We start from the raw sequence: 57,671 nt of genomic DNA, 5'->3' as shown, positions 1-57,671 counted from the left end.
GTCGCGTACTGCGCCGGAAATGCTGATCGAGTTGTTCCGCATCGAAGTGCCGGAAATCGCTGAAGAGCTGATCGAAGTCATGGGTGCGTCCCGTGATCCGGGTTCGCGCGCCAAGCTGGCCGTGCGTTCCAAAGATAAACGTATCGACCCGCAAGGTGCCTGTATCGGTATGCGCGGTTCGCGCGTGCAGGCGGTTTCTGGGGAGTTGGCCGGTGAGCGGGTCGACATCGTGCTGTGGGACGACAACCCCGCGCAGTTCGTGATCAACGCCATGTCGCCCGCCGAAGTGGCCGCCATCATTGTCGACGAAGATGCCCATGCCATGGACATCGCCGTTGGCGCAGACAACCTTGCTCAGGCCATTGGCCGCGGCGGTCAGAACGTGCGTTTGGCGAGTCAGCTGACTGGCTGGACCCTGAACGTGATGACCGAGGCGGACATTCAGGCTAAACAGCAAGCTGAAACAGGCGATATCCTGCAGCGCTTTATCGACGAGCTTGAAGTCGACGAAGAGCTTGCCCAGGTGTTAGTCGAAGAGGGCTTCACCAGCCTTGAAGAAATTGCCTACGTACCGATGGAAGAGATGCTCAGCATCGATGGTTTTGACGAGGATATCGTCAATGAGCTTCGTGCTCGCGCCAAAGATCGCCTGCTGACCAAAGCCATCGCCAACGAGGAAAAGCTGGCAGATGCCCACCCAGCCGAAGACTTGCTCTCGCTTGAGGGGATGGATAAGGCGCTTGCGCATGAACTGGCAGTGCGCGGCGTTATTAACCGCGAAGACCTGGCCGAGCAGTCGATTGATGACCTGCTCGACATCGACGGTATCGACGCTGAGCGAGCCGGCAAGTTGATCATGGCCGCCCGAGCCCATTGGTTCGAGTAAGCAGTTGCGGCCTGAGGAGAGAAATGCATGACGCAAGTCACGGTTAAAGAACTGGCCCAAGTGGTCAATACGCCGGTTGAGCGACTGCTGCAGCAAATGCGTGAGGCGGGTTTGCCGCACAGCAGTGCTGAGCAGGCAGTGACCGACAGTGAGAAGCAGGCCCTGTTGGCCCACCTCAAGAGCAGTCACGGCGACAAGGTCGAAGAGCCGCGCAAGATTACTTTGCAGCGCAAGACCACCAGCACCCTGCGGGTTGCCGGTAGCAAGACCATTAGCGTTGAAGTGCGCAAGAAGAAAACCTTCGTCAAGCGCAGCGCCGAAGAGATCGAAGCTGAAAAGCAGCGTGAGCTTGCTGAGCAGCGTGCGGCTGTCGAAGCGGCGCGCCTGAAGGCTGAAGAAGAAGCCAAGCAGCGCGCGGCTGAGGATGCTCAGCGTCCGGCTGCCGCACCTGCTGCTGTTGACGCGCCTGCCGAAGCCGCTCCGGTTGTTGATGTCGAGCTTCCAGTGGTTACCGCGCCGGTTGTCGAAGAGCGCAAGAAAGACGAGCCGCGTCGTCCAGACAAAGCACGCAATGATGATGCCGATCGTCGTGGTGGTGAGCGCAAAACCACCCAGCATCGCCCTACCGTCAAAGAGAAGGCGCCGGCACCGCGCGTTGCTCCGCGTACCATCGATGAGGAAAGCGATGGCTTCCGTCGCGGTGGCCGCGGCAAGGCCAAGCTGAAGAAACGTAACCAGCACGGCTTCCAGAGCCCGACGGGTCCGATCGTGCGTGATGTTAAGATCGGGGAGACCATCACGGTGGGCGATCTCGCTCAGCAGATGTCGGTCAAGGCCGCTGAAATCATTAAGTTCATGTTCAAGCTGGGCACCCCGGCGACCATCAACCAGGTGCTGGATCAGGAAACTGCCCAGTTGGTTGCTGAAGAGCTGGGTCACAAAGTTACCCTGGTCAGCGACACCGCCCTGGAAGACTCCCTGGCTGAGTCGCTGAAGTTCGAAGGCGAGACCTTTGCCCGTGCGCCGGTTGTGACTGTAATGGGTCACGTTGACCACGGTAAAACCTCGCTGCTCGACTACATTCGCCGCGCCAAGGTGGCGGCTGGCGAAGCCGGCGGTATTACCCAGCACATCGGTGCCTACCACGTAGAAACCGAACGCGGCATGGTCACCTTCCTCGACACCCCGGGTCACGCCGCGTTTACCGCCATGCGTGCCCGTGGTGCCAAGGCGACCGATATCGTGATTCTGGTGGTTGCAGCCGATGACGGCGTGATGCCGCAGACCATTGAAGCTGTTCAGCATGCCCAGGCCGCTGGTGTACCGCTGGTGGTTGCCGTGAACAAGATCGACAAGCCGGGCGCTGACCTTGATCGCATTCGTAGCGAGCTGTCGGTGCACGGTGTGACCTCGGAAGAGTGGGGTGGTGATACGCCGTTCGTTCCTGTGTCGGCGAAAGTCGGTACCGGTGTCGACGAACTGCTGGAAGCCGTGTTGCTGCAGGCCGAAATTCTCGAGCTGAAAGCCACTCCGTCGGCCCCAGGCCGTGGTGTTGTGGTTGAATCGCGTCTGGATAAAGGCCGCGGCCCGGTTGCGACCGTGCTGGTTCAGGACGGTACTCTGCGCCAAGGCGACATGGTGCTGATCGGCTCCAACTACGGTCGTATCCGCGCCATGCTCGACGAGAATGGCAAGCCGATCAAAGAAGCCGGCCCGTCGATTCCGGTCGAGATTCTCGGCCTGGACGGCACCCCGGATGCGGGCGACGACATGAGCGTGCTGGCTGACGAGAAGAAAGCTCGTGAAGTCGCGCTGTTCCGTCAAGGCAAGTTCCGCGAAGTGAAACTGGCCCGTGCCCACGCTGGCAAGCTGGAAAACATCTTCGAGAACATGGGGCAGGAAGAGAAGAAGACGCTCAACATCGTCCTCAAATCCGACGTTCGTGGTTCTCTGGAAGCGCTGCAAGGCTCGCTCAGCGGCTTGGGTAACGATGAAGTGCAGGTGCGTGTGGTCGGTGGCGGCGTCGGTGGTATCACCGAGTCCGATGCCAACCTGGCGCTGGCCTCCAATGCTGTACTGTTTGGCTTTAACGTGCGTGCCGATGCCGGCGCGCGCAAGATCGTCGAGCAGGAAGGTCTGGATATGCGTTACTACAACGTGATCTACGACATCATCGAAGACGTCAAGAAGGCCCTGACCGGCATGCTCGGCAGTGATGTTCGCGAGAACATCCTGGGTATTGCTGAAGTGCGTGACGTGTTCCGTTCGCCGAAATTCGGTGCGATCGCCGGTTGTATGGTGGTCGAGGGTACGGTTTACCGTAACCGTCCGATCCGCGTACTGCGCGATGATGTAGTGATTTTCGAAGGCGAGCTGGAATCTCTGCGTCGCTTCAAAGACGATGCCTCCGAAGTGCGTAATGGCATGGAGTGCGGGATCGGTGTGAAGAGCTACAACGACGTCAAAGTCGGCGACAAGATCGAAGTGTTCGAGAAAGTCCAAGTGGCCCGTAGCCTGTAAGCACGAGCCGCAACACGCAGCGCCCGGCCCCGCTTTTGCGCGGCCGGGCGTTTGCCGCTTTTAGGTCCACTGCTTTTTGCGGCAGTGCGACGAGTGAAGGTAGTAGAAATGGCCAAAGAATTTAGCCGTGCCCAGCGCATCGGCGATCAGATACAGCGCGAACTGGCGCAGTTGATCCGTATGGAAGTTAAAGACCCGCGCTTGGGTGGGTTGGTGACGATTACTGCGGTGGATGTCAGTCGCGACTCCAGCCATGCCAAGGTGTATGTCACCGTCATGGGCGGTGAACCTGAGGACGGTGTGGACAGCGTGGCGCAGAGTATCAAGGTACTCAACGACGCCAGCGGTTTTTTGCGTATGCAGTTGGGCCGGGCGATGAAGCTGCGCAGTGTGCCGAATTTGCGCTTTCACTACGATGAGAGTGTCGTGCGTGGCGCGCAGCTGTCAGCGTTGATCGAGCGTGCGGTCAGCGAAGATCGTCTGCACGACGATGCCCCCACCGAGGCCAAGGAGTAAGCGCGTGGCCCAGGTCAAACGTATTCGTCGTGCCGTGGATGGCATCATCCTACTCGATAAGCCCAAAGGCTTTAGTTCCAACGCGGCGCTGCAGAAAGTGCGCTGGTTGCTTAACGCCGAGAAGGCCGGGCACACCGGCAGCTTAGATCCGCTGGCCACAGGTGTATTGCCTCTGTGTTTTGGGGAAGCCACCAAGTTTTCCCAATACCTGCTCGATGCCGACAAAGGTTATGAAACGCTGATGCAGTTGGGTGTCACCACCACCACTGCGGATGCCGAGGGTGAGGTGTTGGAATGTCGCCCTGTGACCGTTGGTCGCGCCGATATTGAAGCGGTGCTCCCGGATTTTCGCGGTGATATCAGTCAGATACCGCCGATGTACTCAGCCCTTAAACGTGATGGTCAGCCACTTTACAAGCTGGCCCGTGCAGGTGAAGTAGTGGAGCGCGAGCCGCGTTCTGTTACTATTGCGCGCCTGGAATTACTGGACTGCGAAGCGGAGCAAGCGCGCCTGGCGGTCGATTGCAGCAAAGGCACGTACATCCGCACTCTGGTCGAAGACATCGGCCACTTGCTGGGTTGTGGTGCACACGTTGCTGAGCTGCGCAGAACCAAAGCCGGCCCTTTCGATTTGAGCCGCACCGTAACGCTCGAAGAGCTGGAGCGGGTGCATGGCGAAGGTGGCAATGAGGCCGTTGACCAGTTCCTGCAACCCGTCGACAGCGGTTTGCAACATTGGCCGCTGCTGCAGTTCTCCGAGCACAGTTCGTTCTACTGGCTGCAAGGGCAGCCAGTACGCGCCCCCGAAGCGCCGAAGTTCGGCATGGTTCGGGTACAGGACCACAACGGCCGCTTTATCGGGATCGGTGAAGTGAGCGAAGACGGACGCATTGCGCCGCGTCGATTGATTTCAACCAAGGCTTAGCCTGGGTTATTGCTGCAGGCCTCGGCTTAGCGGTGCAGGATTCGGTCAGCAGACCGTAGCGCGGACATGGGGTTTCGGCTCTGGTCGGCGTGTATCGAGGGTGGCTGTTAATAGGCACGGTCATGCCTCACTTTAAAAACACGGGAAGCGATTCCCGGCCTATTGCAACTGTTTCGGCAGTTGCCTAACTGAGAGGATTGCCCCATGGCACTCAGCGTTGAAGAAAAAGCCCAGATCGTTAACGACTACAAGCAAGCTGAAGGCGACACCGGTAGCCCGGAAGTGCAAGTTGCACTGCTGTCCGCCAACATCAACAAGCTGCAAGGCCACTTCAAGGCCAACGGTAAAGATCACCACAGCCGTCGTGGTCTGATCCGTATGGTTAACCAGCGCCGTAAGCTGCTGGACTACCTGAAGGGTAAGGACACCAGTCGTTACAGCGCCCTGATCGGTCGCCTGGGTCTGCGTCGCTAAGCAATGCTTATGCGTAGCTGACTGCCGAAGCTGGAAGTGGGGTTTACCCTGCTTCCAGCTTTTGCTTTTCTGCTGTAGCTGTTTTGGACGATAGCGGGTCCGATTCCCGTAACCGCCCACTCATTCTGTAAGACCCGTCTGTTCACATGCTGAGCAACGGCTGCAAAAACGCTTTCCCCAAGGGCAACAAAGAGAAGGAAAACACCGTGAACCCGGTCATCAAGAAGTTCCAATTCGGTCAATCGACCGTTACCCTCGAAACGGGCCGCATCGCCCGTCAGGCCTCCGGCGCAGTACTGGTCAGTGTTGACGATGACGTCACCGTGCTGGTCGCTGTCACCGGCGCAAAAACTGCCGACCCAAGCAAAGGCTTTTTCCCGCTGTCCGTGCACTACCAGGAAAAAACCTACGCAGCCGGCAAGATCCCAGGCGGCTTCTTCAAGCGTGAAGCCCGTCCTTCGGAAAAAGAAACCCTGACCTCGCGCCTGATCGACCGTCCGATCCGTCCGCTGTTCCCGGAAGGCTTTCAGAACGAAGTGCAGGTGATCTGCACCGTGATCTCCACCAGCAAGAAGACCGATCCGGACATCGCCGCGATGATCGGTACCTCGGCGGCCCTGGCTATCTCCGGCATTCCGTTCAACGGTCCCATCGGTGCGGCCCGCGTAGCTTTCCACCCGGAAACCGGCTACCTGCTGAACCCGACGTATGAGCAGCTCAAGGCCTCCAGCCTGGACATGGTTGTAGCCGGCACCAAAGACGCCGTGTTGATGGTTGAGTCGGAAGCCAAAGAGCTGACCGAAGACCAGATGCTGGGCGCCGTGCTGTTTGCCCACGACGAATTCCAAGCCGTTATCCAAGCCGTTGCTGAATTGGCTGCCGAAGCCGCCAAGCCGACGTGGGACTGGCAGCCGAAAGCGGAAAACACTGCACTGCTCAATGCCATCCGCAGCGAGTTCGGTGAAGCGATTTCCCAGGCCTACACCATCATCATCAAGCAGGACCGCTACGCGCGTCTGGGCGAGTTGAAAGATCAGGTGGTGGCCAAGTTCTCTGGCGAAGAAGGCCAGCCTTCTGCCGGTGAAGTGAAAGACGCCTTCGGTGAAATCGAATACCGCACCGTGCGCGAGAACATCGTCAACGGCAAGCCGCGTATCGACGGTCGTGACACCCGCACTGTGCGTGGCCTGAACATCGAAGTCGGCGTACTGGACAAGACTCACGGTTCGGCGCTGTTCACCCGTGGCGAAACCCAGGCGCTGGTGGTTGCCACCCTCGGCACTGCCCGTGACGCACAGCTGCTTGATACCCTGGAAGGCGAGAAGAAAGACCCCTTCATGCTGCACTACAACTTCCCGCCGTACTCGGTGGGTGAGTGTGGTCGCATGGGCGCCACTGGCCGCCGCGAAATCGGTCACGGCCGTCTGGCGCGTCGCTCGGTGCAGGCCATGCTGCCGGCCGCCGACGTGTTCCCGTACACCATTCGCGTGGTATCGGAAATCACCGAATCCAACGGTTCGTCCTCGATGGCTTCCGTGTGCGGTGCGTCCCTGGCCCTGATGGACGCCGGTGTGCCGATGAAGGCGCCGGTGGCGGGTATCGCCATGGGCCTGGTTAAGGAAGGCGAGAAATTTGCCGTTCTGACCGACATCCTCGGTGACGAAGACCACCTGGGCGACATGGACTTCAAAGTGGCCGGTACCGCTAATGGCGTTACAGCGCTGCAGATGGACATCAAGATCCAGGGCATCACCGAAGAAATCATGGAAATCGCCCTGGGCCAAGCCCTTGAAGCGCGTCTGAACATTCTCGGTCAGATGAACCAGGTCATTGCTCAGTCCCGTAGCGAACTGTCGGCCAACGCGCCGACCATGATCGCGATGAAGATCGACCAGGACAAGATTCGCGACGTGATCGGTAAAGGTGGCGCGACCATCCGTGCTATCTGCGAAGAAACCAAAGCGTCGATCGACATCGAAGACGACGGTTCGATCAAAATCTTCGGCGAAACCAAGGAAGCTGCAGAAGCGGCACGTCAGCGCGTCCTGGGTATCACCGCAGAAGCCGAGATCGGCAAGATCTACGTCGGTAAGGTTGAGCGCATTGTTGACTTCGGTGCCTTCGTCAACATCCTGCCGGGTAAAGACGGTCTGGTGCACATCTCCATGTTGAGCGACGCTCGCGTTGAGAAGGTGACCGACATTCTCAAAGAAGGTCAGGAGGTTGAAGTGTTGGTACTGGACGTGGACAACCGTGGCCGTATCAAGCTGTCGATCAAGGATGTAGCGGCTGCCAAGGCTTCGGGCGTGTAATCGCCGCGTTACTTTGCAGAAAAAAGAGGGCCCTTCGGGGCCCTCTTTTTTTGTCGGTAAAAAAGCATGTGGGCCTCGGCGCCTATGCAACCAGCGCTGTCGTGCAATATGCCCTGCTCGGTTGGCCCTAGCATGCAGATTGCACGGCACATGATGTTTTTGTTTATTGGTAAGTTATTGATATTTAAAAAATAAACCATTTAGAAAGGTTGGCACAACGCTTGCCACAGTACTGGGGAGACTGCAGCTCGTTGTGGTTTGCAGATTGTTCAGCACACGCAGGAGGCATGATTTATGAAAAAGCCAATCAAGCATTTCGCAGTAACCGCCATGACCGTCACCGCGCTGGGGCTTTTGCTCGCCGGGCCGGTTATGGCTGCGGGCACCCCGAGCGTGCAGCCAACCCTGCTGGCCGCTAGTGAGACGATGGATAAAGCAGAAGATGCGGTTTCCGACACGTGGATCACCAGCAAAGTGAAGTCGACCTTCCTGGCCGACAGCAGCTTGAGCGGTATCGACATAAAGGTCGAAACCAATAAGGGCGTTGTCACGCTTTCCGGGGTTGTTGCCAGCTCCGCCGAGCGTGATCTGGCCATTGCCAAGGCCGGCGAGATCAAAGGTGTGAGTGCGGTATCCGCCGAAGCGCTGAAAACCGCGCAGTAATCCATGGATGCGTGCCAGGCGCTGCGAGGGGCCTGGTAGCCACTCAACGACAAGGACAAGCAGATGAATACTGATGTAATCAAAGGTAAGTGGAAGCAAATCAACGGTCGTATCAAGGAGCGTTGGGGCAACCTGACCGACGATGACCTGAACGTCGCCGAAGGCCATAGCGAGTACTTGGCCGGCAAGCTGCAAGAGCGTTACGGTTGGACCAAGAAAAAGGCTCAGGATGAGCTGCGTGATTTCAGCGGCAAGCTGTAATCAGGCGTAAAAAAGCCCCGCCGGCATAACCAGCGGGGCTTTTTTTGTGGCTGCTGTCGGCTCAGCTGCCGCGTTTGCTTTCCACGCTCTTAAGTCGGCCGCCTTCGAATCGCAGGTAGTAGTTCATGCCGTTACGCGGGCCATAGACCCACTCCTCGACGAGGAACTCGTTATTGCCGTGGGCATCCAGGGTGTAACCCAGCATATCGCGGGCAATCGGTTCGCCACATTTGCTGGCGACCTCTGTGGTGCGGTCGCCGGTACTGGCGATGCCCTTTTCGCAGCGCAGGGTGCTGGCTTGGGCGCTGGTTGCCAGAAGCAGCAGGGAGAGGCTGAGCGCTATCCGTTGCATGGTGGAATGTCCTTGTCGTTGGTTTGGGTGAGTGTTAGGTGTTGCTAGTTGCCGCGTTTACTGTCGATCTTGATCAGTCGATTGCCTTGAAAGCGCAGAAATTGGTACATGCCGTTGCGTGGTCCGTATGACCACTCCTCAACTGCGACCTCATTGTAGAAACCGTATTCATCCAGCACTTCGCGGTAGCCAAGAAAATCACGGCTCAGGGGTTCGCCGCATTTGCTGCTGACTTCACTGGTAGTGTCGTCGAGGCTGATCAGCCCGCTGTCGCACCGCAGGGTCGATGAGGCCTGTGCACAGAAGGGCAGAAGTAATAGCAGGGTACTGATCAATGCTTTCATCGGTTAGCGACTACGACGCCGTTCGATTGCACGCAGGCGCGTGCCTTCGAAGGTGAGAATACTGAGCATGCCATTATCCGGACCATAGACCCATTCCTCGATCTGGTACTCACGCCGTTCACTTGGGCCGAGTGAGTAGCCTACCAGGTCGCGAAAAGCCGGCTCACCGCACTTCTGCAGCACCTCGAAACGTCGGTCATCCAGGCTGACCAGTTGGCTGCCGCAGCGCAGTGTTTCGGCTTGTACCTGCGACGATGCGCCGGCGCAGGCAAGGATCAGGGTTGTGGCGAGAGCGCGCATATGACGAAAACCTTACTCGCTGCCAAGGTGCAGGGTGGTGGCGACGCGGCCATCGGCGTCAGCCTGTGCCATGTTGACATCCAGCAGGTAAATACGTTCGTCAGCCAGGCCACCACGTTCGACCAGATAAGTCTTTATTTCTGCCGCGCGCATCTGGGCCAGCTGACGCTGCAGCAGCTCGTTTTGTGCCCAGGACTGCAGCACGGCGTCGCGCATCTTCGCGCTGCGTTCCGCGCTGGCCAGTTCAGTCCACTCGGCAGGCGGTTGCTGCTTGAGGCGGGTGCGGTAGATACCTTCGATCAGTACGGTCTTGTCGTCATCATCGACGACCAATTCACTGGCCTCGGCGGGTACATCATCGCCGCGACGTTGCAGCATTTTGTACCAGGTGTTCTGGTATTCGCGCTCCAGGCGTGCGGCCGCCAGTGGCGGGCCGTCGCTGCTTGCAGCGCTCATGCCTTCGATCTCCAGGCGCAGGGTTGGGCGCTCCTTCAAGGCGCTGGCCAGGGTGTCCAGGGCTTTTTGTGCATCACCGTCGAGCTCGCTGCCGCCGGCCGTGAAACGCACGGTGCTGAGGTCAACTTCACTGCCACCGCTGACCAGCCCACCGATAAATTTGAATGGCGCCTGGGCGGCGCGCAGCACCAGGTTGCGCAGGGTCTGCCAGACAATCGGCATCACGCTGAACTCCGGGTTGTTCAGATTACCCTGCACAGGCAATTGGATTTCGATGTTGCCTTGGGTGTCCTTGAGCAGGGCCACGGCCAGACGAATCGGCAGGTCCATGGCGTCCTTGCTGTCGACCTTCTCACCCAGCTGCAGGTCTTCCAGTAGCAGTTTGTTCTCGGCGTTGAGGTTGCCTTTCTCAATCTGGTAATGCAGGTCGAGGTTGAGACGGCCCTTGCGGATACGGAAACCGGCGAACTTGCCGGAGTAAGGCGTCAGGGTGGTCAGCTCGACGTTCTTGAAACTGGTGGCGATATCCAGGCTGTTCAGCGGATCAAACGGGGTGAGTTTGCCCTTGATGCTGACCGGTGCGTACTTGTCGACTTTGCCCTGAATATCGACGCTGGCGGTTTTCGGACTCTGGTTGTCGAGTGTGCCGATCTTGCCGTTGAGTTGCTGAATGGCCGTGGCGAAGTTAGGCGTCAGGCTGAAGTCGGCAAAGTTCGCCGAGCCGTCCTTGATGCTGATGCCGCCGATGCGCATCGGCAGCGGTTTACTCGCTGCAGCGGGCTTGGCGTTGGCCTCTGCCGGCTGTGGAATCATCAGATCGCTGATATTGGTGGTCAGGTCTTCGTTGATGATAAAGCGCACATAGGGCTGCTGCAGTTTGACCTGGCCGATCACCAGGCCCTTGCCGTGTTGATAGTCGATTCCTTCCACCAGCACTTGCTGCCATTTAAGGAAGTCGCGGTCCTTGAGCGTGTCGAGGGTATGCAGCTGATTGATCTCGGCTTGCCCGCCAATACTGAAGGCCAGCGGTTCGACGCTCTGCAGATCAACCGCCAGCTCGCTGCCGAGCTTGCCGCTGCGCAGTTCCAGACGCACGAAGGGGCTCAGGTAGGTCTGCGCCAGGCGCAGGTCGATATCGCGGGTGGCAACCTGCAGCTTCGCCGTAGTCGGGGTCAGTTGCACCTGGCCGTCGGCCTTGATCTGCCCGGTCTTGTTCACTCCTGTGTCGAGCTTGAGACTGAAGGGCGACGTGCCCAGGCTGTCGAAGTCGTTCAGATCGAGGTTGAGTGGTGCCAGGTCGATTTTGACTTCCGCGCCGCCGGCGCGGTCGGCCAGATGCACCTGATAGTCGCGCAGTTGCACGTCACGCAGGATTACCTGCCAGGGTTTGCTGGGCTCTTCCGGCTGGTCGGCAGTGGCGGTTTCCAGGTCAGCGGATTGCTCTGCGGTGGTCGGTTCGCTTGGCTCTTTTGCCGGTTCGGCTTCCGTGGCTGCGGAGCCTGAGCCACCCTCATTTGGAGCTGGAGCTGGAGCTGGAGCTGGAGCTGGAGCTGGAGCTGGAGCTGGTTTGGCGGGTTGGCTGGCCAGCAACTTCTGCCAGTCGAGCTGGCCATCGGCCTCGCGTGCAGCCCAGGTTTCCAGCTTCTGGCTACGAATCTTGCCGACGATGACCTGCTGCTTGGCCAGGTCCACGCTGGTTTCGCTGATATCCAGGCGTTGCAGGCGCAGCAGCGGTTTTTCCGCCGGGCTTTTGATGGCAAAGCTGCTGACGTGGAGCTGGGTATTGCTCAACAGCAGTTCGGTGCCTTTGGCCAGATTCAGGCTGTAGTCGCTGCTGAGATTGACGGTGCCGTCCTCCAGAACCAGCGGCACCGCATCGCGCACGTAGGGCCAGATGGCTTTCAGCTTACCGTCCGTGACTTTCAGGCTGCCACTGGAGCTGATTGGCACCAGGCTGATACGGCCAGTCCAGTCGATGCGTCCGCCGGTAGGGCCGGTGGCCACCAGGCTCATGTCGGCATTGTCGTCTGGCAGGGTGCTGAGGTTGAACAGCTCAAGGTTGAGGTCGTCGTAGATAAACTCGATGGGCTCGCTGGGGCGCAGGTCCTGAAAATGCACGTTGCCGCCACTCAGCTTGATCCGTGAAATACGCAGCGGGAACGGCTCGCCGGCCGGCTCTTCAACCGCAGGCTCGGTGCTAGGCGGGACGTTGAACAGTTGCGTCAGGTTGAGTCGACCGTCCTTGCCGAACAGCACTGCGCTGTGCGGTTTATCCAGCTCGATATCGGCCAGGTGCAATACGCCGTTCCACAGGCTGTCGAGTTGCAGGTTGGCATACAGCCGTTCGAAGGCGATCTGCTGCTGTTCGGCTTCACCAATCTGCAGGCCCCAGAGGCTGAGCTCCAGGCTGAACGGGTTAAGTTGCAGGCGTTGCAGGGTGGCGGGTACTTCGGCGTAGTGCGCCAGTTGCTGGTTGGCGATGCGCAGGCCGATACCGGGCAGAATCAGAAACCCCAGCAGGCTGTAGAGAGCAATGGCGATGGCAATGGCGCTGGCCGCGCGCTTTATCCCTTTAAGCATAAAAACGTCATCTATCCCGACGAGAAGTGCCTTGGAGTATGGCATGCGTGCGCAGTTCCGCAGAGGCTCTGCGCGGCGATTTTCTTCATGCTGACGGGTACATCAGAACTGCAGGATCAGGGTTTTCAGTGGTGGCTTGCCATCCTGTGATGGGAAGTCACTGGCCGGTGGCAGCACCTGCCAGCCACGTACTGGGCGACCGAGTTTTTCCGCACAGCGCAGCACCTGCTCACGCCAATCGGCCAGGGCAACTTTCGCCAGGTTGTTGCAGCAGATCAGCACGCCATTATCGGCGGTGGCGAGAATTGCTGGTTTGAGCAGGCTCTGGTAATCGCGCAGCAGGTCGACGGTGCCGAAAGCACTTTTGGCCCAGGCCGGCGGGTCGAGCAGCACCAGATCGAACTGACGTTGCTCAAGGCGCGGATAGTGCGGCAGCTTCTGCCCGCGCCGCACATTGATCGGCAGGCCAGCCAGTTGGCGAATTGCCGGGAAGTAATCCGATTGCACAAATTGCATAGGAAGCAGCTGCGGATTGAGCTGACCATTCTCGCGACCGACCGCCAGGTTGCCTTCGGCAAAATCCAGATTGAGCACCTCGCTGGCCCCGCCAGCAGCTGCACTCAAACCGACGCCACAGGTGTAGGCGAACAGGTTGAGCACGGATTTGCCGGCACTGTGTGCTTTGACCCAGCCGCGGGCGTTGCGCAGGTCGAGAAACAGCAAGGGGTCCTGTCCGGCATGGCGGCCGCGCACGCGGTAATTGAGGCCCCATTCATGGCCGATCAGGTCTTCCAAGGCCGTTGGCTCGGCTTGATAGACCGCGTCGCTGCGGTCGATACGCGAGTTGCCTTGGGCGCGATCGTTGTACACCAGCAGCAGTGGGATGCTGAGGTGGGTTTGGCATTGCTCGGCCAATTGCAGCAGTTCGTCACGACTCAGGCTCTGGTGGAAGCTCTGTACCAGCAGTTGCGGGCCATAACGGTCGATGGTCAGGCCGCCGGCGCCTTCCTGGCTGCCATGAAACAGGCGATAGCAGTCGGTGCCTTGCTGATGCAGTTCAGCCAGCAGGTCGTGACGGTTATGCAGGGCGGCGCGCAGCGCCTGATCGAGAGAGGGCATGCGCGGCGACTCGAAAAAGGAGGGCACGCAGTTTATCAAGATTCACCTGCCGGGACGCAGGCTCGGCAAAAACAGCAAGGGCACCCTAAGGTGCCCTTTAATTTGCGAGTGTTACTTGATCAGACGATGCGGTTAACGCCCGTGCGGTCAGCGCCATCAGCGGCTACGCGGTTGCCGCCCGTGCGGTCAGCGCCATCAGCGGCTACGCGGTTGCCGCCCGTGCGGTCAGCGCCATCAGCAGCGACGCGGTTGCCACCCGTGCGGTCAGCGCCATCAGCAGCGACGCGGTTGCCGCCTGTGCGGTCAGCGCCGTCAGCAGCGATGCGGTTACCGCTGGTGCGATCTGCACCGTCTTCGGCGATACGGTGGATGCTGGTACGGTCAAAACCATCAGCAGCGATGCGATTGCTCAAGGTACGTTCTGCGCCGTCTGCGGCGAAAACATTGCTGGTCAGGCTGGCGGCAAGCAGGGAAGCGATCAGGTACTTGTTCATTTGGGTGTCCTCGGAAGAGTGGGGTAAGTGGCTACGGGGCTCATGTTGCGCCGCAGCCCGACTCTTGAGAAACGCAGGCGGTCAATAGCAATCATCATTGCTGTCGATGGCAAATAAAAAAGCCGGCCTTCTGATTGATGGGGCCGGCTTTTTCTAGCTACAGCTGAGCGGTGTTATCAGTCTCGTTCGATAGCCAGTGCCACGCCTTGACCACCGCCGATGCACAGGGTGGCGAGGCCTTTCTTGGCGTCGCGCTTGATCATCTCATGCAGCAGGGTCACCAGCACGCGGCAGCCAGAGCCGCCAATCGGATGGCCGAGAGCGATGGCGCCGCCGTTGACGTTGACCTTGCTGGCATCCCAGCCCAGCTCCTTGCCGACTGCCAGGGCCTGCGCGGCAAAGGCTTCGTTGGCTTCAATCAAATCCAAGTCACTCAGCTGCCAGCCGGCCTTGGCCAGGCAGCGCTGGGTGGCACCGACCGGGCCGATACCCATGATCGTCGGATCGACACCGGCATTGGCATAGCTGGCGATCTTGGCCAGTACCGGCAGGCCGAGGGCCTGCGCTTTGGCGGCGCTCATCAGCAGCACGGCGGAAGCGCCGTCGTTAAGGCTGGAGGCGTTGCCGGCGGTGACGCTGCCGTCTTTCTTGAATGCGGGCTTCAGCTTACCCAAGGATTCTGCTGTGGTGCCGGCGCGTGGCTGCTCGTCAGTGGTGAAGGCCACTGGCTCGCCTTTGCGCTGCGGAATCAGGATTGGGGTGATTTCATCGACGAAGCGCCCGGCTTCGATGGCGGCCACGGCTTTTTGCTGTGAGGCGGCGGCGAAGGCGTCCTGCGCTTCACGGCTGATGCCGTACTTGTCGACCAGATTCTCAGCGGTGATGCCCATGTGGTAGTCGTTGAAGGCGTCCCACAGGCCGTCAGTGATCATGCTGTCGACCAGCTTGGCGTGGCCCATACGCAGACCGGTTCGTGCACCAGGCATGACATAGGGGGCCAGGCTCATGTTTTCCATGCCGCCGGCGATGATCACCTCGGCGTCGCCGCAACGGATCGCCTGGGCACCCAGGTGCAGGGCTTTCAGGCCCGAGCCGCAGACCTTGTTCAGGGTCAGCGCTGGCACGGCGTGGGGCAGGCCAGCGAGGATTGCTGCCTGACGCGCCGGGTTCTGCCCGCTGCCGGCGGTCAGCACCTGGCCGAGGATCACTTCGTCGACCTGCGCGCCGTCCAGGCCGGTTTGTTCCAGCAGGCGGCGGATTACCGCTGCGCCCAGTTCAGGGGCTGGGATAGTCGCCAGTGAACCCTGAAAACTGCCGATAGCGGTGCGGGTGGCGGCAACGATGACGACGTCTTGCATAACGCGATCCTCACAAATGACAGGCGCGGCGGGCCGCGAAAGGTCGCTATGGTGGCACAGCGGCTTTGTTTACGGCCAGCGTGCGAACCGACCGGTCAGCGTGGTGGCAGGTTCAGGCGTTTGCGCGCGCGGTGGATCGCACCGCCGCGTACCGCCCAGCGCAGCACGGGGGCCAGGCTGTGTACGCCGGCGTGGATCACCCGGCTACGCGACGGGCTGATCTGCTGACCGAGCATCTGCTGCGCCCAATCTGGCAGCAGGTCGATGCCAGCCTGCATCAGCAGCTTGGCCGCCGGGGCGGCGAGGGCGCTGGGTGCCGGGGCGTTGAGCAGAATGCGCAGGATTTCCAGCGAGCGTTCATCACAGAGCAGCTCGGGGCGCACAGCTGCCAGGTAGGCGGCGACCTCGGCGCGTGAGCGCGGCACCTGGGTCGCACCCAGGCGTTCAGCGATCAAGGCGATTTCCGCGTAGTAACGGTCCTGATCGGTATCGCTCAGTTGTGGGTTGCGGTAACGCAGGTGGGCCTGGAGAAAACTGTACACCTCGGCCACATGCACCCAGGTCAGCAGCGCCGGGTCACTGGCGGCATAGGCGCGACCGTCCGGTGCGGTACCCGTGACCTTGAGGTGAATGGTTCTGACCTTGTCGATCAGCCAGTCGGCATCGGCGCGCGAGCCGTAGGTGGTGCCAGATATAAACTGCCCGGTGCGACGCAGGCGGCCAAGCAGGTCCTCACGAAAATTCGAGTGATCCCACACCCCGGCTAATGCCAGCGGATGCAGGGCTTGCAAGAGCAGGGCGCTGATGCCGCCGATCAGCATGCTGGTGAAGTCGCCATGTACCTGCCAGCTCACCGAGTCGGGGCCGAACAGGCCGGGGTCGTCCTGGGGCTTTTCGAAGTCGATTTGCCCCAAGGCGACACCGCTGAGACTAAGAACTTGGCTTTCGATACGGCGGCGAAGAAATTCCATGGAATGGTGGGTTCGTTTACTGGTGTAGGGTGGATATCCGCCGCGCGGTGCCTTAGGTGGATGAACAGCGCGTCAGCTACGCGCCTCGATCCACCCTACATCTTAGCTATCGGTTCAGGCGTTGCTCGATCAGCCCATCCACCACGCTGGGGTCGGCCAGGGTCGAGGTGTCACCCATGTTATCCAGCTCGTTGCAGGCGATCTTGCGCAGGATGCGCCGCATGATCTTGCCTGAGCGGGTTTTCGGCAGGCCCGGCGCCCACTGGATCAGTTCCGGTTTGGCGAAGCTGCCGATTTCCTTGCCGACCAGGGCCAGCAGTTCCTGCTTCAGCGCATCGTTTATTTCCACGCCGTTCATCGGTGTGACGAAGGCATAGATGCCCTGGCCTTTGAGGTCGTGCGGGTAACCGACCACGGCGGCTTCGGCCACGGCGTCATGCAGCACCAGGGCGCTTTCCACCTCGGCGGTGCCGATGCGGTGGCCGGAGACGTTGATCACATCATCCACCCGCCCGGTGATCCAGTAGTAACCGTCCTCGTCGCGGCGCGCGCCGTCGCCGCTGAAGTAGTAGCCGGGGTAGGGCTTGAGGTAGGTATCGATCATCCGCTGATGGTCGCCGTAAACGCTGCGAATCTGGCTTGGCCAGCTGTCCTTGATCGCCAATACGCCGCTGCCAGGGCCGTCGATCTCCTTGCCCTGTTCATCCAGCAGCACCGGCTGCACGCCAAAGAACGGCCGGGTCGCCGAGCCGGGTTTGAGGTCGGTGGCGCCGGGTAGCGGAGTGATCAGAATGGCGCCGGTTTCGGTCTGCCACCAGGTGTCGACGATCGGGCAGCGGCGTTCGCCGACCACGTTGTAATACCACTCCCAGGCTTCCGGGTTGATCGGCTCGCCGACGCTGCCGAGCAGGCGCAGGCTGGTGCGCTCGGTGCATTCGACTGGGCCGGTGCCCTCACGCATCAGCGCGCGCAGGGCGGTAGGCGCGGTGTAGAAGATATTCACCTGGTGCTTGTCGATCACCTGCCAGAAGCGCGAGGCCGTCGGGTAGTTGGGCACGCCTTCGAAGATCAGGCTGGTGGCGCCGTTGGCCAGCGGGCCGTAGACGATATAACTGTGCCCGGTGACCCAGCCGACGTCAGCGGTGCACCAGTAGATATCGCCTTCGTGGTAGTCGAACACATACTTGTGAGTCATCGCCGCCATCAGCAGATAGCCGCCAGTGCTGTGCAGCACGCCCTTGGGTTTGCCGGTGGAGCCGGAGGTGTAGAGGATAAACAGCGGGTCCTCGGCGTCCATCGGCTCTGGTGGGCAGTTGCCGTCCGCGTCGCGCAGGGCTTCGTGGTACCAGATATCGCGGCCTTCCACCCAATCGATCCCGCCCTGTGTGCGTTCAACCACCACCACCGTGCTGACAGCGGGGCAGCTATGCAGTGCCTTGTCGACGTTGGCCTTGAGCGCCACGTACTTGCCGCCGCGCACGCCTTCATCGGCAGTAATCACCGTGCGGCAATCGGCATCGAGAATGCGGTCACGCAAGGCATCCGGAGAGAAACCGCCAAACACCACTGAATGCACCGCGCCGATGCGCGCGCAGGCGAGCATGGCGTAGGTGGCTTCGGGGATCATCGGCATGTAGATGCACACCCGGTCGCCCTTTTTCACCCCGCGGCTCTTCAGCACGTTGGCCAGGCGGCTGACGTTGTGGTGCAGCTTCTTGTAGGTGATGTGCGCCGATTCGCTGGGGTTGTCGCCTTCCCAGATCAGCGCGATCTGCTCGCTGCGCTTTTCCAGGTGGCGGTCAATGCAGTTGTGGCTGACGTTCAACTGGCCACCCTTGAACCAGGAACCCTGGCCGCTGAGCAGGTCGCCCTGCTGCACGCTGCTCCAGGGTTTGCTCCAGTCGAGAAAGGCCTTGGCCTGTTCGGCCCAGAAGGTTTCCGGCTGCTCGAGCGATTGCTGGTAAAGGCGCAGGTAGTCGTCGTTGTCCAGGTGAGCGCGTTGGCGCACGGCGTCGGGCACGGGGTGGCGTGTGATGTCGAACATGGCGGGTCCTTGTTGTTGTGTTCCGCGATATCCGCAAGGGTGAACCAAGCGGGTGCTTGGTTCAAGTGGTGTGGCCGCTTAGGGCGGTGAGTCTGGCGCAAGGTAGGGGCTGGGGTACTCCAGTTGCAGGGCGACCAGTCGCGCAGTCGCGGTGCCGTGACGGCTGGCGATATTCTCCAGGGCCTGCTGCAGGGCATGGCTCGCCGGCCCGTTGGTGATAGTGAGGCTATGCATATTCGGATCGCTGTACGCCCGGTCAGGGATCAGGCGCAGGCCGCTGCGCGTTAGCAGCGGCACGGTGGCGATGCTCAGCGCCTGTGAGCGGTAGGTGCGCGCGTGGGCATCGGCCGTCAGTGCGAGGGTGATTTCGTCGATCCCGGCACGCACGGGGATGGCCAGCGTTTCATGGTTCCAGAATGCCAGCCAGTTACCTGCCAGGGTCTGGTAGTCAGCGCGGTTTAGGGTGAAGGGGCGGCTGTCGTGGGCGGCTGACCAGTCGGACATACCCAGTTCATCGGCCAGCTGCTGCGCTTGTGTAGGCCCGGCAATGGCCTCGACCAGTGCCAGGGATACCGGCATGGCGGCGCTGACTCCCGAGCTGCTGATCACCGGGCCATCGACCACATAGCGGCGCTGCTCCAGCCATTGAGTCTGTGGAAATTGTGCGCGGCGTTCGCTGGCCGAGTACCAATGCCCGGTGGCGCGCCGGCCGTCGAGCAGGCCGGCGTGAGCCAGGCTGAATACGCCGTCGCAGATGCCCAGCACAGTTGCGCCCTTGCTCGCCTGCGCGCGAATCCAGGTGAGCAGGCGCGCATCGTCGTTGTGGTGAGTCGCCGCGACGATCAGATAGTCGGCACCCTGCGGATAACGTGCATCGAACTCGGCCGTGCTGGCGTCGGCGGCAAAACTCAACGCAGGCAGCATCTTGATGCGGCCTGGTTCAGGGGCGACGGCCAGCACCTCGGCGATAGCGGCGCGTTTGAGAATCCCGTAGGGCACCACAAAGTCGACCAGTTCGGTCATGCGGTTCTCGCCCAGCACGGCAATCACTGGGCGGTCGCGGCCGTGACGGGGCACATAGGCGGCGATGACTTCGTCGCTGATCGGTGGTGGTGTTGCGGCAAACAGACCGTTTGTGTCGAGCAATAGGCTGAGGCACAGGCTGAGCAGCAGAAGGCGAGTAGGCATGAGTAGTCTCCAGTCGAGGTATGAGTCTCGCCTGCGTGTGCCTGGCAGTAATGCCACTGTTGAGTGAATATCTGCCAGCGCTGAACGCTCGCGCGTCTGTGAAGAGGTGCCAAGGATGATTGATATGCGTGAATTCCCCCTGCCGCCATCCGCTGATCTGCAGGATGTTCTGCTGCTGGTCTTCGACAATTTCCAGCTGCTTGATGCCAGTGGGCCGCTGGAGGTCTTTGCTGTGGCCAATGATCGTCTGGCGGCTGCCGGTTTGCCGCCGCGCTATCGCCTGCACCTGGTTTCGCAGCACGGTGGCGAGGTGCGTGCGTCAGCGGGTGTGGTGTTGCTGACCGAGCCTTTGCCCGCGGTTGCTCAGCTGGCGGGGCGACGCTGCTGGTGGCCGGCGGTTTCGGCGTGATGCAAGCGCTGGCAGGTGGGCAACTGGCCGCCTGGTTGCGCCAGGCCGCCGAGCACTTGGCACGCTGTTGCTCTGTGTGCACCGGTGCATTTCTATTGGGTCAGGCCGGGCTGCTGGATGGCCGTATGGCGGTTACCCATTGGCGCTATGTCGAGTTATTGCAGCGCAGCTTTGCGCGTATCGATGTATGCGCCGACGCGCTTTTTATCAAGGATGGCCGCTGTTATAGCTCGGCCGGTGTGAGCGCCGGAATTGACTTGTGCCTGGCGCTGGTCGAGGAAGATTGCGGGCCGACAATGGCCTTGGACGTGGCGAAGGATCTGGTGCTGCCGCTCAGACGCAGCGGCGGGCAACGTCAGTTCAGTGCCGAGTTGCTGGCGCAGACCGGGGCACCCGGCGGCCTGGCAGCAAGCCTCAAGCAATGGTTGCAGCCCAGGCTGCAACAGCGGTTGGATAACGAGGCCATCGCGGCGGGGCTGGCGCTGTCGGTGCGTACGTTGCACCGCCGTTGTCGTGAGGAACTGCAGATGACGCCAGGGCATTATCTGCAGCAGCTGCGCCTGGAGGCCGCCTGCCGTCAGTTGGAGCAGGGCGCACGCTCACTCAAGCGCGTAGCGCAGCAGTGCGGCTTTGTGTCGTTGTACAACCTACGGCGTGGCTTCAGTCAGCAGTTAGGGATTACCCCGGATGAATATCGTCAGCGTTTCTGCCGCAGCTGAGAGCCCGCTCAAGGTCTGCTGCACGTCGTGCATGCTGCGTTTAAAACAGGCTCAGAATGCTCATTTACAACACGTAAACTCTGCTTCTTCGCCTGTTTGACCAGCCGCAGGCTGTTAGTCGCGTCTGGCACACCTCGAGCTCGCCAGACGTTGAACAGATTCTGAGCGTGCCGTTAGCCGCGATGCCGCTCGCGGAAGTGCTGGATCAGACCCTGGGTTGAAGCATCGCTGGCTGGCTCGTCGAGTTGACCGGTGAGGCGCTGGTAAACGCCCAAGCCGAGTTCCTTGCCCAGTTCGACGCCCCACTGATCAAAGGCGTTAATGCCCCAGATGGCGCTTTGCACGAAGACCTTGTGCTCATACAGCGCTACTAAGGCACCCAGGTTGAACGGTCCGACCCGATTCAGCGCCAGGATGTTGCTCGGGCGGTTACCTGGGATCACCTTGTGTGGTGCCAGGCGTTGCACTTGCGCCTCATCCAGGCCTTTGGCGCGCAATTCGGCTTCGGCTTCGGCGCGGGTCTTGCCGTGCATCAGTGCCTGGCTCTGCGACAGGCAGTTGGCAAACAGCCACTGGTGATGGTCAGCCAGTGGGCTGAAGCTGTTGACCGGGACGATAAAGTCCGCGGGGATCAGTTCGGTGCCCTGGTGCAGCAACTGGTGATACGCGTGTTGGCCGTTACAGCCCACACCGCCCCAGATTACCGGGCCGGTGCTGAAATCCACGGGGCTGCCGTCCTGACGTACGCTCTTGCCGTTGGATTCCATGTCCAGCTGCTGCAGGTGCTTGGTGAAGTTACGCAGGTAATGGTCGTAAGGCAGGATCGCCTGGCTTTTCGCGCCCCAGAAGTTGCCGTACCAGATACCCAGCAGGGCCATCAGCACCGGCATGTTCTCGGCCAGCGGTGCTTGAGCGAAGTGCTGGTCCATGGCGTAGGCACCAGCCAGCAGTTCCTTGAAGTTGGAGATGCCGATGGCCAATGCAATCGGCAGTCCGATGGCCGACCACAGTGAATAACGGCCGCCGACCCAGTCCCACATCGGGAAGATATTTTCCGCCTTGATACCGAATTCGATGGCCGCCTTCTGGTTACTGGTCACCGCAATAAAGTGCTTGTGCAGTTCGGCTTCCGGGCCGCCCAGGGCCAGGTACCAGTCGCGGGCGGCCAGGGCGTTTTTCAGGGTTTCCAGGGTGCCGAACGACTTGGACGAAACGATAAACAGCGTGGTCTGCGGGTTCAGGCGTGCGGTCAGTTCGCGGAATTCGCTGCCGTCGATATTTGCCAGGTAATGGCAACGCACGCCACGCTGAGTAAAGGGGCGTAGCGCTTCGGACACCAATTGCGGGCCGAGGAATGAACCGCCGATACCGATATTCACGACTTCGGTGATCGGCTTGTCGCTGTAGCCGCGCCATAGCCCGCTGTGGATGCGGCTGACCAGTTCAGTCATCTGGTTGAGTACACGATGAACCTGGGGAATCAGGTCAACGCCGTCGAGCTTCAGGCTACGGCCAATCGGGCTGCGTAAGGCCGTGTGTAAAGCGGCGCGGCCTTCCGAAGCATTGACTTTTTCGCCTTTGAACAGCGCCTGGATGGATTCGCTCAGGCGGCACTGTTCTGCCAGTTGCATCAGGAGTTGCAGCGTTGTGTCAGTGATCAGATTTTTGGAGTAGTCCAGCAGCAATCCGCAGCCGCTCAGGGAGAATCGTGCAAAGCGTTGTGGGTCATTGGCAAAGGCTTCGCGCATGCTGAAGTCATGCATCTGCTCACGGTGATTGCGCAGCGCCTGCCAGGCGGGCAGGGTGGTGACATCATGCGGCTGCTGGTAGTAAGCCATTGGTGCGTGTTCCTTTCCTGGGTGCGGCTAATCAATGATGCAAAAAGGCCCGGAGTGATCCGGGCCTTGAGTGTAACTGGCAGGCGCGTAGCAAGCACCTGCGTACTGATTCAGATGGGGGTGTCGATGTTGAATGCCAGGTTGTCGATCAACCGGGTGCTGCCAATAAAGGCGGCCACCAGAATCACCAGTTGCTGATCGTCCATTGTGGCTGGGCGTAGGCCGTTGGCTTCACGCACTTCCAAGTAGTCAGGGCGAAAGCCGGCGCTACTGTGCTGTGCCTGTGCGGCATGAATCAGCTTGGCATAGTCACGTTCGCCCGCCTGGATGGCGTCGGCCATCTCGCGCAGGGTGCGGTATAGCACGGGGGCGGCGGCACGTTGTTCGGCGCTCAGGTAACCGTTACGCGAAGACAGTGCCAGGCCGTCTTCGGCGCGTACGGTGGGCTCACCGATAATCTGGATCGGCATATTCAGGTCGCGTACCAGGGTGCGGATCACCGCCAACTGCTGGAAGTCTTTCTGGCCAAAAATCGCCAGGTCCGGCTGCACCATGTTGAACAGCTTGCTGACCACAGTGGCGACCCCTTCGAAGTGCCCAGGGCGGCTGGCACCGCACAAGCCTTCGGACACACCGGGTACGCTGACACGGGTCTGGCCGTCCATGCCGCCGGGGTACATTTCCTCGACATCCGGGGTGAACAGCAGATGGCAGCCGGCCTCGACCAGCTTCTCCTGATCAGCGAGCAGGGTGCGCGGGTATTTGTCGAGGTCTTCGCTGGGGCCGAACTGCAACGGATTGACGAAAATGCTGGCGACCACGAAGTCGGCGCGCTGGGCGGCTTTTTCCACCAGTGCGGCGTGGCCTGCGTGCAGGTTGCCCATGGTCGGAACAAAGGCGATCTGTTTGCCTTCGGCGCGCGCCTGGGCGACAGCGGCGCGCAACTCGCGCACGCTTTTAACTGTGTTCATGCAGAAAATCCGTGTTCGGCTGCTGGGAAGCTCTGGTCTTTGACCGCTTTGACATAAGCGCTGATGGCGTTCTGGATGCTGCTCTGGCCGGCCATGAAATTCTTCACGAACTTCGGCGTACGGCCACTCAGCGACAGCCCGAGCATGTCATGCAGCACCAGCACCTGGCCGTCGGTGGCCACTCCGGCGCCGATGCCGATCACGGGGATCTTCACCGCCTGGCTGATTTCCGCGGCCAGTTCACTGGGTACGCACTCGAGCAGCAGCATGGCGGCGCCGGCCTGTTCCAGCGCCATGGCGTCGGCGCGCATTTGCCGTGCCTGGGCTTCCTGGCGGCCCTGAACCTTATAACCGCCGAGGATATTGACCGCTTGAGGGGTGAGGCCGAGGTGGGCGCAGACCGGTACGCCGCGCTCCGCCAGTTGGCGAATCGGCTCAGCCAGCCAGGCTGCACCTTCCAGCTTGACCATATGGGCGCCGGCCTGCATCAGTGCTGCGCTATTATTCAGGGCCTGCTCAAGGGTGGCGTAAGCCATGAAGGGCAGGTCGGCGAGAATCAGTGCGCCCTGGTTGCCACGTTTGACGCTGGCGGTGTGGTACGCCATCTCGGCGACGGTAACGGGCAGCGTGCTGTCATGGCCTTGCAAGACCATGCCGAGGGAGTCGCCCACCAGCAGCACATCGACACCGGCCTGGCAGGCTGTCTGGGCGAACGTGGCGTCATAGCAGGTCAGCATGGCGATCTTCTCGCCGCTCTGCTTGAGGCTTTGCAGGGTGGTCAGGGTTACATCGGGCATGAAAACTGTCCTCACTCAGGCGTTCAGTCAGCAGTTGTGCTGCTTCAAGTTGGCCTGCATTGGCCTCGAATTGCACCGGTGCGGGGCAACGGGACGCCTATAGTCCTGATGGGGGGGCTCGAAGTCAATTGCAGGTGTTACCGGCTTGTTACTGGCGTTACCGCCAATGTGCCTGCCTGACGCTGAGGTTAGTGCTGCAGTTATGGCATGACTTGGCAGTCGCGGTTGGTCGGTTTCAGGCCTGCCCGTCTTCGCTGAGGCGTTCCAGCCCTGCATAAGGGCAGGCGTCAAGCAGCGCGCTCAGTGCGCGACCATCCGGCAGTTCCAGGTCAGGGGCAATGTCGGCCAGTGGATAGAGGACAAAGGCGCGTGCGTGCATATGGTAGTGCGGCACGATCAGGCGCGGTTCTTCAAACTGCTGATCGCCGAACAGCAGGATATCCAGGTCGAGCGTGCGCGGCCCCCAGCGTTCAGCCTTGCGCGTACGGCCCTGTTCCAGTTCGATGGCCTGCAGCGCATCCAGCAGGGCCAGTGGGCTGAGTGTGGTGTCCAGCGCGGCAACGGCATTTACATAGCGCGGCTGATCCGCCGGCCCCAGCGGGTCACTGGCATAAAAGGAGGATTGCGCAACCAGCTGCGTTTGCGGCAGCGCGGCCAGAGCGGTCAGGGCGCTGCGTAGCTGAGCGACCGGGGTGGCCAGGTTGCTGCCCAGGCCGATGTAAACGCGTGTCATCATTCACCTGCGGCAGGACTGCCAGCATCACTGGCGGGGCCACGTTTGCGCTTGCTGTTACTGCGTTTGCGCTTGCGTGGCGCGCCCGGGGCATCGTCCTTGCTGCTGAGGTCGCGAATCATGTTGCGTCGCTCGCTGTCACTGACGTCTTGATAGCGGGTCCACCAGTCACCCAGGCCGCCAGTTTCTTCACCGGCGCTTTCGCGCAGCAGGAGGAAGTCGTAACCGGCACGGAAGCGTGGATTTTCCAGGAGCGTGTCGGCGCGTTTGCCGCTGCGACGTGGCAGGCGTTCCTGCATATCCCAGATTTCACGGATCGGCATGGTAAAGCGCTTGGGCACAGCGATGCGTTGGCATTGCTCGCTGATCAACTCGTGGGCGGCTTCCTGCATGGCCGGGATCGGCGGCATGCCGCGATCCTGCAACTTGATCACGCGTGCCGGCAGCGCAGGCCAGAGCAGCGCCGCAAGGAGGAAGGCTGGGGTGACGGTCTTGCCTTGGTGGATACGCAGATCGGTGTTGTCCAAGGCGTTGCGGATCAGTTGATCGGTGTAGTCCGGATTGTGCTTCAACGCCTCGGCGCTGGCCGGGAACAGCTGGCCGAACAGGCCGTAATCTACCAGCAGTTCGTAGGTGTACACCGCATAACCGGCGAGAAACAATTTGAGCACTTCATCGAACAGGCGTGCCGCGGGAATTCCGCCGAGCAGCGGGGCCAGTTTGTAGATCGGCGCGGCGCTGTGTTTCTCGATGTCGAAATCCAGCTTGGCGGCAAAACGCACCGCACGCAGCATGCGCACCGGGTCTTCCTGGTAGCGCTGGGTCGGGTCACCGATCAGGCGGATCAGGTGGTTGCGAATGTCGTGCACGCCATTGGCGTAATCGAGGATACGCTCGGTGCTGGGGTCGTAATACAGCGCATTGATAGTGAAGTCTCGGCGCTGAGCGTCGTCTTCCAGGCTGCCGTAAACGTTGTCACGCAGAATGCGCCCGCTCTCGTTGCGCGAGGCCAGGTTGCTGTTCTCTTCTTCCTCGCCTTGCGGATGGTTGGCGCGGAAGGTGGCGACTTCGATGATCTCGCGACCGAAATGCACATGAACGAGCTTGAAGCGTCGGCCGATTACTCGGGCGTTACGGAATTCGGCCCGCACTTGCTCAGGCGTGGCGCTGGTGGCCACGTCGAAATCCTTGGGTTCGATGTCCAGCAGCAGGTCACGCACGCAACCGCCAACCAGATATGCCTGGTAACCGGCCTGCTGCAGGCGCTCGACCACACTGATGGCGTAGCGGCTGATTTCACCGCGTTCAATCGGGTGCTGGCTGCTGCTCAGCACTTCAGGCGTGCTGTGTGAGTGGTTGCCACGGCGGGCAGGGGTACGAAAGGACTTGAACAGCTTTTTCAGCATGGGAGGCACTGTTTGACTAAATGACTGGCCAGAGTATATGCCGGCCGCAGGAGTGGCGCGGATTCTAGCATTGAGTCAGGGATTGATGCAGGAAACGAAAGTAAAGGCTTGCAGGCGGGGGATTTGAAGCTACTGGGGGAGCCGAGGCTCCCCCCCAAATTGGTGCGTGCTCTGTTTTTATTATTATGGCGGGCTTGTTGTTTTTGTTGATTTGCCCGTTCCATCCAGTCAAGGACTTTTGGAAAACTTCCCAAGCTGGGAATCAAGAGCAAACGGATTTCTTTGGATGCTGACGCTGCCATGATCACACAGTGACCCAACCAGTTCTGGCGCTGCCTTGGGGCAGTTTTATAGTTCTCGGCCTGGTTTTGGGGCGAACCCCAAAGGCAATTCCTTTCCAAAAGAATCAGTTAGCTGCGCCTCCGCGTTGTTGTTTTTATTGTGCTGGAGTCGATACGTCTTATTTTTATTAGGTTTGAAGCGTGCTTGTTATTGTTGTTGTGCCAGCAATAAAGCAGAACCCATGCCACTTTGTGAAAACCCTTTTAAAACAAGGGTTTGATAGATTCAGTGGGTGGTGGAATGGTATAAAAAAGCCGGGTTCTCGTTACCATAAGACCCGGCTTTTGTTACTAAGTGTTGAATGGGTAACAGACTGCGGAACCTCTTGCGCGCACATCTGTCACCCTCGCGCAGGGCTCTAGCCTGCAGTTGCGCCCGAGGATTTGCGCCGTGGGATACCCAGACGCTGGCGGCGTTCCCACAAGCATTTGCGGCTGATGCCGAGTTTACGTGCCAGTTCGGTCTCGGTCATGTGGTCCTGGTGTTCCAGAACGAAGTGCTGAAAGTAGTCTTCCAGGGACAGGTCTTCGGTCGGTTCGCTCGGTTCATGGCCCAGGCCGTTGCTCTGGGCAGGCAGACCGGTGAAGTCGTCTTCCAGATCATCCAGCTCGATATCGATGCCCAGCAGTTCGGCCGAGATGCTGTTGCCTTCACACAGAATTACCGCGCGCTCAATGGCGTTTTCCAGCTCACGCACGTTACCCGGCCAGGGGTAATGGCGGATGGCCTGTTCGGCGTCGTTGGCAAAGCTCAGGTCGAGGCGACCCTGGCGGCTGCTCTGGCGAATCAGGAAGGCGTGGGCGATTTCGATCACGTCGGCCCCACGCTCGCGCAGTGGCGGCAGTTTCAGAGCGATTACGTGCAGGCGGTAATACAGATCCTCACGGAACTGGCCGATCTTCGACAGGGTTTTCAGGTCGCGGTGGGTCGCGGCGATCAGGCGCACATCGACTTTCTGTGATTGCACCGAGCCAACCCGGCGAATCTCGCCTTCCTGCAGTACACGCAACAGACGCGCCTGAGCTTCCAGGGGCAGTTCACCGATTTCATCAAGGAACAGGGTGCCACCGTCAGCGGCTTCTACTAGACCAGCACGGCCAGCGCTGGCACCGGTAAAGGCCCCTTTCTCGTGGCCGAACAGTTCGGATTCGATCAGCGATTCCGGGATGGCGGCGCAGTTCACTGAAATCAGCGGCGCTTTGGCGCGGCGTGAGAGGTTGTGCAGGGCACGGGCGACCAGCTCTTTACCGGTGCCGGACTCACCCTGGATCAGCACGTTGGAGTCGGTGGGCGCGACCTTGCGAATCTTGCTGTACATCTCCTGCATGGCTGCGCAGGAACCGATGATGCCGATTTCGCCATTGCTGTTGTCCACCACCTTGTCGGCGCTGGCTTTCGCCGTGCCGGCTGCGGGGGTGGGCGCACTCTTGGCCTGCTGGTGATCGCGCAGAATGCGCGCCACAGCCTGGAGCATTTCGTCGTGGTCGAAGGGTTTGGCGATGTAATCCACCGCGCCCATCTTCATCGAGTCGACCGCCGAGCGCAGGCTGGCGTAACTGGTCATGATCAGCACCGGGGTGCCTTGGCCGAGCTTGATCAGCTCGGTGCCGGGCGCGCCCGGTAGGCGCAGGTCGCTGACGATCAGGTCGAAGCTGGGGATGCTGAAGCGCTCTTGCGCTTCCTGCACCGAGCCCGCTTCGCTGACTTCGTATTGGTTACGTTCCAGCAGGCGACGCAAGGCAGAGCGGATAATGGTTTCGTCTTCGACGATCAAAATATGAGGCATCAATTCGTTCTCTCGACAGTCTCAGGGCGCAGCGCCGGGCAAAGAGCCCTGGCCTGCATGCGCGCGGGTAGCTGGTTTAAGTCGCTATGGACGTCGCCTCGACATGCCTAGGCAGGCTGACCCTAATGCGGGTGCCGCGATGAAGCTCGGGGTCTGCCGGGCTGTCGATTGTTATCTGTCCATAATGCTCTTCCACGATCGAATAGACCAGTGCAAGGCCCAGTCCCGTACCTTTGCCCGGGTCCTTGGTGGTGAAGAAAGGTTCGAACAAGCGGTCGATGATTGCCTTGGGAATACCACTGCCTTCGTCCTCGACGATCAGATCGACGGTGTGCTCGAAACGTTCGCTTTTGACCCGGATCGCGCTGCCAGGCGGTGAGGCATCGCGTGCGTTCGACAGCAGGTTGATCAGCACCTGGGCCAAGCGCTGAGGGTCGCCCACCACCCAGTGGTCGGAGTCGCAGAGGTTGAAGAACTGCACTTCAACGCTGCGCCGGTTGAGTGCCAGCAGGGCGATGGCGTCCTGGGCGACCTGGGCCAGGCACACCGGCTCCTCGCTGTTCTGGTGGCTGCCGGAATGGGCAAAGCTCATCAGTGACTGGACGATGCGCGACACGCGTTTGGTCTGCTCAATGATCTGTTCGCTGATCTCGGTCAGCTCGCTGTCACCTTCGCGTTCTTCGCGCAGGTTTTGCGCCAGGCAGGCGATGCCGGTGATCGGGTTGCCGATCTCGTGCGCCACCCCGGCGGCCAGGCGACCGATGGAAGCCAGGCGCTCGGAGTGCACCAGCTTGTCTTCGAGCATCTGCGTTTCGGTGAGGTCTTCAACCAGCAGCACCAGACCACTGTTACCGGGCGCCAGGGGCTCGTCGATGGCCGCCTTGTGCAGGTTGAGCCAGCGCGTCTGGCCGTCGAGGGCCAGGCGCTGTTTGTGCAGGTGCTCGTCGGGCAATTCGATAAACCGCTCCAGCAAGCCGCGCCACGGCTCGCCCAGGGTATTCAGGCGCGAGCCGACGACGCGCTGCGCGGGAATTTCGGTGAGTTCTTCCATGGCCTTGTTCCACATCAGTATTTCCTGATCCTTGGCCAGCGAGCAGACGCCCATTGGCAATTCCTGCAGGGTCTGGCGGTGGTAGCGGCGCAGGGTATCGAGTTCGGCGGCGAGACCGGTGAGGCGCGAGTGGTAGTCCTCCAGGCGGTTCTCGATAAAGTGGATATCCTCGGAGACATAGGTTTCACTGCCGGCTTTATAAGGCAGGAAGGTCTCGACGATGTCCTGGGCCACGCTGGGGCCCATCAGCCCGGAGAGGTTGGCCTCGATGCGGTCGCGCAGGCGGCGCAGGGCGTAGGGTCGGCCTTCATCGAACGGTAGGTGCAGGTCGCGCAGGGCCTGCTCGACTTCATGCTGGGCGGTTTTGGCCCCCAGGGGTTTGGCCAACTGTGCGGCAAATTCCTGGGGCGAGGCGGCCAGCAGCTCGCGACGTTGCGGGCGGCGTACGTTATCAACGGCGCAGGCTTCTGCGGCGCTTTTTTCTTCCGGGCTGGCTTCGGTAAATACCGATACCAGGGTGAATACCAGTATGTTGGCCGCCAGCGAGCCGATGGCGGCCAGGTGCCAGCTGCTGTCATCCAGAACGTAAATGATATTGAACCAGGGTAGGTAGAAACCCTGCAGGTTGCCGAGCATCGGCAGCAGCATGCTGACCACCCACACCCCGATTCCTGCCAGCAAACCGGCAATAAAGCCCCTGCGATTGGCCGTCGACCAGTACAGCACCGACAGTACGCCGGGGAGAAACTGCAGAGTGGCGACGAAGGCAACGATGCCCAGGTTGGCCAGGTCCTGTTCGGCGCCTAGTAATAGATAGAAGCCGTAACCGGCCATGATGATCAGCAGGATCAGCGCGCGACGCGTCCATTTCAGCCAGCGGTAGATATTGCCTTCCGAGGGTGGCTGATAAAGGGGCAGCACCACATGGTTAAGCACCATGCCGGACAGCGCCAGGGTCGAGACGATGATCAACCCGCTGGAGGCCGACAGCCCGCCGACATAGGCGATCAGTGCCAGGGTCTGGCTATTGACCGCGATGCCGACGCCGAGGGTGAAGTATTCCGGGTTGGTGGTGGCGCCCAGTTTCAGCCCAGCCCAGAGGATCAGTGGCACCGCCAGGCTCATCAGCAGCAGGAAGAATGGCAAGCCCCAGCTGGCGCTGACCATGGCGCGCGGGTTGAGGTTTTCGGTAAAGGTCATGTGGTACATGTGCGGCATGACGATGGCTGAGGCGAAAAACACCAGCAGCAGGGTGCGCCATGGGCCTTCCTGCAACGGCGTGTGCAGGCTGGTCAGCGACGACTGGTTCTGTACCAGCCAGGATTGCAGGTCCTGCGGGCCATCGAACACACCATACAGGGCATACAGGCCGATGGCGCTGATGGCTAGAAGTTTGACCACAGACTCGAAGGCGATGGCGAACACCAGGCCTTCGTGCTTCTCGCGGGTGGCGATATGCCGTGCGCCGAACAGTATGGTGAACAGAATGATCAGCCCGCAGTAGGCCAGCGCCACGCGCTCCTGCACCGGCTCGCGGGTGAGGATGCCGATGGAGTCCGCGACTGCCTGAATCTGCAGGGCCAGCAACGGTAACACGCCCACCAGCATGAACACGGTGCTCAGGGCACCAGCCCAGGTGCTGCGAAAGCGGAAGGCAAACAGGTCGGCCAGCGATGACAACTGATAGGTGCGGGTGATGCGCAGAATTGGGTAGAGCAGCACCGGTGCCAGCAGAAATGCCCCAGACACGCCCAGGTAACTGGCGAGAAAACCGTAGCCGTATTGGTAGGCCAGCCCAACGGTGCCATAGAAGGCCCAGGCACTGGCATAGACACCGAGCGACAGGGTGTAGGTCAGTGGGTGGCGGATCACCCAGCGTGGAATCAGGCCATGCTCACTGATCCAGGCCACACCGAACAGAATAAGAAGGTAGGCCGCGCTGATCAGAATCAGCTGGCTCAGGCTAAAGCTCGTCAGCATCGCGGTGGCTCTGAAGCGAATAAGGGTAAGGAGTGGTCATGTACGTCGTGCTGCCGCAGGTCAGAGCTCATCGGCATCACGCTGACTTTGAAGAATGAAGGTCACGACTATCAGGATCAGCCACAGCAGGTAGGGGCGGTACCAGGCCCCATTGGGGTCGATCCACCAGTCCATGATGGCCGGGGAAAACAGGTAGATCCCCACCACCAGGATCAGCACCAATCGATAGATATACATGCCGCATCTCTTCGTTTAATTGCCGGCGATGGTAACGGATGCATCGCGCTCTGCGTAGGCTGGCTGTTGGTCGGGCGGCATGGATATGTTGATGTAGGCTTGGATTTTTCTCATTAGTTGGTACTATCGTTCCACTTAATAAGAAAAACGCTGGAGATTGTCATGCGCCTTGCCCCGCTTTCCGTGCTTACCCTGTCTGTGCTGCTCGCCGCGTGCGGCGAAGAACCGGCCCCAGTGGCCAACCTGGATTTTCAGAAGAACCTGCAGACCCAACTGATCAAGGCCAAGCCCGGTACGGTGATCGAAATCCCGGCCGGCACTTACCAGCTGGACCGCAGCCTGAGCCTGAAAGTCAGTGGGGTAACCATCAAAGGTGCGGGCATGGACAAGACCATCCTCAACTTCAAAGGGCAGAAATCCGGTGCCGAGGGCCTGCTGGTGGATGCCTCGGATTTCACCATCGAAGACATTGCCTTCGAGGACACCAAAGGTGACTCGCTGAAAGTGGTGGGCGGCAAGAACATCATCATCCGCCGCGTGCGCACCGAATGGACCAATGGCCCGGCCACCGAGAACGGCGCCTACGGTATCTACCCGGTGCAGACCGAAAACACCCTGATCGACGGTGCGGTGGCCATCGGCGCATCGGATGCCGGCATCTATGTTGGCCAGTCGCGCAACGTCGTGGTGCGCAACAGTCGCGCCGAGCGCAACGTCGCCGGTATTGAGATCGAAAACACCATCGACGCCGACGTGTATGACAACGTCGCCACCGGTAATACCGGTGGCATTCTGGTGTTCAACATGCCCAACCTGCCGCAGGCCGGGCGGGTGACGCGGGTGTTCCGCAACAAGATCGAAGGTAACAATCACACCAACTTCGGCCACAAGGGCACACCGGTGGCCAGTGTGCCGGCAGGCTCCGGGGTGGTGATCAATTCCAACGATGATGTAGAGGTGTTCGACAACGACATTGGCGACCACAAGACCGCCAACGTGATCATCAGCAGCTACTTCAGTACCGGCTATACCGACCTCTCCACCGCCGAGAGTTTCGACCCCTACCCGGAAGGCATTCATATCCACGGCAACCGCTTTGGCCCCGGTGGCGACAGCCCGGATCACCTGGAGCTGAAAGCGCTGAAGGTCAGCCAGTTCGGTCTGAATGGCCGTCTGCCGGACATTCTCTGGGACGGCTACGTCAACCTCGACATCTTGGTGGATGGCAAGCTGCCGGCGGATCGGGCGATCTGCATCAATAACGGCGAGGCGGGGATGATCAACGTCGACGGGCCGAACAATTACAAGAACATCAGCACCGACATGACGCCTTATCGCTGCAGCCTGCCGCCGTTGCCGGCCGTCAAATTAGCCTCGGCTGAAGCCGGTCAGGGGGGCCTGATGCGTCGTCTGTTACTGGCAGCGCTGTTGCTCCTCGCCGGTTGCGAACAGCAACCGGCCCCGTTGTACCTGCCGCAAGGTGACAACTACCCGCAAACCCTCAGCGAGTGGGGCATGCTGCAGCGCGCCGATGGCTTTATCGCGCCGGTTGCCGAGGCTTTGCCCTACGACCTGAATACCCCGTTGTTCACCGACTATGCACACAAGCTGCGCACCGTCTGGATGCCGGCGGGTACAGCGGCGACCTATGCCGAGGCGCACTTCGATTACCCGGTCGGTACGGTGCTGAGCAAGACCTTCTACTATCCGAAGGACGCCCAGGGCCGCCTGCTGCTTAACGAGCAGGATGACCGCGACCCACAGCGCGGTTTGGAGCTGGCGCGGGTGCAGCTGATCGAGACACGTATCCTGCTCAAACAGCAGGACGGCTGGGTGGCGTTGCCCTATGTGTGGGATGAGCAACAACAGGAGGCCCATCTGGAATGGGCAGGTGATGGTCGCGAGTTGAGCCTGTTGGATGCCGAGGGCAAGACCCAAGCAGTGGCCTATCAGGTGCCGGACGCCAACCAGTGCGCCGGTTGCCATGAGGAAACCGCAGGGCAGGGCGTCAACCCGCTGGGGCCCAAGGCGCGGCACCTGAACAAGGACTTTGCCTACGCCGATGGCACCCGCAATCAGTTGCAGCACTGGCTGCAGCAAGGCCGTCTGCAGGGTGTGCCAGCCGAGTTGCAGGGCGTGCCGCAGAACGCGTTATGGCCGACGCCACGCGTTGGCGAAAGCCTGGAGAAGCAGGCGCGCAGTTACCTGGACGCCAACTGCAGCCACTGTCACAACCCCAAGGGACCGGGGCGTACCTCGGGCCTGCTGCTCGACCCGGCCACGGCCATCGGCATCAGTTATGGCTTGTGCAAGCAGCCGGTTGCTGCGGGTAAAGGCTCGGGTGATCGGCTGGTGGACATTCACCCGGGCCAGCCGGACAGGTCGGTGCTGCTGTTTCGCGTGGAAAGTGTCGACCCCAGCATCATGATGCCTGAGCTGGGCCGTTCCACCGTGCATGCTGAGGGCGTCGAGGTGCTGCAGCGCTGGATTGCCAGCCTGCAAGGGGATTGCTGAGGGGCTATTAGGTGTGGGTGGCGCTTCAGCGGCGAGCTGTTGTCGCGGCCAAAGCGGATCGCCGCCCGGCCCTCCCACGGATCTGGCGGTGTCATGAGATCAGTGCGCGACCTGTTTTCGTGCGCTGCGGCAGGTGTGGGGCATGGCTGGCCCTGTTGTGGTGCGCGTCAGTAGTGGGTGAATGCCCCAGGCCGCGCCAGTGCTGGCGTGGGCCGCTGGCATAAGTCTTGCGCTGCCTGGTTATCGCCCAGGCTCGCAGGAGGCCCGCTGTGTCGATTCATATCGCCTTGCACCATGTCAGCCACTATCGCTACGACCGCGCGGTCAATCTTGGCCCGCAGGTCGTGCGCCTGCGTCCTGCACCGCATAGCCGTACCCGGGTGCTGTCCTATGCGTTGAAGGTCGAGCCGGGCGAGCACTTTATCAACTGGCAGCAGGACCCTCAGGGTAACTACCTGGCGCGCTTGGTGTTCCCGGAGAAAACCCGCGAGCTGAAGATCGAGGTCGATCTGGTCGCCGAAATGTCGGTGTTCAACCCTTTCGATTTCTTCCTCGAACCCTACGCCGAGAAAATTCCCTTTGCCTACACCGCGGGCGAGCAGCTGGAGCTGGCGCCTTATTTGGTCAAGCTGCCGGCTGGCAAGCGGTTTGCCGAGTACCTGGCCAGCATCGAGCGCACGCCGCTGCCGAGCGTGGATTTTCTGGTGGCGCTGAATCAGCGCCTGTCCACCGATATCAGCTACCTGATCCGCCTGGAACCGGGCGTACAGACTCCGGAAGAAAGCCTGGCGAAAGGCTCCGGCTCCTGCCGTGATTCGGCCTGGCTGCTGGTGCAGTTGTTCCGCCACCTGGGTCTGGCGGCGCGCTTTGTTTCCGGCTACCTGATTCAGCTGAAAGCCGATGTTAAATCCCTCGACGGCCCGTCCGGCACCGAGGTGGATTTCACCGACCTGCATGCCTGGTGCGAGGTTTATCTGCCGGGCGCCGGCTGGATTGGCCTGGACCCGACCAGCGGCCTGTTCGCCGGTGAGGGCCATATTCCGCTGGCCTGCAGTCCTGAACCGTCCTCGGCGGCGCCGATCAGCGGCGGCGTGGATGAGAGCGAATGCGCGTTCAGCCACGAGATGTGGGTCGAGCGCATCTGGGAGGCGCCTCGGGTCAGCAAGCCTTACAGCGAGGCGCAGTGGCAGGCGATTGTCGGTCTCGGGCAGAAGATCGATGAGGATCTGCAAGCACAGGATGTGCGCCTGACCATGGGCGGCGAGCCGACCTTTGTTGCCCTGGACTACCCCGACGATGCGGAGTGGAACACCGCCGCCCTGGGGCCGAACAAGCGTCGCCTGGCCACCGACCTGTTCCATCGCCTGCGCGAGCACTACGCACCGCAAGCGCTGGTGCACTTCGGCCAGGGCAAGTGGTACCCCGGCGAGCAGCTGCCGCGCTGGTCGTTGAATGCCTACTGGCGGCGCGATGGCGAGCCGATCTGGCACAAGTCGGCGCTGTATGCCGATGAGCAAAAAGACTATGGCGTCGATGCGGCCAAGGCTGCCGACTTTCTCACCCTGCTCGCCGAGCGCCTGGGCGTGGACGCTAAATATTGCGTGCCGGCCTATGAGGACCGTTTCTACTACCTGTGGCGCGAGCGCAAGCTGCCGATCAACGTCACCGCCGAAGACCCACGCCTGGCTGACCCGCTGGAGCGCGAGCGCCTGCGCAAGGTGTTCGAGCAGGGGCTGGATAAAGTGGTCGGGCATATCCTGCCGTTGGCCCGGCAGGCCAAGCAGCTGGGTTGGCAGAGCGGCAGCTGGTTTTTGCGTGATGAGCACTGCCGGCTGATCCCCGGCGATTCGGCGCTGGGTTACCGCCTGCCGTTGGATTCGCAACCCTGGGTCAGTGAGGCTGATTACCCCTACATCACCCCCGAAGACCCGAGCCAACGCTTCGCCCCGTTGCCGGCAGCGGCGCAGATCAAGCCGCAGTCGCGCGGTGTCTGGTCGGGCAGCCAGACCAGTACGAGCAAGCGTCCGCTGCTGGGCCAGTCGGCTGCCGCTGTAGTGCGCACCGCGCTGTGCGCTGAGCCGCGTGACGGCAAGCTCTATCTGTTTATGCCGCCGCTGGTGCGCCTGGAAGACTATCTGGAGCTGGTCGCGGCCATCGAAGCCACTGCAGCCGAGATGAAGTGCCCGGTGCTGCTGGAGGGGTACGAACCGCCACTGGACCCGCGCCTGCAGTTCTTCCGGGTGACTCCGGACCCTGGCGTGATCGAGGTGAATATCCACCCGGCCGCCAGTTGGGATGAGCTGGTCGAACGCACCGAGTTTCTCTACGCGCAGGCCCGCGAGTGCCGCCTCTCCAGCGAGAAATTTATGATCGACGGCCGCCACACCGGCACCGGTGGCGGTAACCACTTTGTCCTCGGCGGCGCGACGCCGGCGGACTCGCCGTTTCTGCGCCGCCCGGACCTGCTGCGCAGCCTGATCAGCTATTGGCACAACCACCCGTCGCTGTCCTACCTGTTCAGCGGCCTGTTTATTGGCCCGACGTCGCAGGCGCCGCGTATCGATGAGGCGCGTAACGATGCGCTGTACGAGCTGGAAATCGCCTTCGCACAGATGCCTGAAGTGGGCCGCGACTGCCAGCCCTGGCTGGTCGACCGCCTGCTGCGCAACTTGCTGGTGGATGTCACCGGTAACACCCACCGCGCTGAGTTCTGCATCGACAAGCTGTATTCGCCGGACTCGGCCTCTGGGCGCCTTGGTCTGCTGGAGCTGCGCGCCTTCGAGATGCCGCCCCATGCGCAGATGAGCCTGGCCCAGCAGCTGTTGATTCGCGCGTTGATCGCCCGTTTCTGGCGTGAGCCCTACAAACCGGCGCGGCTGGTGCGCTGGGGCACCGAGCTGCATGACCGCTACCTGCTGCCGCACTTTATCGAGCAGGATTTTGCCGACGTGCTGCAGGAGCTGGACGGCTGCGGCTATCGCCTGCACAGCGAGTGGTTTGCCCCGCATTTCGAGTTCCGCTTTCCCAAGTCCGGCGACTTCAACGTCAAGGGCATCGAGCTGGAGCTGCGTCAGGCCCTGGAACCCTGGCATGTGCTGGGCGAGGAGGGCGGGGGCGGCGGTACGGTGCGTTATGTGGATTCCTCGCTGGAGCGCATGCAGGTCAAGCTCAGCGGCCTGCCGAGTGACCGCTATGTGCTGACCTGCAACGGCGTACCGGTGCCGCTGCGGCCTACCGGCAAGGTCGGCGAGTTTGTCGGCGGCGTACGTTTCCGCGCCTGGCAGCCGGCCAACTGCCTGCACCCGACCATCGAGGTGCACGCGCCGCTGGTATTCGACCTGGTGGACAGCTGGATGAGCCGCTCCCTCGGCGGTTGTCAGTATCATGTCGCTCATCCCGGTGGACGCAACTACGACAGCCTGCCGGTAAACGCCTATGAGGCGGAGAGTCGGCGTCTGGCGCGCTTCTTCCGCCTAGGCCATAGCCCAGGCAAGCGCCCAACACTGGCGCCAATCAACAATAATGAATTGCCCATGACCCTGGATCTGCGCCTCGTTTAACCCCCTCACCCATAACGGGGCGAGGGGCGCGCTGCCCGTGATCGTCTTATCGAGCCTGCCATGCCCGACCTGCTTGCCGACTACCCCCTGACACCAGGGGCTTACCATGAACTGTTCGACGCAGACGGTCAGGTGCGCCCGCACTGGCGCCTGCTGTTAGAGCGTTTGCAGCGCAGCAGCCCGGCGCAGCTGGCCCAGCGCCAGGCTCTGCTGGCGCGGCAGATTCAGGAAAATGGGGTGACCTACAACGTCTACGCCGACCCCGATGGCGCCGACCGGCCGTGGGAGCTGGATCTGCTGCCCAACCTGATCCCGGCCGAAGAATGGCAGCAGGTCGCCGCCGGCGTGGCGCAGCGTGCCGGTTTGCTGAATGCCGTGTTGGCCGACCTGTATGGCCCACAGCAACTGCTGGCCGACGGGCTGTTGCCGGCTGAGCTGGTGTTTGGTCACAACAACTACTTATGGCCCTGTCAGGGTGTGCAGCCGCCCGGCGGCACCTATCTGCACCTGTATGCGGTGGACCTGTCCCGTGCGCCGGATGGTCGTTGGTGGGTCACCGCCGACCGCACCCAGGCGCCGTCTGGCGCCGGTTATGCTCTGGAAAACCGGCAGATTGTTTCGCGCGCCTTTCCCGAGCTGTACCGCGATCTGCGCGTGCAGTACCTGGCCGGTTTCTTCCGTACCCTGCAGGACACCCTGGCGCGCCAGGCCCAGGCTGGCAGTGAAACACCGCTGGTGGTGCTGCTCACCCCTGGGCGTTTCAACGAGAGTTATTTCGAGCACCTGTACCTGGCGCGCCAGCTCGGCTATCCCTTGGTGGAAGGCAGCGACCTGACTGTGCGCGATGCCAAGGTCTATCTGAAGACCCTGGCCGGCCTGCGCCGCGTGCATGCGGTGCTGCGCCGTCTGGATGATGACTTCTGCGACCCGCTGGAGCTGCGCACCGACTCGGCCCTCGGCGTGCCTGGCCTGCTCGAAGCGGTGCGCCAAGGCAATGTGCTGGTGGCCAATGCCCTCGGCAGTGGCGTGTTGGAATCTCCAGGCTTGCCGGGCTTTCTGCCGGCCATCGCAGAAAAACTACTGGGCGAAGAACTGCTGCTGCCGAGTGTCGCCAGTTGGTGGTGCGGCGAGCCGCCGGTGCTGGATAAGGCTCTGGAGCAGCTCGACGAGTTGCTGGTGCGCGCCAGCTTTCCCTCGCAGAGTTTTGCCCCGGTGTTTGGCCGCGATCTGGATGAAGCGCAGCGCGCTGAGTTGGCTGAGCGGCTCAAGGCGCGGCCTTACGCCTATGTTGCCCAGGCGCTGGCGCAGCTGTCGCAGGCCCCGGTCTGGCAGCCTGAAGAAGGCCAACTGGCGCCGCGCGCCATCGGCATGCGGGTATTCGCCGTGGCGAGTGCCGACGGTTATCGGGTCATGCCCGGCGGCCTGACCCGGGTAGCCGCCGAAGCTGACGCCGAAGTGGTGTCGATGCAGCGCGGCGGTGCCAGCAAGGACACCTGGGTGCTCGGTGAACGGCATGCCGGCGGCGAGCCCTGGCAATGGCTGCGCCCGCTGGGCGTGGCCGATCTGGTGCGCAGTGACCCCTATCTGCCCTCAAGGGTGGTGGAAAACCTCTACTGGTTCGGCCGCTACAGCGAACGCTGCGAGGACGGTGCGCGGCTGCTGCGCATCATGCTGGCGCGCTATGTGGATGACGACGATGACCCGCAAGCCCTGCAAACCGCCTTGAGCCTGGCCGAAAGCCTGGGCTTGCTGCCGGATGCCGAGCGCGGCGAACTGCAGCAGCGCCTGCTTGAAGCGCTACTGGGCGAGGACTGGCCGGACAGCCTGCGCGGTAATCTACAGCGCTTGCAGTGGGTGGCTGGCAGCGTGCGCGGCAAGCTGTCCCAGGCCAACTGGCAGGCCCTGCTCGAATTACAGCGTGAGGCCCAGGGGTTGAGCTGCGAGCAGGCCGACTTCGGCGAGTTACTGGATTTTCTCGACCGTCTGCTGCTGTCTCTGGCGGCGCTCTCAGGCTTTGCCCTGGATGACATGACCCGTGATGACGGCTGGCGCTTTCTGATGATCGGCCGCTGTATCGAGCGTCTGCAGTTTCTCTGCGACAGCTTGGCGAACTTTCTGCGTAGCAGCGCAGCGCAGGACCAGTCGGCACTGGAATGGCTGCTGGAGCTGGGCAACAGCAGCATCACCTACCGCACCCGTTACCTGGCTTCCGCGCAGTTGATTCCAGTGCTCGACCTGTTGCTGTTGGATGAGCAGAACCCGCATGCCGTGCTGTTTCAGGTGCGCACCCTGCTGCGCTCGCTGGCGCGCCTGGGCGAGCGCTTCGAGCTGCCCAGCGAGCGCCGGCTGAAACACCTGGAAGGGCAACTGGCGCGCTTTAGTCTGGCCAGCCTGGAGAATCCGCTGTTTGGCGCGGCGAGCGTGCAGGAGGTGCTGGATGGTTTGTCTGGGCTGCTGGAAAGCATCAGCCAGGCCAGTGCGGACATCTCCGACCGTTTAGGCTTGCGCTTCTTTGTGCATGTCGACGCCAGCCAACGGACGCAATCCTCATGAGCAGCGCCTTCTACCAGATACTTCACGACACTCATTACCGCTACGCCAGCCCGGTGTCGCTGGCCCAGCAGCTGGCGCACCTGTGGCCGCGCGCCTGCCCCTGGCAGCGTAACCATGAACAGCAACTGCTGGTCAGCCCGCAGCCGTGCCAGCGCCAGGATGCCCTGGATGTGTTCGGCAACCCACTGACCCGCCTGGTGTTCGAGCGCCCGCATAACGAACTCAAGGTCAGTGCGCGCTTGCAGGTCGAAGTGCTGGCGCGGCCAGCGTTGGAGCTGCAGGCGTCACCGCCCTGGGAAGCGGCCCGTACGGCGCTGCGCTACAGCGGTCAGGCACTGTTGCCTGAGGTGCTGGAGGCGACGCGTTTTCGTTTCGAGTCGCCCTATGTGCACCTCAAGCAGGTGTTTGCCGAGTATGCGGCGGATTGCTTCAGCCCCGGTCGCCCGCTGCTGGCAGCGGTGGACGGGCTGATGCAGAAGATCTTTGCCGAGTTCAGCTTTGATGCCGCCGCCACCCAGGTGGCGACGCCGCTGTTACAGGTGCTGGAGGAACGCCGTGGCGTGTGTCAGGACTTTGCCCACCTGATGCTCGCCTGCCTGCGCTCTATGGGCCTTTCGGCGCGCTATGTCAGTGGTTACCTGCTGACCCAGCCACCGCCCGGCCAGCCCCGGCTGATCGGTGCCGATGCTTCGCATGCCTGGGTCTCGGTGTTTTGCCCGCAGCAGGGCTGGGTGGATTTCGACCCGACCAACAATATCCGCCCGGCGCTGGAACATATCACCCTGGCCTGGGGCCGTGATTTTGCCGATGTTTCGCCGCTGCGTGGGGTGATTCTCGGCGGCGGCAGCCATGACCCCGAGGTGCAGGTCACGGTGCTGCCGCTGTCGAATTAGCGCTTGAGGGCTTTCCAGATCCGTGCAAGCAGGCTGACCAGCAGCAGGGCGATGGCCCCGGCGATGATCCCCGCGACGGCGTTAAGCAGGGTCGGCAGTAAGGCCGCGAGCAGGCCGCTGCTGACTGCAACACCCTCAGCTAGTGCATTTACCCATTGTTGGGCTGAGTCCACGCCATGGATAAGAATGCCGCCGCCGACCATAAACATCGCGGCGGTGCCAAGAATCGACAGGGCTTTCATCAGGTAGGGGGCGGTTAGCAGCAGGCCACGGCCAAGGGCGCGCTGCAGGCGGCGGCCAGGGCCTTCGCCGGTGCGCTGGTTGAGGTAAAGGCCGGCGTCATCGAGCTTGACGATACCTGCCACCAAGCCATAGACCCCGACTGTCATCAGCAGGGCGATACCCGAGAGCACCGCGACCTGCTTGCCGAAACTGGCCAGGGCCACGGTGCCGAGGGTGATGGCGATGATTTCTGCGGAGAGAATAAAGTCGGTGCGGATCGCACCTTTGATCTTGTTCTGCTCGAATGCCAACAGGTCGACTTCGGGATCGGCCACCGCCTGCAGCAGTTCTTGTTGCTGCGCCTGGTTATCGGGGTGGCTATGCAGAAACTTGTGCGCGAGCTTCTCGAAGCCCTCGTAGCAGAGGAAGGCACCGCCAAACATCAGCAGTGGTGTCACCGCCCAGGGCGCGAAAGCGCTGATCAGCAGGGCTGCCGGCACCAGAATCAGTTTGTTGATAAATGAGCCTTTGGCCACGGCCCAGACAACTGGCAGCTCTCGTTCGGCACGCACTCCGGTGACCTGTTGGGCATTCAGTGCCAGGTCGTCGCCAAGCACGCCGGCAGTTTTCTTGGCAGCCACTTTGGTCATCACTGCCACGTCATCAAGCACTGCGGCAATATCATCGAGCAGGGTTAACAGGCTAGCGCCGGCCATTGCAGGGGATTCCTTTCGTGGTTTTGGGGTCATCACCTGATAAAGCAGCAGGTGACAGTGCGCAGATTTATACGTGAGTCGATGCCCGTCAGCCATAGGCTGGCGTCACGCGGTTGTCGTGCTGCACGAAAAAGGCTGGGTTAATCGCTGCTGCCGCTGGCACCTCCGGCATAGGCGGCGAGCAGGCTGCGTAACAGGTCATGGATTGGCATGGCACATCTCCTTGGGTGATGGCACGACCATACGCCGCTGCTCGGCAGTCGGACTGTTGATTGTATTGATGGCATCCATAGTCAGTCGCCATGACTGTACTTATGCACAGTGCAGTCGCATGCGATGATTAGTTGTGCACAAAGACTGTGGAGTGAGCTGTGGATAAGGTGGGTGTAGGCGCGTGTGCGCTTAGTCTGCTGGCAGTCTGCGGGGCTTGTGTGTTTTTTGATCAGTCAAATATTTCACGTAGAAACAACAGCTTAAGCTGGTTATTCAGGGCGTTGTGGTGCAGTGCTGAAGTTGTCCACGACTATTGTGGGTAGAGCTGTTGATAACTTCGGTATGGCTGCTTGCGAGGCTTGGAGTGCCTGGCTTTTCGCTGGTTGATCGTTTTTTGAACAGCTTGCTGTGTGCTTTCTTGACTTCACTTCACGTTCGCTGAGTCAAGCGATAATCACGTTTTTTCAAGGGTTTACGGCAAGGCATAGGCATCTCGCTGAGTACTTATCCCAAGTTGCTGTGGAGCGATCTGTGGATAACCTGCGTATGCCTGTGCTCAGGCCAGACTGGGGCTGGCCTGAGTAGGGTTGGCTATTTTTTGTACAGTATGATTAGTCGGCTTGGGCTGCGCTGATGCCGGTTGAGCGCCCCAGCACCTGCAGGGCGCGATCTGGATAGTCGGTAATCAGTGCATTGGCCCCCAGGTCGAGCAGTCGGCGCATATCGGGCTGTTCATTGATGGTCCACAGTTGCACATTCAAGCCGCGCTCGCTGGCAGTCTTGAACAGGCTCGGAGTGGCCATTGGCAAGCCTTCGTAACTTTCGGGAATCTGCAATGCCTGGTAAGAGGGTGACAGCAGGCTGCCCAGACCGACCCAGTTGAGTGCCACCAGCAGGCGTACCGAGCCAGGGCCCGCTGATGTGGCGACACCGGGGCATTGTTCGCGGAACAGTTGCAGGCTGCGATCATAGAAGCTACCGACAATTACCTTGTCGCGTTGCTGGTGCTTGGTCAGGGCTTCGCACACGTGCGTTTCCATGCCAACGTCCGGAACCTTGATTTCGATGACCTTGGGTGTTTCAGGGAAGCGCTGCAGCACCTCGGCAAAGCGCGGAATGCGGATGCCCTGGCCACGGTAGGGATAGCTCTGGCCGCCATCGGCACTCCAGCGGTAACCGGCGTCCAGCGCTTGCAGCTGCGCCAGGCTAAGCGCGGCAACCGGGCCTTCACCATTGGTGGTGCGATCCAGCGTACGGTCATGGATCACCACCAGCTCGCCGTCACTGGACAGGTGCAGGTCCATTTCCAGCATGTCCACGCCCAGATCCTTGGCGCGCTCGAAGGCGAATAGGCTGTTCTCTGGCCACAATCCTTTACCGCCGCGGTGAGCGATGACCAGAGGCTGTTCGCCCAGTGTGCTCACTACGGCAGGCGGTGTGGCTGGCGTGCTGGTCAGTGCCAGCACGCCTAAGGCGATGGCCAGCAACATCAAGGGAATTGAAATAAAACGGATGATGCGAAGCATATGGAGGATTCCAGGCAGGTCAGACAGGCTGTGCTTGATACACCTCGACTATGACAAAGCCATGAAGGCCACACGAGAGGCAAAATGCGCCAGCCGAGCGACCTTTGCGGTCAGCGCGGCTTGGCAATATGAAGGTGAACGCTGGTCGTCCATCCGAGCCAGCAACTCAGCCGGCCAGCAGCCAGGCGCCGGTGACTGCCGAGGCGGCGCCAAGTACGCGCACCACCGGTGCAGCGGCTTGGGGCAGCAGACGCACCAGGGCATAGCCACTGGCGTGCAGGGCCGCCGTGGCAACCACGAAACCGGCGGCATAACCCCATGGGCTGGCCAGCTCCGGCAGCTCCAGACCGTGGGCGACGCCGTGGGTCAGGGCGAACAGTGCGGTCAGGGCGATGGCGATCACCATCGGCAGGCGAATGGCCACGGCCACCAGCAAGCCAAAGGCCAATACCGAGGCGGCGATGCCGGTTTCCATCAGCGGCATTTCCAGGCCGTTAAAGCCCAGCAGGCCGCCGACCAGCATGCTGCCGACAAAGGTCAATGGCAGCGCCCAGCGCGCCGCGCCGGATTGCTGCGCGGCCCACAGACCGACGGCGAGCATGGCCAGCAGGTGGTCGAGGCCGAATACCGGGTGCGCCAAACCGGCCATCCATCCGGAGTGATCGTGGCCAGCGTGGGCGAAGGCCACTGCGGGGCTGAGAAACAGGGCGATGGCGAAGAGCGATTTACGCAGGTTCATGGGGTGTCTCCTTGACTGAATGGGTTCTCAGGCGGCGTTGAGCATGCCGTGCTGCTCGATAAAGGCGATGATCTGGTCGAGCCCCTGGCCAACCTTCTGGTTGCTGAACACGAACGGTTTTTCGCCGCGCATTTTCAGGGTGTCGCGTTCCATCACGTCCAGCGATGCGCCGACCAGTGGGGCCAGGTCGATTTTGTTGATCACCAGCAGGTCAGACTTGCAGATGCCCGGACCACCCTTGCGCGGCAGCTTGTCGCCGGCAGAGACATCGATCACGTAGATCGTCAGGTCCGACAGTTCAGGGCTGAAGGTGGCCGAGAGGTTGTCACCGCCGGATTCGACGATGATCAGGTCCAAACCCGGAAAGCGCCGGTTGAGCTGTTCGACGGCTTCCAGGTTGATCGAGGCGTCTTCGCGGATGGCGGTGTGCGGGCAGCCGCCGGTTTCCACGCCGATGATCCGCTCCGGGGCTAAGGCCTGGTTGCGCACCAGAAACTGCGCATCTTCCTGGGTGTAAATGTCGTTGGTCACCACGGCGAGGTTGTAGCGCTCGCGCAGGGCCAGGCACAGGGCCAGGGTCAGGGCGGTTTTGCCGGAACCGACCGGGCCACCGATGCCGACACGCAGGGGTTGGCTGTTCATCTTCAAGTCTTCCTTATCATCAAGAGCGGAATAAACGGCTGTACTGGCGCTCGTGCGCCATGCTCGCCAGGGCCAGGCCAAAGGCGGCGCTGCCCCAGTGTTGCGGTTCTAACTCGCTAGCCTGGTGTTGCGCTTGATCGAGCAGCGGCAGCAAGTGTGAGGTCAGTCGCTGGGCAGCTTGTTGGCCCAGCGGCAGGGTTTTCATCAGCACTGCCAGCTGGTTTTCCAGCCAACCCCAGAGCCAGGCGGCGAGGGCATCCTGCGGTGCGATCTGCCAGGCCCGCGCCGCCAGCGCCCAGCCGACGGCCAGGCCGGGTTCGTCCAGTTCACTAAACAGTTGCTGCGCCGGCTGATCCAGCTCCGGCAGGCCGCTGAGCAGTTGCTGCAGGGAGTAGCCCATCTGCCGGCTTTCCAGGCGCAGCTCACGGGTTTCACGGCTGGCGCGTTGCTGTTCGGCGAGCCGGCGCAGCTGGGCCCAGTCCTCGTTGGCTGCGGCCTGGCAATGGGCGAGCAACAGCGGTGCCTCGAAGCGCGCGAGGTTGAGCAGCAACTGATCGGCAATCCAGCGCTGGGCGCTTTCTGCGCTATCGACCAGGCCCTGTTCCACGGCCATTTCCAGACCCTGGGAATAGCTGTAACCGCCAATCGGCAGCTGGGGACTGGCGAGCCGGAGTAGCTGCCAGGCTTTATTCACTTACGTGCACCGAATTGATGCAGGCGCGGCGCATAGCTGAATTCGGCATCGCCGGCGTGGGAGTGGTGATGGCCGCCGCCGTATGCGCCTTGCTCGGGTTGGTAGGGCGCTTCGATCAGTTTCACCGTGGCACCTAGCTGCTCGAGCATGGCCTTGAGCACATAGTCATCCGGTAGGCGCAGCCAGCCATCACCGAGTTGCAGGGCGACATGGCGGTTGCCCAGGTGATAGGCGGCGCGCATCAGTTCGAAGGCGTTGGCGCAGGTGACGTGCAGCAGTGGCTCGGGGCGGGCGAACACACGTGCGATACGGCCGTCTTCGGCTTGCAGGTATTCGCCGTCGTGCAGTGCGGGCTGGCCGCGTTCGAGGAACAGGCCGACATCCTCGCCTGTGCGGCTGAAGCAGCGCAGGCGGCTTTTGCTACGGGCCTCGAAACTCAGTTCGAGTTCGGCGTCCCAGTGTGGCTGGGCGGCAATACGGCGGTGGATCACCAACATGGGGCAGTTTCCGGCAGGACAATGCCGGTTACAGAGCAAGTGCCTTGCCAAACTGCTGTATGGCCGCGCAATGCGGGTTCTTCAGTGGGTGCAGTGCTTAACTATCGGGCATTCAGGGCTGCGCTTTGGTGCGCACGCAATGGCTGTGCGCAATTGTGGTGCGCTCAGGTGTGGTGCTGGCCAAGCCCCTGCCAGTGTTTGGCGCCGATAAAGATAAAACGCAGCTGCTCGATCATCTTCGCTTCAGGGGTGGCATGGCGCGGCAGGGCACGGGCCGGAGGGTCGATCAGCTCGGGCAGGGTGGCGAATACGGTCTTGACCACCAGGTCGGCCAGCACGTTCTGTGCTGGCGTATCGAAATGCTGCAGCTTGGGCATCAGCGCGAGGTCGGCCACCAGGTCAGCGGTGATGCGTTCACGCAAAGCGCCTACGGCCAGGCGCACCGGCAGTGAGCCACCGTACTGTTCGCGGGCGAGAAACAGGAACTGTGAGCGGTTGGCTGCCACAGCATCGAGGAAGATTCGCACCGAAGCATCAATCACGCCGCCCAGCTCGAATTCGTGGTGGCGTACCTGGCGAATGGTCTCGCGAAAGGTTTCCCCCACTTCGGCCACCAAGGCCAGACCGAGGGCATCCATGTCGTCAAAGTGCCGGTAGAACCCGGTAGGCACAATCCCGGCGCAGCGCGCGACTTCGCGCAGACTCAAGCTGCCAAAGCCACGGCCGCTGTCCATCAGGCTGCGGGCGGCGTCCATCAGGGCGTGGCGGGTTTGCAGTTTTTGTTCGGCGCGCGGTTGTAGTGGTTTCAAACTTCGAGGCTCGGCATGGCGTTCAGCACCGCACTCTAACAAAGCGGCGTTGTAGACGTCGAACCACGCGCGCAGCTTACTTGAGTGTACGAGTGTTGACTGAGTGGTGTTGGCTCTGTCAGTCTAGTGAACAATTGTTCACTGGAGTCTGCCGTGGCCCTTATTCCTTTTGCCTGGATGCGCGGGTGTTTGCGCCTGTTAGGGCCGTTGCGACTGCTGGTGGCTGATGGTTGGTTACGGGAAAGCGATGTCGATGCCGGGCTGAAACTGCTGCACCCGGCGCTGCGCCTGAATCGGGTATTCGCGCGGGTAACCCAGCGTCAGTGGGTGGCCGATGACATGCTTGAGCTGACCCTGCAGGCCAACGGCAACTGGCGCGGTGCGCAGCCGGGCCAGCACCTGCAGCTCTATCTCGAACGTGACGGCGTACGCCTGAGCCGCAGTTACAGCCTGACGGCGGTGCAGCCAAATGGTTGTGTGCAGATCGCCATCAAGCATCAGGCGGGTGGCCGCGTTTCGCCCTATCTGCTGGAGCAGCTGGCGCTGGGTGATGTGCTGGAGCTTGGGCCGGCGTATGGCGAGCTGAGCTGGCCCGAGGCACAACAAGGCGTCCTGCTGTTGGCCGCTGGCAGTGGCATTACGCCGCTGCTGGGCTTGCTGCGTGTCGCGCTGGCGCAGGGCTTCAGCGCGCCGATCACGCTGCTGCATTACGTGCGTGGGCAGGGCCAGTGCGCCTTTGCATCCGAATTGCAGGCGCTGCAAGCGCAGTACGGCAATCTGCAGGTGCACTGGTCACTGACAGCTGCCAAAGCCGAGCCGGGCCAGTTGGCCGGGCGCTTTACGGTTGAACATCTGCATTCGGTCACCGCGTTGCAGCAGCGCCGTGTACTGGTCTGTGGCCCGGCGGGCTTTGTTGAGCAGGTGCAACATTGGTGGCAGCACGAGCAGTTGCCTGGTGCGCTGCAAGTGGAAGCTTTTACCCCTCCTGCGTTCAACGCCGTTGAAGGGCTGCGCGCGGTACGCCTGGGTTTTGCCCGCAGCCATCAACAGATGCAGGCCGACAACCAGCGCAGCCTGCTGGAGCTGGCTGAAGCGCAGGGTTTGCAGCCGGCCCATGGTTGCCGCCAGGGCATCTGCGCCAGCTGTACCTGCACCTTGCTCAGTGGCACGGTGCGCGACTTGCGCAGCGGCGCGCTGTTCAGTGAGCCGGGGCAACCGATTCGTTTATGCGTCAACGCCGCCCACAGCGACGTAGACATTGATCTTTAACTTGCGAGGTAACCCCATGCGCGCAGACCGTCACCTGTCCGCTGCCGAGTTGGATGCATTCGGCCAGGAGCTGGATGCGCTGCGCCAGCGCACCCTGGCCGATCTCGGCGAGGCAGATGCTCGCTATATCCGCCGGATTCGCGCCGCGGTGCGCTGCTGTTGCTGGAGCGGGCGCGGGCTTTTGATGTTCGGTTGGTTTCCGCCGACCTGGCTGCTCGGCACTTTGCTGCTGGGGCTGGGCAAGATTCTGGAAAATATGGAGTTGGGGCATAACGTGATGCACGGCCAGTACGACTGGATGAACGATCCTGAACTGGCCGGACGCACTTATGAATGGGATATCGCCGGGCCGAGCGACTTCTGGCGGCACACCCACAACCATGTGCACCACACCTGGACCAATGTACTGGGCATGGACGATGACGTGGGCTATGGCGTGGTGCGCTTGTTTCCCGAACAGCGCTGGAAGCCGTTCTACCGTTGGCAGCCGCTGTGGGTGACGATCCAGGCGGTGTTGTTCCAGTATTCGGTGGCGATTCAGCACCTGCGCCTGGACAAGGTCTACAAAGGCAAGCTGAGCAAGGCCGAGGTGCGCCCGCTGATCAGGCAGTTCAGTGTCAAGGTGCTGCGTCAATGGGGCAAGGATTACCTGGCCTTCCCGCTGCTGGCGCTGCTGATCGGCGCCAATGCCGCGGCAGTGCTCGCCGGTAATGCCGTGGCCAACCTGATCCGCAACGTGTGGACCTTCACGGTGATCTTTTGCGGTCACTTCACCGAGCAAGCCGCGGTGTTCAGCAAAGAATCCGTGGTCGGCGAGAGTCGCGGTCACTGGTACCTGCGTCAGCTGCGCGGGTCCAGCAACCTGAACGGCGGGCCGCTGTTTCACATCCTAACCGGTAACCTCAGCCATCAGATCGAACACCACCTGTTCCCCGATCTGCCGGCGCGGCGCTATGCGGCGTTGGCCTTGGACGTGCGTGAGATCGCTGAGCGTTATGGTCAGGTCTATAACAGTGGCAGTCTCTGGCATCAGTTCAGAACGGTGCTCTCACGTATCTGGATTTATCGCCTTGCGCCTTCTACCGGGTTGCCGCAGCAGGCATGACGCCACCCTGGCGTAATCTTTGCGGGTTAGTGTGGTCATAGGCTGAGAGTGCTTGGCGGCGTTCAACACATGATTACCAGGAAGGTTGCCCATGACGTCTTCTGCTCCCCGTTATCCGCTGGTGTTGGTGCCCGGTTTGCTCGGGTTTATCAGCTTGCTTGGCTATCCGTATTGGTACGGCATTGTGTCGGTGCTGCGACGTATGGGGGTCGTGGTGTTCCCGGTTCTGGTGTCGCCGGTGCATTGCACCGAGGTGCGCGGTGAGCAACTGCTGCTGCGCATTGCTGACGTGATGCAGCGGACCGGTGCCGACAAGGTGCACCTGATCGGCCACAGTCAGGGCGCCCTGACCGCCCGTTATGCGGCGGCGCTAAAGCCCGAATGGGTGGCGTCCGTTACCTCGGTTGCCGGGCCTAATCATGGTTCGGAATTGGCGGATTTTCTCAAACGGAAAGTCCCGCATGGCAGCCTGCGTGAGCGTGTGTTGAGTGTCTTATTAAGTGGCGTGGCACGTTGCATGGCCTGGCTGGAGCGCGGTTATAAAGGCGAGCCACTGCCGATTGATGTAGCTGCGGCGCAGCAATCGCTGACCCGCGACGGCGTGGCGGCCTTTAATGTGCGGTATCCGCAGGGCTTGCCGGCGGTCTGGGGCGGTGAGGGCGCGGCTGAGGTCAATGGCGTGCGCTACTACTCCTGGTCCGGCACCATTCAGCCCGGTATCACCGATAAAGGCGGCAACCGCTTCGACGGGCCGAATGTTGCCTGCCGCCTGTTTGCCAAGACCTTTCAGCGCGAGGTGGGGCAGTGCGATGGCATGGTCGGACGCTACAGCTCACACCTGGGCACGGTGATTGGTGATCAGTACCCGCTGGATCACTTCGACATCATCAATCAGACCTTCGGCCTGGTCGGCAAAGGCGCCGAGCCGGTCAAGCTGTTTGTTGAGCATGCACAGCGCTTGCAGGCTGCAGGCCTCTAGGTTTCATTTAGATCAACCCAGATGGCCTGATCATCCTCGCGGATAGCAAGTTCTTGCAGCGATTGCCCGGCGCAGGGGCCGGCAACGCATTCGCCGGATTCGATGAGAAAAAGCGCGCCGTGGGTGGCGCACTGGATCAGGCTGGCGCTGCTATCGAGAAATTGGTCAGGCAGCCATTCCAGCGGGATGCCGCGGTGCGGGCAGCGATTGCGATAGGCATACAGTTGACCGTCCTTGCGCACGGCAAACAGCTTCTCACCTGCAACCGCGAAGCCCCGGCTCTGGCCTTCGGCCACTTCATCGGGTGCACATAAACGCAACATAGGAACCTCCACGCCAGGTCGGCATTATGCCGCCCTGGCGTGGAAGTGAAAGAGGAGGGCGCATCCTTGCGCCAAGTGGAACGCTTTGTCGCGGCGAGTTAATCGCGCGGTAGATGTGTTGCCGGGTCAGATTTCCCAGACCAGATTGACGGCGGCGTGGCGGCCCGGCTGGCTGAAACGGCCCAGGCTTGGGCTGTTTTCGGTCAGGCCGCGTACATCACCCCATTGCCAGTACTCTTTGTCGGTCAGGTTGAAGAGGCCGGCATTCACGGCGAAGGCATCAGTCATCTGCCACCAGCCGTTGAGGTCGAGCACGCCATAACCCGATGTTTCGACGTGATTGGCGGTTTGGGTCATGTCGACGCGGGTTTTTGCCGCCACCAGGGTCCAGCTCAGCTCGCCACCAAACGTGCCGCTCGGCTCGCTGTAGCCCAGGCCGAAGACGCCCTTGAGCGGGTCGACACTGTTGATCGGCTGGCCTGTGCCTTCATCCTTGCCGCGGGCGTAAGCCACGCTGCCACGGGCTTTCCAGCCTGCCGGCAGGCCCAGTTGGTCGAGGAACAGTTCGCCTTTGGCTTCCGCGCCGCGAATGGTCACGCGGTCACGGTTGACGTATTGGAATTCGCCGAAGGGGAAACCCGGCACGCTGGAAGGTCGGCTGACCTGCTCAATAAAGTCGTCGTACTGGTTGTAGAACAGCGCCGCACCGAAGCTGCCGATGGCGTACTGGCCGCGCAGGCCCAGCTCGAAGCTGTCGCTGGTTTCGGCTTTCAGGTTGGTATTGGCCAGGGTGCGGTACATGCCCGGGTTGGCGAACTCGCCAAAGATCTCGATCGCCTGGGGGGCACGGAAGCCGGCAGCGTACTGACCGTAGACGCTGTGGGCCTCGTCCAGTTGGTAGGTCACACCGAACTTGGGGGAAATGGCCGAGTCTTTGAAATCGCTCGGGTTGCGATCCGTGGCCTGGCTGTTGAGGTACTTCTGGGTGACGTGCGGCTGCATTTCGTAGTGGTCATAACGCAAGCCCGGTAGCAGGGTCCAGCGGCCGATACTGATGCTGTCCTGGGCGAACAGCGCGTATTCCTTGGTGGTCGGATCGGGGAAGTCGCTAGTGGGCAGTACGGGGGTATTTACGCGGCTGGCCAGTACGGTTTCTCCGCCTTCGCGCAGGTCAGCGTTCTTCAGGTGTTTGACGTCCAGGCCATAGACCAGTGCATGTTGCGTGCTGCCGATGCTGAACGCCTTGTCCAGCTTGGTATTGAACGCCCAGAGTTTTTCTTCGTAGTAGGAATCCCGTGTGCGGAAGCGGGCTTGACCTGTTACCACGCGGTCTTCGAATGTTTGCTGGCGGGTCTGGCTGTCTTGGTAGCTCAGTTGGCTGTGGATCTGATCAGCCACCAGGGTATCGAGTTGCAGGGTATGGGCGAGAGAGTAACGCTCACGATCAACCCGGTCTTCTGCATTCTGAGTGCGGATGGCGGCGGTATTGCTGTAGTTGCTCAGCACGCGGGTGTCGGTATTGTCCTGGTAGCGCTCATAGGTCAGTTGCAGGCGACCGCTGTCGCTGTAATCCCAGCCAAATTTGCTCAGCAGGTTGTCGGTGCGGTAGTCCAGCGGGTTAGCCTGCTCACGGGTGCCACCGATACCACCCTGACCGCTGTGGGTGTCGGTGGCCTGACCGCCGCGGCGGCCCAGGTGCAGCAGGCCATCGACCTGGCCTTGACGTGCGGCAAAGGTGGCGCTGCGCTGCCAGCTGTCATCGCTGCCGTCATAGCCGGTTTTCAGGCGGGCGTATACGTCATCGCCTTCGTCCAGATAATCGCCGGCATCCTTGGTCAGAAAGCTCACTGCGCCGCCAATTGCATCGCTGCCATACAGCGAACTGGCGGGGCCACGGATGATTTCCACCTGCTTGACGGTATCGATGTCGACGTAATCGCGTTTGGCACTGAGGAAACCACCAAAAGAGAACGCGTCCGGCATGCCGATGCCGTCAACCTGGGTCAGGACGCGGTTGCCACCAATACCGCGAATGGTGAAGCCCGACAGGCCAAAGCGATCACCACTGCCGCCAACGGAAACGCCCGGCTCATAGCGCACCAGATCCTGAATGTTCTTCACGTTCTTCTGGTCGATGTCGCGCTCGGTCTGCACCGATACGGTACTCGGCACCTGGTCGAGGGTTTGCTCGGTGCGGGTGGCCGTGACGGTCACTGTGTCGAACTGGTTGGCGGGCTGTTCTGCGCCCAGCGCCAATGAGGGACTCAGCAACAGCAGGGCAAGCCAGGGACGGCGGGCGAACGGAGGACTTCTGTGCATAGGGACTCCAGGGTCATACGGGCGGCTTCTCTGGCCGCCGGGTTGGCATCGGCGGCACGCTAAACCATGTTGACACGCTAATGCAAATAATTATCAAATAGATTCGTATTTGATCGAGTGCGCGCCAACATGCTTCGTATATTTTTTTCCCTGCTGCTATCGCTGGCGCTGCATGTCGCCGGCTGGCTGCTGTATGGCGTTGCGCAGCCTCCAGAATTGAATGCCGCGCACGCCAGTGTTCAGGCCGTGCAGCCACGCATCACGGCTGTGCTGCTGGCGCCTGCTCCGGTTGAGCACAAGGCACCAGCCGTACCGCCGCCGGCGTTACCGCCTAAGCCGGCGGCGGTGCAGCCCGTCAAGCCGGCCGTGGCGCTTCAGCCGAAACCTGCCCCTTTATTGGTGCCACCGAAGCAAGCGGTCGCTGAGGTCGCACCGGTTGAGGTCGCCCGCACGCAGGCCGTTGTGGCAAATCCGGCTCGGGTTGAGTCGGCCGAACCGGCCCGTTCACGCGTGGTGGCTGAGGTGTTCAGTCGTAGGCCGAGCTTTCGTGAGCCACCGCGTCAGCCGAGTTATCCGTCCCAGGCGCGTCGTCGCAATCAGCAGGGGATTGTCCTGTTGGAGGTGCGTCTGGATGAGCTGGGGCAGCAGCGCAGTCTCAACGTACTGCGCTCCTCGGGGGTTGAGAGTCTTGATCGTGCCGCGCTGCAAGCCGTTGCCGCATGGCGTTTCAGCCCCGAAACCACAGACGGTCAGGCCGTACCCAGCCGTGTCCATATCCCAATTCAGTTTGCCCTGACGGCAAGTCGATGATCCATCAATGAGGAACTCAGCATGAATACAACCGCCCAGTCCGCCGCGGTGAGCAATGATCTCTACCTGGCCTGGCAAGTCCTGCGCAATGAACAGCCACGCCTGCGTGCGCGAGATGCCGCCGAGCGTTTGGCGGTGAGCGAGGCTGAGCTGGTTGCCAGCCGGCTTGGTGTCGATACCCTGCGGCTACGCCCGGAGTGGGCGCAACTGCTGCCGGCATTGGGGGAGTTGGGCTATGTGATGGCACTCACCCGCAACGAGCATTGCGTGCATGAACGCAAGGGCTATTACCGTGAGGTCACGGTGACGGGTAATGGCCAGATGGGCCTGGTGGTGTCGGCCGATATCGATCTGCGCCTGTTCCTCGGCGGCTGGGCCAGCGTGTTTGCCATTGAGGAGCAGACTGGCAAGGGCACCCAGCGCAGCATCCAGATATTCGACCGTCAGGGTACGGCAGTGCACAAGGTGTTTCTCACCGAGGACAGCCAATTACAGGCCTGGGAGCCTCTGCTGGAACGCTTTGCCGCCAGTGAACAGAGTGCCGAGCTGGACCTGCTGCCACTGCCGCCGGCAACCCAGGCGCAGGCCGATACGGTGATTGATGCCAATGCGCTACGCGTTGGCTGGTCGTCGTTGAAAGACACACACCACTTCTTTGCCCTGTTGAAAAAGCACGGTACCACCCGTACCCAGGCGCTGCGTTTGGCGGGGCGCGAATGGGCGGAGCCGTTGGCGGTGAGCGAGCTGCCGAAGCTACTGGAGCAGGCAGGCGCTCGGGATGTGCCGATTATGGTGTTTGTTGGCAACCGCCACTGCATCCAGATCCATTCCGGGCCAGTGAAGAATCTGCGCTGGATGGACACCTGGTTCAATGTGCTGGACCCCGAGTTCAATCTGCACCTGCAAACCACTGGCGTGACCGAACTGTGGCGTGTGCGTAAGCCGAGCACCGACGGTGTGATCACCAGTTGGGAGGCCTTTGATGCTGAAGGCGAGCTGGTGGTGCAGCTGTTTGGTGCGCGCAAACCGGGTGTTCCAGAACGTGAGGACTGGCGTGCCCTGGCCGAGGAGGCCGTGGCTCTACCGGCCTGAGTCGGTTTAGCCGTTGTGGTTGATGCGCCGCGCCACTGGTTTGACCGGGGCCGGCGTTCACTTCTGTTTCCCTAGAGAATTCCCATGAAGCCCCTTAGCTCTCTGCTCGCCCTGTGCGCGAGCCTGTTGTCCTGTGCCTCGGCGATGGCCGCCGAGCCGTTGCCGCAACGCTGGATCAGTTCCGGTGGTTCACTCAGCGAGTGGGTGGTGGCGCTGGGTGGCGAAAGCCGTCTGGTCGGGGTGGACAGCACCAGTCAGCATCCAGAGTCGCTGCGTGCGCTGCCGAGTATCGGTTATCAGCGCCAGCTGGCGGCCGAAGGCATATTGACGCTGCGCCCGGATATGCTGATCGGCAGTGAAGAAATGGGGCCACCGCCGGTGCTGGCGCAATTGCGCGGCGCCGGTGTGCGAGTGGAAATGCTCTCGTCCAAGGCGGACCTGAGCAGTGTGCAGGCCAGCCTGCAGCGCATCGGCACTCTGTTAGGCGAGCCGCAACGCGCTGATCAGGTCTTTGCGGCCTATCAGCAGCGCTTGCAGCAGCAGGCCGACTGGCTGGTGAGCGCGCAGCGTCAACAGGCGGCGCCGGGCGTGCTGCTATTAGTCGGGCATGCCGGCGGTAGTCCGATGGCGGGTGGCAAGGACACGTCGGCCGACTGGCTGATCGAGCATGCCGGCGGGCGCAATCTGGCCAGCCACCGCGGCTTCAAGGCGCTGTCCACCGAAGCCCTGCTGGCGCTTGATCCCGAGGTGCTGATCATCGCCGACCGCAGCCTGTCCGGTGATGCTGCGCGTGAGGCATTGTTGCAGCAGAATCCCGCGCTGGCGGCGACCCGGGCAGCGCGTAACCAGCGTTTGCTGATGCTTGACCCGACGCTGCTGGTCGGCGGTCTCGGCCCGCGTTTGCCGGATGGGCTGGCGGCCTTGTCCGCAGCCTTTTATCCTGCCAGCCAACCTTTGGTCGCCGAAGCTAAGCCCACGCCATGAATCCTGTTATTCGACCGCGCTCACTGTTTATTGCATTGAGCCTGTTGCTGGTGCTCGCGCTCTGGTTATCCCTGGCGCTGGGGCCAGTCAGCCTGCCGCTACTCGATACGCTCAAGGCGGCGTTGCGCCTGCTGGGGGTGGTGCACGCGGGCGATGAGTTGGCCCAGGCCGAACTGATCCTCGGGCAGATCCGCCTTCCGCGCACCCTGCTCGGGCTGCTGGTCGGTGCAGTGCTGGCGCTGTGCGGGGTGGCGATGCAGGGGTTGTTTCGTAACCCGCTGGCAGACCCTGGGTTGATTGGCGTATCCAGCGGCGCGGCCCTCGGCGCGTCGATTGCGATTGTCGGTGGTGCGGCCCTGGGCGGCTTGCCGGAAGCGTTCGCGCCGTATCTATTGTCGGTGTGTGCCTTTATCGGTGGTTTGGGGGTAACGGCTCTGGTTTATCGCCTGGGCCGGCGTGATGGTGAAACCAATGTGGCGACCATGCTCCTGGCCGGTATTGCCCTCACCGCATTGGCCGGTGCTGCCATCGGTCTGTTCACTTACCTGGCCGATGACGCCACCTTGCGTACCCTGACGTTCTGGAACCTGGGCAGCCTAAATGGCGCCAGCTACCCGCGTCTGTGGCCGTTGCTGCTGGTGACGGCGGCCGTGGCGCTGTGGTTGCCACGACGGGCCAAGGCGCTGAATGCCTTGCTGTTGGGCGAGTCTGAAGCACGCCACCTGGGTTTTGCTGTTGAGCGGATCAAGGCTGAACTGGTGTTCTGCACCGCCCTGGGCGTAGGTGCCGCGGTAGCCGCGGCGGGGATGATCGGCTTTATCGGCCTGGTGGTGCCGCATCTCGTGCGTCTGCTCGTGGGGCCGGATCATCGTGTGCTGTTGCCGGCTTCAGCGCTGGCGGGTGCCAGTCTGCTACTGCTGGCGGATTTGGTGGCACGGCTGGTGCTGGCGCCGGCGGAATTGCCGATTGGTATTGTCACGGCGCTGATTGGCGCGCCGTTCTTCCTTTATCTGTTGCTGCGGGGGGCGTACCTGATGCTGCGCGCGGAAAATCTGGCGGTACAGCGCGGCCCGTGCACGGTGTTGGCGGATATCAACCTGGAGCTGCGTCCGGGCGAAGTGCTCGGCGTGTTGGGCCCAAATGGTGCTGGCAAGAGTACCTTGCTGGGTGCTTTATGTGG

General features: G+C 61.5%; 47 protein-coding genes and 3 pseudogenes (2 of these 50 running past the window's edge). 23 read left to right on the top strand and 27 right to left on the bottom strand.

The features are described from left to right. The 8 genes from nusA to OU997_RS02665 form a co-directional block, all read left to right on the top strand. A protein-coding gene (gene nusA, locus OU997_RS02700; RefSeq protein WP_233686448.1) for a transcription termination factor NusA crosses the window boundary here: on the top strand, positions 1-886 show its 3' portion. It extends 596 nt beyond the left edge of the window; only the last 886 of its 1,482 coding nucleotides appear in the window; its start codon lies beyond the left edge, outside the window; it ends in the stop codon at positions 884-886. Between the two features lie 27 nt (positions 887-913). Further along, complete coding sequence (gene infB, locus OU997_RS02695) at positions 914-3,406, top strand: translation initiation factor IF-2 (RefSeq protein WP_108486142.1); 2,493 nt, start codon at positions 914-916, stop codon at positions 3,404-3,406. A gap of 108 nt (positions 3,407-3,514) precedes the next feature. Beyond that, on the top strand, positions 3,515-3,922 hold the full coding sequence (gene rbfA, locus OU997_RS02690; RefSeq protein ID WP_108486141.1) for a 30S ribosome-binding factor RbfA: 408 nt from the start codon (positions 3,515-3,517) through the stop codon (positions 3,920-3,922). A gap of 4 nt (positions 3,923-3,926) precedes the next feature. Further along, the gene (gene truB / locus OU997_RS02685) at positions 3,927-4,847 is read left to right on the top strand and encodes a tRNA pseudouridine(55) synthase TruB (protein ID WP_267808846.1); all 921 of its coding nucleotides are present in this window, start codon (positions 3,927-3,929) and stop codon (positions 4,845-4,847) included. 204 nt (positions 4,848-5,051) lie between these two features. Continuing rightward, complete coding sequence (rpsO, locus tag OU997_RS02680) at positions 5,052-5,321, top strand: 30S ribosomal protein S15 (protein ID WP_042554902.1); 270 nt, start codon at positions 5,052-5,054, stop codon at positions 5,319-5,321. A 206-nt stretch (positions 5,322-5,527) separates the two neighbouring features. Next, entirely contained in the window at positions 5,528-7,633 is a 2,106-nt protein-coding gene (gene pnp / locus OU997_RS02675; protein ID WP_267808844.1) for a polyribonucleotide nucleotidyltransferase, read from the top strand. A 294-nt stretch (positions 7,634-7,927) separates the two neighbouring features. After that, positions 7,928-8,296, top strand: a complete 369-nt coding sequence (locus OU997_RS02670; RefSeq protein ID WP_420713233.1) for a BON domain-containing protein — start codon at positions 7,928-7,930, stop codon at positions 8,294-8,296. Positions 8,297-8,359: 63 nt separating this feature from the next. Further along, positions 8,360-8,557, top strand: coding sequence for a CsbD family protein (locus tag OU997_RS02665; RefSeq protein ID WP_267808843.1), 198 nt, complete (start codon positions 8,360-8,362; stop codon positions 8,555-8,557). A 61-nt stretch (positions 8,558-8,618) separates the two neighbouring features. Here the strand turns inward: OU997_RS02665 and OU997_RS02660 are convergent, their stop codons facing one another. The 10 genes from OU997_RS02660 to OU997_RS02615 form a co-directional block, all read right to left on the bottom strand. After that, the gene (locus OU997_RS02660; RefSeq protein ID WP_170049074.1) at positions 8,619-8,909 is read right to left on the bottom strand and encodes a DUF2845 domain-containing protein; all 291 of its coding nucleotides are present in this window, start codon (positions 8,907-8,909) and stop codon (positions 8,619-8,621) included. A gap of 44 nt (positions 8,910-8,953) precedes the next feature. Beyond that, positions 8,954-9,253 carry a DUF2845 domain-containing protein gene (locus tag OU997_RS02655; protein ID WP_267808841.1) on the bottom strand — a complete coding sequence of 100 codons (300 nt, stop codon included), beginning with the start codon at positions 9,251-9,253 and terminating at the stop codon, positions 8,954-8,956. Between the two features lie 3 nt (positions 9,254-9,256). Beyond that, positions 9,257-9,553, bottom strand: coding sequence for a DUF2845 domain-containing protein (locus tag OU997_RS02650; RefSeq protein WP_108486136.1), 297 nt, complete (start codon positions 9,551-9,553; stop codon positions 9,257-9,259). Between the two features lie 12 nt (positions 9,554-9,565). Continuing rightward, positions 9,566-12,589, bottom strand: a complete 3,024-nt coding sequence (locus OU997_RS02645) for a DUF748 domain-containing protein (RefSeq protein WP_267808840.1) — start codon at positions 12,587-12,589, stop codon at positions 9,566-9,568. A gap of 102 nt (positions 12,590-12,691) precedes the next feature. Continuing rightward, the gene (locus OU997_RS02640) at positions 12,692-13,708 is read right to left on the bottom strand and encodes a class I SAM-dependent rRNA methyltransferase (protein WP_267808838.1); all 1,017 of its coding nucleotides are present in this window, start codon (positions 13,706-13,708) and stop codon (positions 12,692-12,694) included. 119 nt (positions 13,709-13,827) lie between these two features. Further along, positions 13,828-14,202 (bottom strand): hypothetical protein, encoded by a 375-nt coding sequence (locus OU997_RS02635; RefSeq protein ID WP_267808836.1) that lies wholly within the window; start codon positions 14,200-14,202, stop codon positions 13,828-13,830. A gap of 176 nt (positions 14,203-14,378) precedes the next feature. Beyond that, positions 14,379-15,560: an acetyl-CoA C-acetyltransferase gene (locus OU997_RS02630; protein WP_267808834.1), complete on the bottom strand. Its 1,182-nt coding sequence runs from the start codon at positions 15,558-15,560 to the stop codon at positions 14,379-14,381. A 95-nt stretch (positions 15,561-15,655) separates the two neighbouring features. Beyond that, positions 15,656-16,531 carry an oxygenase MpaB family protein gene (locus tag OU997_RS02625; protein WP_267808833.1) on the bottom strand — a complete coding sequence of 292 codons (876 nt, stop codon included), beginning with the start codon at positions 16,529-16,531 and terminating at the stop codon, positions 15,656-15,658. Positions 16,532-16,637: 106 nt separating this feature from the next. Beyond that, positions 16,638-18,575 (bottom strand): acetate--CoA ligase, encoded by a 1,938-nt coding sequence (gene acs, locus OU997_RS02620; protein WP_267808832.1) that lies wholly within the window; start codon positions 18,573-18,575, stop codon positions 16,638-16,640. 78 nt (positions 18,576-18,653) lie between these two features. Continuing rightward, on the bottom strand, positions 18,654-19,763 hold the full coding sequence (locus OU997_RS02615) for a DJ-1/PfpI family protein (RefSeq protein ID WP_108488605.1): 1,110 nt from the start codon (positions 19,761-19,763) through the stop codon (positions 18,654-18,656). A gap of 124 nt (positions 19,764-19,887) precedes the next feature. On the opposite strand from OU997_RS02615, the gene OU997_RS02610 reads away from it, so the two are divergent. Together OU997_RS02610 and OU997_RS02605 are read left to right on the top strand one after the other, a co-directional pair. After that, positions 19,888-20,172 carry a hypothetical protein gene (locus OU997_RS02610; protein WP_267808831.1) on the top strand — a complete coding sequence of 95 codons (285 nt, stop codon included), beginning with the start codon at positions 19,888-19,890 and terminating at the stop codon, positions 20,170-20,172. Further along, complete coding sequence (locus OU997_RS02605; protein ID WP_267808829.1) at positions 20,172-20,891, top strand: GlxA family transcriptional regulator; 720 nt, start codon at positions 20,172-20,174, stop codon at positions 20,889-20,891. The genes OU997_RS02610 and OU997_RS02605 overlap by 1 nt, the downstream gene beginning before the upstream one ends. A gap of 173 nt (positions 20,892-21,064) precedes the next feature. On the opposite strand, the gene pgi is transcribed toward OU997_RS02605, so the two are convergent. The 8 genes from pgi to OU997_RS02565 all read right to left on the bottom strand — a co-directional run bounded on the left by pgi (position 21,065) and on the right by OU997_RS02565 (position 32,032). Beyond that, the gene (gene pgi / locus OU997_RS02600) at positions 21,065-22,729 is read right to left on the bottom strand and encodes a glucose-6-phosphate isomerase (RefSeq protein WP_108488603.1); all 1,665 of its coding nucleotides are present in this window, start codon (positions 22,727-22,729) and stop codon (positions 21,065-21,067) included. A 110-nt stretch (positions 22,730-22,839) separates the two neighbouring features. Next, on the bottom strand, positions 22,840-23,700 hold the full coding sequence (panC, locus tag OU997_RS02595) for a pantoate--beta-alanine ligase (RefSeq protein WP_108488602.1): 861 nt from the start codon (positions 23,698-23,700) through the stop codon (positions 22,840-22,842). Next, positions 23,697-24,497 (bottom strand): 3-methyl-2-oxobutanoate hydroxymethyltransferase, encoded by an 801-nt coding sequence (panB, locus tag OU997_RS02590; protein ID WP_160088666.1) that lies wholly within the window; start codon positions 24,495-24,497, stop codon positions 23,697-23,699. The genes panC and panB overlap by 4 nt, the downstream gene beginning before the upstream one ends. A 235-nt stretch (positions 24,498-24,732) precedes the next feature. Then, on the bottom strand, positions 24,733-25,233 hold the full coding sequence (gene folK / locus OU997_RS02585; RefSeq protein ID WP_420713231.1) for a 2-amino-4-hydroxy-6-hydroxymethyldihydropteridine diphosphokinase: 501 nt from the start codon (positions 25,231-25,233) through the stop codon (positions 24,733-24,735). Continuing rightward, positions 25,230-26,636 carry a polynucleotide adenylyltransferase PcnB gene (locus OU997_RS02580; protein ID WP_108488599.1) on the bottom strand — a complete coding sequence of 469 codons (1,407 nt, stop codon included), beginning with the start codon at positions 26,634-26,636 and terminating at the stop codon, positions 25,230-25,232. Before OU997_RS02580 ends, folK begins: the two co-directional genes overlap by 4 nt. Before the next feature lie 700 nt (positions 26,637-27,336). Continuing rightward, a complete protein-coding gene (locus OU997_RS02575) occupies positions 27,337-28,764 on the bottom strand; it encodes a sigma-54-dependent transcriptional regulator (protein WP_108488597.1) in 1,428 nt (475 codons plus the stop codon). A 76-nt stretch (positions 28,765-28,840) separates the two neighbouring features. Then, positions 28,841-31,795, bottom strand: a complete 2,955-nt coding sequence (locus OU997_RS02570; RefSeq protein WP_108488596.1) for a sensor histidine kinase — start codon at positions 31,793-31,795, stop codon at positions 28,841-28,843. A gap of 60 nt (positions 31,796-31,855) precedes the next feature. After that, positions 31,856-32,032: a hypothetical protein gene (locus OU997_RS02565; RefSeq protein WP_003244646.1), complete on the bottom strand. Its 177-nt coding sequence runs from the start codon at positions 32,030-32,032 to the stop codon at positions 31,856-31,858. Between the two features lie 162 nt (positions 32,033-32,194). On the opposite strand from OU997_RS02565, the pseudogene OU997_RS02560 reads away from it, so the two are divergent. The 5 genes and pseudogenes from OU997_RS02560 to OU997_RS02540 form a co-directional block, all read left to right on the top strand. Beyond that, positions 32,195-33,427, top strand: a pseudogene (locus OU997_RS02560) (parallel beta-helix domain-containing protein); the annotation flags it as partial. A 6-nt stretch (positions 33,428-33,433) separates the two neighbouring features. Then, positions 33,434-34,546, top strand: a complete 1,113-nt coding sequence (locus OU997_RS02555; protein ID WP_108488594.1) for an SO2930 family diheme c-type cytochrome — start codon at positions 33,434-33,436, stop codon at positions 34,544-34,546. Between the two features lie 269 nt (positions 34,547-34,815). After that, complete coding sequence (locus OU997_RS02550) at positions 34,816-38,106, top strand: DUF2126 domain-containing protein (protein ID WP_267808804.1); 3,291 nt, start codon at positions 34,816-34,818, stop codon at positions 38,104-38,106. Between the two features lie 60 nt (positions 38,107-38,166). After that, on the top strand, positions 38,167-40,659 hold the full coding sequence (locus OU997_RS02545; protein ID WP_267808802.1) for a circularly permuted type 2 ATP-grasp protein: 2,493 nt from the start codon (positions 38,167-38,169) through the stop codon (positions 40,657-40,659). Next, positions 40,656-41,552, top strand: a complete 897-nt coding sequence (locus OU997_RS02540; RefSeq protein ID WP_108488639.1) for a transglutaminase family protein — start codon at positions 40,656-40,658, stop codon at positions 41,550-41,552. The genes OU997_RS02545 and OU997_RS02540 overlap by 4 nt, the downstream gene beginning before the upstream one ends. On the opposite strand, the gene OU997_RS02535 is transcribed toward OU997_RS02540, so the two are convergent. From OU997_RS02535 to OU997_RS02505, 7 genes are all read right to left on the bottom strand, one after another. Then, entirely contained in the window at positions 41,549-42,490 is a 942-nt protein-coding gene (locus OU997_RS02535) for a DUF808 domain-containing protein (RefSeq protein ID WP_108488640.1), read from the bottom strand. The two genes, OU997_RS02540 and OU997_RS02535, sit on opposite strands and share 4 nt — an antisense overlap. Before the next feature lie 824 nt (positions 42,491-43,314). Further along, complete coding sequence (locus tag OU997_RS02530) at positions 43,315-44,229, bottom strand: glycerophosphodiester phosphodiesterase (protein ID WP_108488641.1); 915 nt, start codon at positions 44,227-44,229, stop codon at positions 43,315-43,317. 166 nt (positions 44,230-44,395) lie between these two features. Further along, positions 44,396-44,968: a HupE/UreJ family protein gene (locus OU997_RS02525; protein ID WP_108488642.1), complete on the bottom strand. Its 573-nt coding sequence runs from the start codon at positions 44,966-44,968 to the stop codon at positions 44,396-44,398. A gap of 27 nt (positions 44,969-44,995) precedes the next feature. Further along, positions 44,996-45,610, bottom strand: coding sequence for an urease accessory protein UreG (gene ureG / locus OU997_RS02520; RefSeq protein WP_267808799.1), 615 nt, complete (start codon positions 45,608-45,610; stop codon positions 44,996-44,998). Between the two features lie 19 nt (positions 45,611-45,629). Further along, positions 45,630-46,304, bottom strand: a complete 675-nt coding sequence (locus OU997_RS02515; RefSeq protein WP_267808797.1) for an urease accessory protein UreF — start codon at positions 46,302-46,304, stop codon at positions 45,630-45,632. Next, a complete protein-coding gene (gene ureE / locus OU997_RS02510; protein ID WP_108488645.1) occupies positions 46,301-46,801 on the bottom strand; it encodes an urease accessory protein UreE in 501 nt (166 codons plus the stop codon). Before ureE ends, OU997_RS02515 begins: the two co-directional genes overlap by 4 nt. A gap of 164 nt (positions 46,802-46,965) precedes the next feature. After that, complete coding sequence (locus tag OU997_RS02505; RefSeq protein WP_108488668.1) at positions 46,966-47,556, bottom strand: TetR family transcriptional regulator; 591 nt, start codon at positions 47,554-47,556, stop codon at positions 46,966-46,968. 207 nt (positions 47,557-47,763) lie between these two features. Here OU997_RS02505 and OU997_RS02500 point away from each other — a divergent pair, with 207 nt between their 5' ends. The 3 genes from OU997_RS02500 to OU997_RS02490 all read left to right on the top strand — a co-directional run bounded on the left by OU997_RS02500 (position 47,764) and on the right by OU997_RS02490 (position 50,963). After that, positions 47,764-48,879, top strand: coding sequence for a ferredoxin reductase (locus OU997_RS02500; RefSeq protein WP_267808795.1), 1,116 nt, complete (start codon positions 47,764-47,766; stop codon positions 48,877-48,879). A 16-nt stretch (positions 48,880-48,895) separates the two neighbouring features. Beyond that, positions 48,896-49,984, top strand: a complete 1,089-nt coding sequence (locus tag OU997_RS02495) for a fatty acid desaturase family protein (protein ID WP_267808793.1) — start codon at positions 48,896-48,898, stop codon at positions 49,982-49,984. 91 nt (positions 49,985-50,075) lie between these two features. Further along, on the top strand, positions 50,076-50,963 hold the full coding sequence (locus OU997_RS02490) for an esterase/lipase family protein (protein ID WP_267808791.1): 888 nt from the start codon (positions 50,076-50,078) through the stop codon (positions 50,961-50,963). On the opposite strand, the gene OU997_RS02485 is transcribed toward OU997_RS02490, so the two are convergent. Continuing rightward, positions 50,960-51,286, bottom strand: a complete 327-nt coding sequence (locus OU997_RS02485; RefSeq protein WP_267808790.1) for a Rieske (2Fe-2S) protein — start codon at positions 51,284-51,286, stop codon at positions 50,960-50,962. The genes OU997_RS02490 and OU997_RS02485 overlap by 4 nt on opposite strands. 126 nt (positions 51,287-51,412) lie before the next feature. Continuing rightward, on the bottom strand, positions 51,413-53,605 hold the full coding sequence (locus OU997_RS02480; RefSeq protein ID WP_267808788.1) for a TonB-dependent hemoglobin/transferrin/lactoferrin family receptor: 2,193 nt from the start codon (positions 53,603-53,605) through the stop codon (positions 51,413-51,415). Positions 53,606-53,734: 129 nt separating this feature from the next. On the opposite strand from OU997_RS02480, the gene OU997_RS02475 reads away from it, so the two are divergent. The 5 genes and pseudogenes from OU997_RS02475 to OU997_RS02455 form a co-directional block, all read left to right on the top strand. Then, on the top strand, positions 53,735-54,415 hold the full coding sequence (locus OU997_RS02475; protein WP_267808786.1) for an energy transducer TonB: 681 nt from the start codon (positions 53,735-53,737) through the stop codon (positions 54,413-54,415). A 21-nt stretch (positions 54,416-54,436) separates the two neighbouring features. After that, complete coding sequence (locus OU997_RS02470) at positions 54,437-55,507, top strand: hemin-degrading factor (RefSeq protein ID WP_267808785.1); 1,071 nt, start codon at positions 54,437-54,439, stop codon at positions 55,505-55,507. Between the two features lie 84 nt (positions 55,508-55,591). After that, positions 55,592-56,491 (top strand): heme/hemin ABC transporter substrate-binding protein, encoded by a 900-nt coding sequence (locus tag OU997_RS02465; RefSeq protein ID WP_420713230.1) that lies wholly within the window; start codon positions 55,592-55,594, stop codon positions 56,489-56,491. A 50-nt stretch (positions 56,492-56,541) separates the two neighbouring features. Then, positions 56,542-57,516 (top strand): annotated as a pseudogene (locus OU997_RS02460) (FecCD family ABC transporter permease); the annotation flags it as partial. Positions 57,517-57,525: 9 nt separating this feature from the next. Next, positions 57,526-57,671, top strand: a pseudogene (locus OU997_RS02455) (heme ABC transporter ATP-binding protein); it runs 621 nt beyond the window's last position.

The organism is Pseudomonas sp. SL4(2022) (assembly GCF_026625725.1).
Lineage (GTDB): Bacteria > Pseudomonadota > Gammaproteobacteria > Pseudomonadales > Pseudomonadaceae > Aquipseudomonas.
The sequence above is the reverse complement of the archived record's forward strand: the minus strand, read 5'-3'. Positions and strand labels throughout refer to the sequence as shown.

Bases quoted from the DNA above. Each gene is read 5' to 3' on its own strand.
- infB (WP_108486142.1), top strand. From the start codon at position 914: ATGACGCAAGTCACGGTTAAAGAACTGGCCCAAGTGGTCAATACGCCG.
- rbfA (WP_108486141.1), top strand. From the start codon at position 3,515: ATGGCCAAAGAATTTAGCCGTGCCCAGCGCATCGGCGATCAGATACAG.
- rpsO (WP_042554902.1), top strand. From the start codon at position 5,052: ATGGCACTCAGCGTTGAAGAAAAAGCCCAGATCGTTAACGACTACAAG.
- OU997_RS02670 (WP_420713233.1), top strand. From the start codon at position 7,928: ATGAAAAAGCCAATCAAGCATTTCGCAGTAACCGCCATGACCGTCACC.
- OU997_RS02665 (WP_267808843.1), top strand. From the start codon at position 8,360: ATGAATACTGATGTAATCAAAGGTAAGTGGAAGCAAATCAACGGTCGT.
- OU997_RS02660 (WP_170049074.1), bottom strand. From the start codon at position 8,909: ATGCAACGGATAGCGCTCAGCCTCTCCCTGCTGCTTCTGGCAACCAGC.
- OU997_RS02655 (WP_267808841.1), bottom strand. From the start codon at position 9,253: ATGAAAGCATTGATCAGTACCCTGCTATTACTTCTGCCCTTCTGTGCA.
- OU997_RS02650 (WP_108486136.1), bottom strand. From the start codon at position 9,553: ATGCGCGCTCTCGCCACAACCCTGATCCTTGCCTGCGCCGGCGCATCG.
- OU997_RS02645 (WP_267808840.1), bottom strand. From the start codon at position 12,589: ATGCTTAAAGGGATAAAGCGCGCGGCCAGCGCCATTGCCATCGCCATT.
- OU997_RS02640 (WP_267808838.1), bottom strand. From the start codon at position 13,708: ATGCCCTCTCTCGATCAGGCGCTGCGCGCCGCCCTGCATAACCGTCAC.
- OU997_RS02635 (WP_267808836.1), bottom strand. From the start codon at position 14,202: ATGAACAAGTACCTGATCGCTTCCCTGCTTGCCGCCAGCCTGACCAGC.
- OU997_RS02630 (WP_267808834.1), bottom strand. From the start codon at position 15,560: ATGCAAGACGTCGTCATCGTTGCCGCCACCCGCACCGCTATCGGCAGT.
- OU997_RS02625 (WP_267808833.1), bottom strand. From the start codon at position 16,531: ATGGAATTTCTTCGCCGCCGTATCGAAAGCCAAGTTCTTAGTCTCAGC.
- acs (WP_267808832.1), bottom strand. From the start codon at position 18,575: ATGTTCGACATCACACGCCACCCCGTGCCCGACGCCGTGCGCCAACGC.
- OU997_RS02615 (WP_108488605.1), bottom strand. From the start codon at position 19,763: ATGCCTACTCGCCTTCTGCTGCTCAGCCTGTGCCTCAGCCTATTGCTC.
- OU997_RS02610 (WP_267808831.1), top strand. From the start codon at position 19,888: ATGCGTGAATTCCCCCTGCCGCCATCCGCTGATCTGCAGGATGTTCTG.
- OU997_RS02605 (WP_267808829.1), top strand. From the start codon at position 20,172: ATGCAAGCGCTGGCAGGTGGGCAACTGGCCGCCTGGTTGCGCCAGGCC.
- pgi (WP_108488603.1), bottom strand. From the start codon at position 22,729: ATGGCTTACTACCAGCAGCCGCATGATGTCACCACCCTGCCCGCCTGG.
- panC (WP_108488602.1), bottom strand. From the start codon at position 23,700: ATGAACACAGTTAAAAGCGTGCGCGAGTTGCGCGCCGCTGTCGCCCAG.
- panB (WP_160088666.1), bottom strand. From the start codon at position 24,497: ATGCCCGATGTAACCCTGACCACCCTGCAAAGCCTCAAGCAGAGCGGC.
- folK (WP_420713231.1), bottom strand. From the start codon at position 25,233: ATGATGACACGCGTTTACATCGGCCTGGGCAGCAACCTGGCCACCCCG.
- OU997_RS02580 (WP_108488599.1), bottom strand. From the start codon at position 26,636: ATGCTGAAAAAGCTGTTCAAGTCCTTTCGTACCCCTGCCCGCCGTGGC.
- OU997_RS02575 (WP_108488597.1), bottom strand. From the start codon at position 28,764: ATGCCTCATATTTTGATCGTCGAAGACGAAACCATTATCCGCTCTGCC.
- OU997_RS02570 (WP_108488596.1), bottom strand. From the start codon at position 31,795: ATGCTGACGAGCTTTAGCCTGAGCCAGCTGATTCTGATCAGCGCGGCC.
- OU997_RS02565 (WP_003244646.1), bottom strand. From the start codon at position 32,032: ATGTATATCTATCGATTGGTGCTGATCCTGGTGGTGGGGATCTACCTG.
- OU997_RS02555 (WP_108488594.1), top strand. From the start codon at position 33,434: ATGCGTCGTCTGTTACTGGCAGCGCTGTTGCTCCTCGCCGGTTGCGAA.
- OU997_RS02545 (WP_267808802.1), top strand. From the start codon at position 38,167: ATGCCCGACCTGCTTGCCGACTACCCCCTGACACCAGGGGCTTACCAT.
- OU997_RS02540 (WP_108488639.1), top strand. From the start codon at position 40,656: ATGAGCAGCGCCTTCTACCAGATACTTCACGACACTCATTACCGCTAC.
- OU997_RS02535 (WP_108488640.1), bottom strand. From the start codon at position 42,490: ATGGCCGGCGCTAGCCTGTTAACCCTGCTCGATGATATTGCCGCAGTG.
- OU997_RS02530 (WP_108488641.1), bottom strand. From the start codon at position 44,229: ATGCTTCGCATCATCCGTTTTATTTCAATTCCCTTGATGTTGCTGGCC.
- OU997_RS02525 (WP_108488642.1), bottom strand. From the start codon at position 44,968: ATGAACCTGCGTAAATCGCTCTTCGCCATCGCCCTGTTTCTCAGCCCC.
- ureG (WP_267808799.1), bottom strand. From the start codon at position 45,610: ATGAACAGCCAACCCCTGCGTGTCGGCATCGGTGGCCCGGTCGGTTCC.
- ureE (WP_108488645.1), bottom strand. From the start codon at position 46,801: ATGTTGGTGATCCACCGCCGTATTGCCGCCCAGCCACACTGGGACGCC.
- OU997_RS02505 (WP_108488668.1), bottom strand. From the start codon at position 47,556: ATGGACGCCGCCCGCAGCCTGATGGACAGCGGCCGTGGCTTTGGCAGC.
- OU997_RS02495 (WP_267808793.1), top strand. From the start codon at position 48,896: ATGCGCGCAGACCGTCACCTGTCCGCTGCCGAGTTGGATGCATTCGGC.
- OU997_RS02490 (WP_267808791.1), top strand. From the start codon at position 50,076: ATGACGTCTTCTGCTCCCCGTTATCCGCTGGTGTTGGTGCCCGGTTTG.
- OU997_RS02485 (WP_267808790.1), bottom strand. From the start codon at position 51,286: ATGTTGCGTTTATGTGCACCCGATGAAGTGGCCGAAGGCCAGAGCCGG.
- OU997_RS02480 (WP_267808788.1), bottom strand. From the start codon at position 53,605: ATGCACAGAAGTCCTCCGTTCGCCCGCCGTCCCTGGCTTGCCCTGCTG.
- OU997_RS02475 (WP_267808786.1), top strand. From the start codon at position 53,735: ATGCTTCGTATATTTTTTTCCCTGCTGCTATCGCTGGCGCTGCATGTC.
- OU997_RS02470 (WP_267808785.1), top strand. From the start codon at position 54,437: ATGAATACAACCGCCCAGTCCGCCGCGGTGAGCAATGATCTCTACCTG.
- OU997_RS02465 (WP_420713230.1), top strand. From the start codon at position 55,592: ATGAAGCCCCTTAGCTCTCTGCTCGCCCTGTGCGCGAGCCTGTTGTCC.